The 57,671-nt window shown below is 33.6% G+C and carries 60 protein-coding genes (2 of these 60 running past the window's edge); 51 read left to right on the forward strand and 9 right to left on the reverse strand.

Features of this window, described 5'->3' with window-relative positions:
• The 34 genes from fusA to eno form a co-directional block, all read left to right on the forward strand.
• On the forward strand, positions 1 to 692 hold the end of the coding sequence (fusA, locus tag ACUUYC_RS12905) for an elongation factor G (protein WP_474266299.1). The gene continues 1,441 nt to the left of window position 1, outside the view; the window shows 692 of its 2,133 coding nt (coding positions 1,442-2,133); its start codon lies off the left edge, out of view; its stop codon occupies positions 690 to 692.
• A 10-nt stretch (positions 693 to 702) separates the two neighbouring features.
• A complete protein-coding gene (gene rpsJ, locus ACUUYC_RS12910) occupies positions 703 to 1,008 on the forward strand; it encodes a 30S ribosomal protein S10 (RefSeq protein ID WP_007094989.1) in 306 nt (101 codons plus the stop codon).
• Between the two features lie 155 nt (positions 1,009 to 1,163).
• The gene (gene rplC, locus ACUUYC_RS12915; RefSeq protein ID WP_474266300.1) at positions 1,164 to 1,781 is read left to right on the forward strand and encodes a 50S ribosomal protein L3; all 618 of its coding nucleotides are present in this window, start codon (positions 1,164 to 1,166) and stop codon (positions 1,779 to 1,781) included.
• Positions 1,781 to 2,410, forward strand: coding sequence for a 50S ribosomal protein L4 (rplD, locus tag ACUUYC_RS12920; protein ID WP_474266301.1), 630 nt, complete (start codon positions 1,781 to 1,783; stop codon positions 2,408 to 2,410). Before rplC ends, rplD begins: the two co-directional genes overlap by 1 nt.
• A gap of 8 nt (positions 2,411 to 2,418) precedes the next feature.
• Complete coding sequence (rplW, locus tag ACUUYC_RS12925) at positions 2,419 to 2,709, forward strand: 50S ribosomal protein L23 (protein ID WP_430412029.1); 291 nt, start codon at positions 2,419 to 2,421, stop codon at positions 2,707 to 2,709.
• 13 nt (positions 2,710 to 2,722) lie between these two features.
• Positions 2,723 to 3,547, forward strand: coding sequence for a 50S ribosomal protein L2 (gene rplB, locus ACUUYC_RS12930; protein ID WP_474266302.1), 825 nt, complete (start codon positions 2,723 to 2,725; stop codon positions 3,545 to 3,547).
• 3 nt (positions 3,548 to 3,550) lie between these two features.
• A complete protein-coding gene (gene rpsS, locus ACUUYC_RS12935; RefSeq protein ID WP_007094984.1) occupies positions 3,551 to 3,829 on the forward strand; it encodes a 30S ribosomal protein S19 in 279 nt (92 codons plus the stop codon).
• A 9-nt stretch (positions 3,830 to 3,838) separates the two neighbouring features.
• On the forward strand, positions 3,839 to 4,246 hold the full coding sequence (rplV, locus tag ACUUYC_RS12940; protein WP_046756860.1) for a 50S ribosomal protein L22: 408 nt from the start codon (positions 3,839 to 3,841) through the stop codon (positions 4,244 to 4,246).
• Positions 4,247 to 4,256: 10 nt separating this feature from the next.
• Positions 4,257 to 4,979 (forward strand): 30S ribosomal protein S3, encoded by a 723-nt coding sequence (rpsC, locus tag ACUUYC_RS12945; protein WP_474266303.1) that lies wholly within the window; start codon positions 4,257 to 4,259, stop codon positions 4,977 to 4,979.
• Between the two features lie 20 nt (positions 4,980 to 4,999).
• Complete coding sequence (gene rplP / locus ACUUYC_RS12950) at positions 5,000 to 5,419, forward strand: 50S ribosomal protein L16 (protein WP_474266304.1); 420 nt, start codon at positions 5,000 to 5,002, stop codon at positions 5,417 to 5,419.
• Positions 5,420 to 5,431: 12 nt separating this feature from the next.
• Positions 5,432 to 5,623 (forward strand): 50S ribosomal protein L29, encoded by a 192-nt coding sequence (rpmC, locus tag ACUUYC_RS12955; protein ID WP_474266305.1) that lies wholly within the window; start codon positions 5,432 to 5,434, stop codon positions 5,621 to 5,623.
• A gap of 18 nt (positions 5,624 to 5,641) precedes the next feature.
• Positions 5,642 to 5,899, forward strand: coding sequence for a 30S ribosomal protein S17 (gene rpsQ, locus ACUUYC_RS12960; RefSeq protein WP_474266306.1), 258 nt, complete (start codon positions 5,642 to 5,644; stop codon positions 5,897 to 5,899).
• A 2-nt stretch (positions 5,900 to 5,901) separates the two neighbouring features.
• Complete coding sequence (gene rplN, locus ACUUYC_RS12965; RefSeq protein ID WP_161416048.1) at positions 5,902 to 6,270, forward strand: 50S ribosomal protein L14; 369 nt, start codon at positions 5,902 to 5,904, stop codon at positions 6,268 to 6,270.
• A gap of 13 nt (positions 6,271 to 6,283) precedes the next feature.
• Entirely contained in the window at positions 6,284 to 6,595 is a 312-nt protein-coding gene (gene rplX / locus ACUUYC_RS12970) for a 50S ribosomal protein L24 (RefSeq protein WP_474266307.1), read from the forward strand.
• A 2-nt stretch (positions 6,596 to 6,597) separates the two neighbouring features.
• Positions 6,598 to 7,149, forward strand: coding sequence for a 50S ribosomal protein L5 (gene rplE, locus ACUUYC_RS12975; RefSeq protein ID WP_474266308.1), 552 nt, complete (start codon positions 6,598 to 6,600; stop codon positions 7,147 to 7,149).
• Positions 7,150 to 7,151: 2 nt separating this feature from the next.
• On the forward strand, positions 7,152 to 7,421 hold the full coding sequence (rpsN, locus tag ACUUYC_RS12980; RefSeq protein ID WP_474266309.1) for a 30S ribosomal protein S14: 270 nt from the start codon (positions 7,152 to 7,154) through the stop codon (positions 7,419 to 7,421).
• A 62-nt stretch (positions 7,422 to 7,483) separates the two neighbouring features.
• On the forward strand, positions 7,484 to 7,882 hold the full coding sequence (gene rpsH / locus ACUUYC_RS12985) for a 30S ribosomal protein S8 (protein ID WP_430412038.1): 399 nt from the start codon (positions 7,484 to 7,486) through the stop codon (positions 7,880 to 7,882).
• An 18-nt stretch (positions 7,883 to 7,900) separates the two neighbouring features.
• Positions 7,901 to 8,443 (forward strand): 50S ribosomal protein L6, encoded by a 543-nt coding sequence (gene rplF, locus ACUUYC_RS12990; RefSeq protein WP_474266310.1) that lies wholly within the window; start codon positions 7,901 to 7,903, stop codon positions 8,441 to 8,443.
• Positions 8,444 to 8,452: 9 nt separating this feature from the next.
• The gene (gene rplR, locus ACUUYC_RS12995; RefSeq protein WP_474266311.1) at positions 8,453 to 8,806 is read left to right on the forward strand and encodes a 50S ribosomal protein L18; all 354 of its coding nucleotides are present in this window, start codon (positions 8,453 to 8,455) and stop codon (positions 8,804 to 8,806) included.
• Between the two features lie 6 nt (positions 8,807 to 8,812).
• Positions 8,813 to 9,337: a 30S ribosomal protein S5 gene (gene rpsE / locus ACUUYC_RS13000; RefSeq protein ID WP_474266312.1), complete on the forward strand. Its 525-nt coding sequence runs from the start codon at positions 8,813 to 8,815 to the stop codon at positions 9,335 to 9,337.
• A gap of 12 nt (positions 9,338 to 9,349) precedes the next feature.
• Complete coding sequence (gene rpmD, locus ACUUYC_RS13005; protein WP_298422463.1) at positions 9,350 to 9,529, forward strand: 50S ribosomal protein L30; 180 nt, start codon at positions 9,350 to 9,352, stop codon at positions 9,527 to 9,529.
• A gap of 15 nt (positions 9,530 to 9,544) precedes the next feature.
• Positions 9,545 to 9,997, forward strand: coding sequence for a 50S ribosomal protein L15 (gene rplO, locus ACUUYC_RS13010; protein WP_474266313.1), 453 nt, complete (start codon positions 9,545 to 9,547; stop codon positions 9,995 to 9,997).
• 15 nt (positions 9,998 to 10,012) lie between these two features.
• Entirely contained in the window at positions 10,013 to 11,353 is a 1,341-nt protein-coding gene (gene secY, locus ACUUYC_RS13015) for a preprotein translocase subunit SecY (protein ID WP_474266314.1), read from the forward strand.
• Positions 11,354 to 11,355: 2 nt separating this feature from the next.
• Positions 11,356 to 11,571 carry a translation initiation factor IF-1 gene (infA, locus tag ACUUYC_RS13020; protein ID WP_046756846.1) on the forward strand — a complete coding sequence of 72 codons (216 nt, stop codon included), beginning with the start codon at positions 11,356 to 11,358 and terminating at the stop codon, positions 11,569 to 11,571.
• A gap of 6 nt (positions 11,572 to 11,577) precedes the next feature.
• Positions 11,578 to 11,694 carry a type B 50S ribosomal protein L36 gene (gene ykgO, locus ACUUYC_RS13025; RefSeq protein WP_008992256.1) on the forward strand — a complete coding sequence of 39 codons (117 nt, stop codon included), beginning with the start codon at positions 11,578 to 11,580 and terminating at the stop codon, positions 11,692 to 11,694.
• Positions 11,695 to 11,696: 2 nt separating this feature from the next.
• Positions 11,697 to 12,071, forward strand: a complete 375-nt coding sequence (rpsM, locus tag ACUUYC_RS13030; RefSeq protein WP_474266315.1) for a 30S ribosomal protein S13 — start codon at positions 11,697 to 11,699, stop codon at positions 12,069 to 12,071.
• A gap of 11 nt (positions 12,072 to 12,082) precedes the next feature.
• Positions 12,083 to 12,472 carry a 30S ribosomal protein S11 gene (rpsK, locus tag ACUUYC_RS13035; protein ID WP_046756844.1) on the forward strand — a complete coding sequence of 130 codons (390 nt, stop codon included), beginning with the start codon at positions 12,083 to 12,085 and terminating at the stop codon, positions 12,470 to 12,472.
• 83 nt (positions 12,473 to 12,555) lie between these two features.
• Positions 12,556 to 13,161, forward strand: a complete 606-nt coding sequence (rpsD, locus tag ACUUYC_RS13040; protein WP_474266316.1) for a 30S ribosomal protein S4 — start codon at positions 12,556 to 12,558, stop codon at positions 13,159 to 13,161.
• 25 nt (positions 13,162 to 13,186) lie between these two features.
• Complete coding sequence (locus tag ACUUYC_RS13045; protein WP_474266317.1) at positions 13,187 to 14,179, forward strand: DNA-directed RNA polymerase subunit alpha; 993 nt, start codon at positions 13,187 to 13,189, stop codon at positions 14,177 to 14,179.
• A gap of 65 nt (positions 14,180 to 14,244) precedes the next feature.
• Positions 14,245 to 14,715: a 50S ribosomal protein L17 gene (rplQ, locus tag ACUUYC_RS13050; protein WP_474266318.1), complete on the forward strand. Its 471-nt coding sequence runs from the start codon at positions 14,245 to 14,247 to the stop codon at positions 14,713 to 14,715.
• 102 nt (positions 14,716 to 14,817) lie between these two features.
• On the forward strand, positions 14,818 to 15,636 hold the full coding sequence (locus ACUUYC_RS13055; protein WP_474266319.1) for an FkbM family methyltransferase: 819 nt from the start codon (positions 14,818 to 14,820) through the stop codon (positions 15,634 to 15,636).
• Positions 15,637 to 15,674: 38 nt separating this feature from the next.
• Positions 15,675 to 16,787: a glutamine-hydrolyzing carbamoyl-phosphate synthase small subunit gene (gene carA / locus ACUUYC_RS13060; RefSeq protein WP_474266320.1), complete on the forward strand. Its 1,113-nt coding sequence runs from the start codon at positions 15,675 to 15,677 to the stop codon at positions 16,785 to 16,787.
• Between the two features lie 19 nt (positions 16,788 to 16,806).
• Positions 16,807 to 17,418: a hypothetical protein gene (locus ACUUYC_RS13065; RefSeq protein WP_474266321.1), complete on the forward strand. Its 612-nt coding sequence runs from the start codon at positions 16,807 to 16,809 to the stop codon at positions 17,416 to 17,418.
• Between the two features lie 245 nt (positions 17,419 to 17,663).
• On the forward strand, positions 17,664 to 18,953 hold the full coding sequence (gene eno, locus ACUUYC_RS13070; RefSeq protein ID WP_474266322.1) for a phosphopyruvate hydratase: 1,290 nt from the start codon (positions 17,664 to 17,666) through the stop codon (positions 18,951 to 18,953).
• A 68-nt stretch (positions 18,954 to 19,021) separates the two neighbouring features.
• Here eno and ACUUYC_RS13075 read toward each other — a convergent pair whose 3' ends face one another.
• Together ACUUYC_RS13075 and ACUUYC_RS13080 are read right to left on the reverse strand one after the other, a co-directional pair.
• Positions 19,022 to 19,276 carry a hypothetical protein gene (locus ACUUYC_RS13075; protein WP_474266323.1) on the reverse strand — a complete coding sequence of 85 codons (255 nt, stop codon included), beginning with the start codon at positions 19,274 to 19,276 and terminating at the stop codon, positions 19,022 to 19,024.
• Positions 19,277 to 19,368: 92 nt separating this feature from the next.
• Positions 19,369 to 20,568 (reverse strand): hypothetical protein, encoded by a 1,200-nt coding sequence (locus ACUUYC_RS13080; protein ID WP_474266324.1) that lies wholly within the window; start codon positions 20,566 to 20,568, stop codon positions 19,369 to 19,371.
• 115 nt (positions 20,569 to 20,683) lie between these two features.
• Between ACUUYC_RS13080 and ACUUYC_RS13085 the strand changes: the two genes are divergently transcribed.
• The 8 genes from ACUUYC_RS13085 (at position 20,684) to ctlX (ending at position 37,900) form a co-directional block, all read left to right on the forward strand.
• A complete protein-coding gene (locus ACUUYC_RS13085; protein WP_474266325.1) occupies positions 20,684 to 21,730 on the forward strand; it encodes a hypothetical protein in 1,047 nt (348 codons plus the stop codon).
• A 13-nt stretch (positions 21,731 to 21,743) separates the two neighbouring features.
• Positions 21,744 to 22,265 (forward strand): DUF350 domain-containing protein, encoded by a 522-nt coding sequence (locus tag ACUUYC_RS13090; protein WP_474266326.1) that lies wholly within the window; start codon positions 21,744 to 21,746, stop codon positions 22,263 to 22,265.
• A gap of 459 nt (positions 22,266 to 22,724) precedes the next feature.
• Entirely contained in the window at positions 22,725 to 28,259 is a 5,535-nt protein-coding gene (locus ACUUYC_RS13095; protein ID WP_474266328.1) for a leucine-rich repeat domain-containing protein, read from the forward strand.
• 321 nt (positions 28,260 to 28,580) lie between these two features.
• The gene (locus tag ACUUYC_RS13100) at positions 28,581 to 33,155 is read left to right on the forward strand and encodes a leucine-rich repeat domain-containing protein (protein ID WP_474266329.1); all 4,575 of its coding nucleotides are present in this window, start codon (positions 28,581 to 28,583) and stop codon (positions 33,153 to 33,155) included.
• A gap of 184 nt (positions 33,156 to 33,339) precedes the next feature.
• Entirely contained in the window at positions 33,340 to 34,629 is a 1,290-nt protein-coding gene (locus ACUUYC_RS13105; RefSeq protein ID WP_474266330.1) for a citrate synthase, read from the forward strand.
• Positions 34,630 to 34,703: 74 nt separating this feature from the next.
• The gene (locus tag ACUUYC_RS13110) at positions 34,704 to 35,618 is read left to right on the forward strand and encodes a dimethylarginine dimethylaminohydrolase family protein (protein ID WP_474266331.1); all 915 of its coding nucleotides are present in this window, start codon (positions 34,704 to 34,706) and stop codon (positions 35,616 to 35,618) included.
• A 365-nt stretch (positions 35,619 to 35,983) separates the two neighbouring features.
• Complete coding sequence (locus ACUUYC_RS13115) at positions 35,984 to 36,796, forward strand: hypothetical protein (RefSeq protein WP_474266332.1); 813 nt, start codon at positions 35,984 to 35,986, stop codon at positions 36,794 to 36,796.
• A gap of 168 nt (positions 36,797 to 36,964) precedes the next feature.
• The gene (ctlX, locus tag ACUUYC_RS13120; RefSeq protein WP_474266333.1) at positions 36,965 to 37,900 is read left to right on the forward strand and encodes a citrulline utilization hydrolase CtlX; all 936 of its coding nucleotides are present in this window, start codon (positions 36,965 to 36,967) and stop codon (positions 37,898 to 37,900) included.
• Positions 37,901 to 38,018: 118 nt separating this feature from the next.
• On the opposite strand, the gene ACUUYC_RS13125 is transcribed toward ctlX, so the two are convergent.
• Positions 38,019 to 39,467, reverse strand: a complete 1,449-nt coding sequence (locus ACUUYC_RS13125; protein WP_474266334.1) for a hypothetical protein — start codon at positions 39,465 to 39,467, stop codon at positions 38,019 to 38,021.
• 289 nt (positions 39,468 to 39,756) lie between these two features.
• On the opposite strand from ACUUYC_RS13125, the gene ACUUYC_RS13130 reads away from it, so the two are divergent.
• The 3 genes from ACUUYC_RS13130 (at position 39,757) to ACUUYC_RS13140 (ending at position 45,564) form a co-directional block, all read left to right on the forward strand.
• Positions 39,757 to 40,170 carry an RrF2 family transcriptional regulator gene (locus tag ACUUYC_RS13130; protein WP_474266335.1) on the forward strand — a complete coding sequence of 138 codons (414 nt, stop codon included), beginning with the start codon at positions 39,757 to 39,759 and terminating at the stop codon, positions 40,168 to 40,170.
• 75 nt (positions 40,171 to 40,245) lie between these two features.
• Positions 40,246 to 42,156, forward strand: coding sequence for an arginine--tRNA ligase (gene argS, locus ACUUYC_RS13135; RefSeq protein ID WP_474266336.1), 1,911 nt, complete (start codon positions 40,246 to 40,248; stop codon positions 42,154 to 42,156).
• A 297-nt stretch (positions 42,157 to 42,453) separates the two neighbouring features.
• Positions 42,454 to 45,564 (forward strand): S41 family peptidase, encoded by a 3,111-nt coding sequence (locus ACUUYC_RS13140; protein WP_474266337.1) that lies wholly within the window; start codon positions 42,454 to 42,456, stop codon positions 45,562 to 45,564.
• A gap of 263 nt (positions 45,565 to 45,827) precedes the next feature.
• Here the strand turns inward: ACUUYC_RS13140 and ACUUYC_RS13145 are convergent, their stop codons facing one another.
• From ACUUYC_RS13145 to ACUUYC_RS13160, 4 genes are all read right to left on the reverse strand, one after another.
• Entirely contained in the window at positions 45,828 to 46,271 is a 444-nt protein-coding gene (locus ACUUYC_RS13145) for a hypothetical protein (protein ID WP_474266338.1), read from the reverse strand.
• A 123-nt stretch (positions 46,272 to 46,394) separates the two neighbouring features.
• Positions 46,395 to 48,701 carry a TonB-dependent receptor plug domain-containing protein gene (locus ACUUYC_RS13150; RefSeq protein WP_474266339.1) on the reverse strand — a complete coding sequence of 769 codons (2,307 nt, stop codon included), beginning with the start codon at positions 48,699 to 48,701 and terminating at the stop codon, positions 46,395 to 46,397.
• A complete protein-coding gene (locus ACUUYC_RS13155; protein ID WP_474266340.1) occupies positions 48,694 to 49,593 on the reverse strand; it encodes a FecR family protein in 900 nt (299 codons plus the stop codon). Before ACUUYC_RS13155 ends, ACUUYC_RS13150 begins: the two co-directional genes overlap by 8 nt.
• 281 nt (positions 49,594 to 49,874) lie before the next feature.
• Positions 49,875 to 50,390, reverse strand: a complete 516-nt coding sequence (locus tag ACUUYC_RS13160; protein WP_474266341.1) for an RNA polymerase sigma factor — start codon at positions 50,388 to 50,390, stop codon at positions 49,875 to 49,877.
• Positions 50,391 to 50,531: 141 nt separating this feature from the next.
• Between ACUUYC_RS13160 and ACUUYC_RS13165 the strand changes: the two genes are divergently transcribed.
• Positions 50,532 to 52,544, forward strand: coding sequence for a LamG domain-containing protein (locus tag ACUUYC_RS13165; protein ID WP_474266342.1), 2,013 nt, complete (start codon positions 50,532 to 50,534; stop codon positions 52,542 to 52,544).
• Between the two features lie 211 nt (positions 52,545 to 52,755).
• Here the strand turns inward: ACUUYC_RS13165 and ACUUYC_RS13170 are convergent, their stop codons facing one another.
• Together ACUUYC_RS13170 and ACUUYC_RS13175 are read right to left on the reverse strand one after the other, a co-directional pair.
• Positions 52,756 to 53,013 carry a hypothetical protein gene (locus tag ACUUYC_RS13170; RefSeq protein ID WP_474266344.1) on the reverse strand — a complete coding sequence of 86 codons (258 nt, stop codon included), beginning with the start codon at positions 53,011 to 53,013 and terminating at the stop codon, positions 52,756 to 52,758.
• A 69-nt stretch (positions 53,014 to 53,082) separates the two neighbouring features.
• On the reverse strand, positions 53,083 to 53,748 hold the full coding sequence (locus tag ACUUYC_RS13175; RefSeq protein ID WP_474266345.1) for a hypothetical protein: 666 nt from the start codon (positions 53,746 to 53,748) through the stop codon (positions 53,083 to 53,085).
• A gap of 191 nt (positions 53,749 to 53,939) precedes the next feature.
• On the opposite strand from ACUUYC_RS13175, the gene ACUUYC_RS13180 reads away from it, so the two are divergent.
• From ACUUYC_RS13180 to ACUUYC_RS13200, 5 genes are all read left to right on the forward strand, one after another.
• The gene (locus ACUUYC_RS13180) at positions 53,940 to 54,257 is read left to right on the forward strand and encodes a hypothetical protein (protein WP_474266346.1); all 318 of its coding nucleotides are present in this window, start codon (positions 53,940 to 53,942) and stop codon (positions 54,255 to 54,257) included.
• Positions 54,258 to 54,549: 292 nt separating this feature from the next.
• On the forward strand, positions 54,550 to 55,881 hold the full coding sequence (gene ffh / locus ACUUYC_RS13185) for a signal recognition particle protein (RefSeq protein ID WP_474266347.1): 1,332 nt from the start codon (positions 54,550 to 54,552) through the stop codon (positions 55,879 to 55,881).
• A gap of 96 nt (positions 55,882 to 55,977) precedes the next feature.
• Entirely contained in the window at positions 55,978 to 56,346 is a 369-nt protein-coding gene (locus ACUUYC_RS13190; protein ID WP_474266348.1) for a four helix bundle protein, read from the forward strand.
• Positions 56,347 to 56,405: 59 nt separating this feature from the next.
• Positions 56,406 to 57,296 (forward strand): bifunctional 5,10-methylenetetrahydrofolate dehydrogenase/5,10-methenyltetrahydrofolate cyclohydrolase, encoded by an 891-nt coding sequence (locus tag ACUUYC_RS13195; protein WP_474266349.1) that lies wholly within the window; start codon positions 56,406 to 56,408, stop codon positions 57,294 to 57,296.
• Between the two features lie 263 nt (positions 57,297 to 57,559).
• Positions 57,560 to 57,671: the beginning of an SRPBCC family protein gene (locus ACUUYC_RS13200; RefSeq protein WP_474266350.1), read on the forward strand. It continues 326 nt past the right edge of the window; the window shows 112 of its 438 coding nt (coding positions 1-112); the start codon lies at positions 57,560 to 57,562; the stop codon falls past the right edge of the window.

Raw genomic sequence — 57,671 nt, forward strand, 5'->3', positions numbered from 1 at the left:
TTAAAGTTGAAGTGAATCAAGGTGAACCACAAGTAGAATACAAAGAAGCATTAACAAAAACTGCTGATCACAGAGAAACTTATAAAAAGCAATCTGGTGGACGTGGTAAGTTTGGAGATATTGTTTTCGAAATGGGGCCTGCTGATGAAGATTTTGAAGGTACTGGATTACAGTTTGTCGATCAAATTAAAGGTGGTCGTATTCCTAAAGAATTTATACCGTCTGTTGAAAAAGGATTTAAGACAGCAATGTTAAATGGACCTTTGGCAGGATTTGAAATGGATTCTATGAAGATTGTTTTAAAGGATGGATCTTTCCACGCAGTGGATTCTGATGCACTTTCATTTGAATTGGCTGCTAAGTTAGGGTATAAAGCTGCTGCAAAAGCTGCTGGAGCTGTTATTCTTGAGCCTATAATGAAAATGGATGTGGTAACGCCAGAAGAAAACATGGGTGATATTGTAGGTGATTTAAACCGACGTCGTGGTCAAGTTAATGCGATGGATGATAGAGCTGGTGCAAAAGTTGTGAAAGCAGATGTTCCGTTATCTGAGATGTTTGGATATGTAACTACGTTAAGAACGTTGTCATCAGGAAGAGCGACATCAACAATGGAATTTTCACATTATGCACAAACTCCTTCTAATGTTTCAGAAGAAGTAATTGCAAAATCTAAAGGTGTAACTGCTTAAAACTAAGAAAATGAGTCAGAAAATCAGAATAAAATTAAAATCATACGATCATAACTTAGTTGATAAGTCAGCTGAGAAAATCGTAAAAACAGTAAAAACTACTGGAGCTGTTGTAACTGGACCTATTCCATTACCAACACACAAGAAAATATTTACTGTATTACGTTCTCCACACGTAAACAAGAAATCAAGAGAGCAATTTCAATTAAGTTCTTACAAGAGACTATTAGATATCTATAGTTCTTCTTCAAAGACAATTGATGCGCTTATGAAACTTGAATTACCTAGTGGTGTTGAAGTAGAGATCAAAGTGTGATCATAAAAAGCTAAAAGAGAACTTTTAGTTACATGTCCGGAGCGTTTCGCGAAGGAAAAATGGAAAAATACATCAAACAGGGTTGAAGTATTTAACCCTGTTTTTTTTAAAGCTTTAATGATAAAGCAAATAATAATTAATTTAAATTAATAAATATGTCTGGGTTAATCGGAAAAAAAATCGGCATGACTAGCATCTTTGACGCGAATGGAAAAAATATTCCATGTACTGTTATTGAAGCAGGTCCTTGTGTCGTTACCCAAGTCAGAACCAATGAGGTTGACGGGTATGAAGCTCTTCAACTTGGTTTCGATGACAAGGCAGAAAAACGTGCTTCAAAAGCGGCTAATGGTCACTTTAAAAAAGCAGGTACTTCGCCTAAATACAAAGTCGTTGAATTCCAAGGATTTGAAGAAGATTATAAACTAGGGGACAGTATTACAGTAGATCACTTTGAAGAAGGTGAATTTGTTGATATTGCTGGTACTTCTAAAGGTAAAGGATTCCAGGGTGTTGTAAAACGTCACGGATTTGCTGGAGTTGGTCAAGCGACTCACGGTCAGCATAACCGTCTTAGAGCGCCAGGATCAATTGGAGCTGCTTCTTACCCTGCACGTGTATTCAAAGGAATGCGTATGGCAGGAAGAATGGGTGGAGAAAAAGTGAAAGTTCAAAATTTAAGAGTTTTAAAAGTTGTTCCTGAGAAGAACTTAATAGTTGTCAAAGGATGTGTTCCTGGGCACAAAAACGCTTATGTAATCGTTCAGAAGTAATGGAAATAGCAGTTTTAGATTTAAACGGAAAAGAAACAGGTAGAAAGGCAAACCTTTCTGATGCTGTTTACGCTATAGAGCCAAATGATCATGCGGTTTACTTAGATGTGAAGCAATATCTTGCTAATCAGAGACAAGGAACGCACAAGGCTAAAGAAAGAGCTGAGATTGTAGGTAGTACTAGAAAGATTAAAAAACAAAAAGGTACTGGTACGGCGAGAGCAGGTAGTATAAAAAACCCTTTATTCAAAGGTGGAGGTAGAGTTTTTGGTCCAAGACCAAGAAGTTACGCTCAGAAGTTAAACAAAAATGTAAAGAGATTAGCTAGAAAATCAGCACTTACATTGAAGGCAAAAAGCGAGTCAATCATCGTAATTGAAGACTTTAATTTTGAAGCTCCTAAAACTAAAAATTTCATCAATGTGTTGAAAGCTCTAGGGTTAGATAGTAAAAAATCGTTATTTGTGTTGGGTGATTCAAATAATAATGTATATTTGTCGTCACGTAATTTGAAAACCTCTGAGGTTTTAACTAGCTCAGAATTAAGTACTTACAAGATTATGAACGCAAATAGCGTTGTTGTGTTTGAAGGTGCGTTAGAAGGAATTGAGTCAAATTTAAGTAAATAAGGAACCAAATGAGCATCTTAATTAAGCCAGTTGTAACTGAAAAAGCTACCGCTGATAGTGAGTTAAATAATCGTTATACTTTTTTAGTAAATGTAAATGCTAACAAAGTTGAGATTAAGAAAACTATAGAGGCTACTTATGGGGTTTCTGTAGAGAAAGTTCGTACTATGAATTACGGACCGGATAGAAAAGTACGCTTCACCAAAACTGGAATCCAGCATGGAAAGACTAACGCAACGAAAAAAGCGGTAGTTGATGTAGCGGAAGGAGATATTATTGATTTTTATAGCAATATATAAGTAAAGACAAAAAATGTCAGTAAGAAAATTAAAACCAATTACACCAGCTCAGCGTTTTAGAGTAGTCAATGGATTCGATGCCATCACTACTGATAAGCCGGAGAAGAGTTTACTTGTGCCGAAAAAGAGGTCTGGTGGTAGAAACAATCAAGGAAAAATGACCATGCGTTACATCGGAGGTGGTCATAAGAAAAGATATCGTATTATCGATTTTAAAAGAAACAGAAAAGAAGATTCTGCTGAAGTAAAATCAATTGAGTATGATCCAAATAGAACTGCTTTTATTGCATTAGTAGAATATGCTGATGGAGAAAAGCGTTATATCATTGCTCAAAATGGTTTGAAAGTAGGACAATCGGTTGTTTCGGGAGAGCAAGTTGCTCCAGAAATCGGAAATGCAATGCCTTTAAGTAATATTCCTTTAGGAACTATTATTTCTTGTGTTGAATTACGTCCAGGTCAAGGTGCTGTTATGGCACGTAGTGCAGGAGCTTTTGCTCAGTTAATGGCACGTGATGGGAAGTATGCTACAATTAAATTGCCTTCAGGTGAAACTAGAATGGTAATGGCTAACTGTTTAGCGACAATAGGAGCAATCTCTAACTCTGATCACCAGTTATTAGTGTCTGGTAAAGCAGGTAGAGGAAGATGGTTAGGTAGAAGACCTAGAACTAGACCAGTAGTGATGAACCCTGTTGATCACCCAATGGGTGGTGGAGAAGGTAAATCTTCTGGAGGACACCCAAGATCAAGAAATGGAATACCAGCTAAAGGATTCCGTACTAGGTCTAAGACGAAAGCAAGTAATAAGTATATCATTGAACGTAGAAAGAAATAAGACATGGCAAGATCATTAAAAAAAGGACCTTACGTTCACTATAGTTTAGATAAAAAAGTTCAGCAAAATATTGAGTCAGGAAAGAAAGCTGTGATCAAAACTTGGTCAAGAGCATCTATGATTACTCCAGATTTCGTTGGTCAAACTATTGCTGTGCATAACGGTCGTCAGTTCGTTCCTGTATATGTTACAGAAAACATGGTAGGACATAAGTTAGGAGAATTTTCACCAACAAGATCATTTAGAGGTCATGCAGGTGCGAAAAATAAAGGAAAAAAATAATAGGAAGCTATGGGAGTTCGTAAAAGAGAAAGAGCAGAGCAAATCAAAGAGGCTAAGAAAAGCATAGCCTTTGCAAAGTTGAATAACTGCCCTACTTCGCCAAGAAAGATGCGTTTAGTGGCGGATCTAGTAAGAGGTAAGAAAGTAGAAATAGCGCTTCATATATTAAAATTCAGTCAAAAAGAAGCATCACGTCGTTTAGAGAAATTGTTATTGTCTGCAATTGCAAACTGGCAAGCTAAAAACGAAGATGCAAGCGTTGAAGAAGCTGAATTATTTGTAAAAGAGATCAGAGTTGATGGTGGAAGTATGCTAAAAAGACTTCGTCCAGCACCTCAAGGTCGTGCACATAGAATTAGAAAACGTTCCAACCATGTTACATTGGTGTTAGGAGCTAATAATAACACACAAAGTTAAGATAGGAAGTATGGGACAAAAGACAAATCCAATCGGGAATCGCCTTGGTATTATCAGAGGATGGGAATCTAACTGGTACGGAGGTAATGACTATGGAGACAAACTTGCTGAGGACGATAAAATCAGAAAGTATATTCATGCTCGTTTATCTAAAGCTAGTGTTTCTAGAGTAATCATTGAGCGCACACTTAAACTTGTAACCGTTACTATCACGACGGCTCGCCCAGGTATCATTATTGGTAAGGGTGGTCAAGAGGTAGACAAGTTAAAAGAAGAGCTTAAGAAGATTACAGGTAAAGAAGTACAGATCAACATCTTTGAGATTAAAAGACCTGAGCTTGATGCGAATTTAGTTGCAGCTAGTGTTGCTCGTCAAATTGAAAATAGAATTTCATACAGACGTGCAATTAAAATGGCTATTGCAGCAGCAATGCGTATGAATGCAGAAGGAATTAAGATCCAAATTTCTGGCCGTTTAAACGGAGCGGAAATGGCAAGATCAGAATCTTACAAAGACGGTCGTATTCCTTTATCAACTTTCAGAGCAGATATTGATTATGCATTACATGAATCTCATACTACTTATGGTAGATTAGGAGTGAAAGTATGGATAATGAAAGGTGAGGTTTACGGAAAAAGAGAATTATCTCCATTAGTTGGAATGGCTAAAAAACAGTCAGGAAAAGGTGGAAACAATTCAGGTGGAAAAGGAAAATCTCGTCGTAGAAAGTAATTTTTTAAAGTAAAAGAAAAATGTTACAGCCAAAAAGAACAAAATATCGTAAAGTACAGAAAGGGCGTATGAAAGGGAACTCTGGTAGAGGTCACTTGCTTTCTAACGGTATGTTTGGTATTAAATCATTAGATGCAAATTTTTTGACATCTCGTCAAATTGAAGCAGCCCGTGTTGCGGCAACTCGTTTCATGAAGAGAGAAGGTCAATTATGGATCAAGATTTTTCCAGACAAGCCAATTACAAAGAAGCCATTAGAAGTACGTATGGGTAAAGGTAAAGGTGCTCCAGAATACTGGGCAGCTGTTGTAAAACCTGGAAGGATTATTTTTGAAGTAGGTGGCGTTCCTATGGAAGTTGCCAAAGAAGCATTGCGCTTAGCTGCTCAAAAATTGCCAGTTAAAACTAAGTTTATTGTAGCTCGAGATTTCGAAGCTTAATTTTTATAAGTTATGAAACAATCAGAAATTAAAGAATTATCTGTAGCTGAGTTACAAGACAAATTAAAAGAGTCTAAGAAAAGCTATGCAGATTTAAAATTTGCAAACGCTATTTCTCCTCTAGAAAATCCAATTCAATTGCGATTTGCGAGAAGAACAGTTGCTAGAATAGCTACTGAACTAACTAAAAGAGAATTGCAATAAATTGAATTCTACTGACAGATGGAAAAAAGAAATTTAAGAAAAGAGAGAATAGGTGTTGTTACTAGTAATAAAATGACGAAATCAATTGTGGTTTCTGAAGTAAAACGAGTAAAACATGCTATGTACGGTAAGTTCGTGTTAAAAACTAAGAAATATGTTGCACACGACGAAAAGAACGATTGTAATATTGGTGATACAGTAAAAATAATGGAGACTCGTCCATTGAGTAAAACCAAATGTTGGAGATTAGTTGAAATCATTGAAAGAGCTAAATAATTATGTTACAACAAGAATCAAGATTAAAAGTAGCAGATAACACGGGAGCTAAAGAAGTTTTAACTATCCGTGTTCTAGGTGGAACGAAAAGACGTTACGCTTCAGTTGGAGATAAAATTGTTGTAACTGTTAAAGATGCAACTCCTAACGGAAGTGTTAAGAAAGGACAAGTTTCTACAGCAGTTGTTGTACGTACTAAGAAAGAAGTAAGAAGACCAGATGGATCTTATATCAGATTTGATGATAATGCTTGTGTTCTTTTAAACCCAACAGGGGAAATGAGAGGTACACGTGTTTTCGGACCGGTTGCAAGAGAACTTCGTGATAAACAATTCATGAAAATAGTATCATTAGCACCAGAGGTACTTTAATACATTATTTAAGATGACAAAACTAAAGATAAAATCAGGAGATACAGTACGCGTAATTGCTGGAGACCATAAAGGTTCTGAAGGTAAAGTGTTAACTGTACTTCGTGAAAAAAACAAAGCGATTGTTGAGGGAGTAAATATGGTATCTAAGCATCAAAAGCCTAGTGCACAAAATCCTCAAGGTGGAATCGTTAAAAAAGAAGCGCCTATCCAAGTTTCTAACTTATCTTTGTTGACTTCAAAAGGAGAAACAACAAGAGTAGGTTATAGAGTGGAAGGAGACAAGAAAGTAAGGTTTTCTAAAAAATCTAATGAAGTAATATAGTTATGGCTTACATTCCAAGATTAAAACAAGAGTACAAGGATAGAGTTATCCAAACTCTTACAGAAGAGTTCAGTTACAATAACGTAATGCAAGTGCCAAAACTTGAAAAAATAGTTTTGAGTAGAGGTGTTGGTGGAGCTGTAGCTGATAAGAAATTAATTGATCATGCTACTGATGAGCTAGCTAAAATCACTGGACAAAAAGCAATAGCTACAATATCTAAAAAGGATGTTGCAACTTTCAAATTACGTAAGGGTATGCCAATTGGAGCAAAAGTTACGTTAAGAGGAGAAAAGATGTACGAATTCCTTGATAGATTAGTAACTTCAGCTTTACCACGTGTAAGAGATTTTGGTGGAATCAAAGCAAATGGATTCGACGGAAGAGGTAATTATAACTTAGGTATTACTGAGCAAATTATCTTTCCAGAAATAAATATCGATAAAGTGAACAGAATTGCAGGAATGGATATTACATTTGTAACTTCTGCTTCAACCGATAAAGAAGCTAAATCATTATTAACTCAATTAGGATTACCTTTTAAAAAGAATTAATTATGGCTAAAGAATCAATGAAAGCCCGTGAGGTGAAAAGAGCAAAAACGGTTGCTAAATATGCTGAGAAAAGGAAAGCTTTGAAAGAAGCTGGAGATTACGAAGGATTACAAAAGTTACCGAAAGATGCTTCTCCTGTTCGTATGCACAATCGTTGCAAACTTACTGGACGACCAAAAGGGTACATGCGCCAATTCGGTCTTTCTCGTGTAATGTTTAGAGAAATGGCCAACAAAGGATTAATTCCTGGAGTTAAAAAGGCAAGTTGGTAAAATTATAAATTGGTTTCAGGTTCAGTATTTATGCTGAAAACCAAAACCGCAAATTGATAAATATGTATACAGATCCAATAGCGGATTATTTAACTAGAGTTCGAAACGCTAGTAGAGCAGGACACAGAGTTGTGGAAATTCCAGCTTCAAAACTTAAGAAAGAAATCACAAAGATCTTGTTTGATCAAGGATTTATCTTAAGCTACAAGTTTGAAGATACTACAGTTCAAGGAAGCATCAAAATCGCTTTAAAATACGATAAGATGACTAAAGATCCTGTGATTAAGAAAATTCAGAGAATCAGTACGCCAGGTTTACGTCAGTATGCTGGTGCTAACGAACTTCCAAGAGTATTAAACGGATTGGGAATTGCAATCGTATCTACTTCTCACGGAGTAATGACAGGAAAGCAAGCTCAACGTGAAAATGTTGGTGGAGAAGTTTTATGTTACGTTTACTAATCTAAAAGACTTACGAAGATGTCAAGAATAGGTAAAAACCCAGTAAGTATCCCAGCGGGAGTTACTGTAGATATAAAAGAAGGTCAAGTAACCGTAAAAGGTAAATTAGGAGAATTGACACAGCATGTTGACAGTATCACTGTTAAACAAGAAGAAGGTCAATTAGTACTAGAACGTCCATCTGAAAGCAAAGATCATAGAGCAAAACACGGTCTATATAGAGCATTACTTAACAATATGGTTGAAGGTGTCTCTAAAGGGTTTACAAAAGAATTAGAACTAGTTGGAGTTGGATACAGAGCAAGTAACCAAGGACAAAGACTAGAATTAGCTCTAGGATTTTCTCACAATATTGTAATTAACGTAGCTTCTGAAGTGAAAGTTGAAACAGTATCTGAAAAAGGAAAAAACCCAATTATAAAATTAACTTCCCACGATAAACAACTGGTAGGACAAGTAGCGGCTAAAATCCGTGCGTTCCGTAGACCAGAACCTTACAAAGGAAAAGGAGTTAAATTTGTTGGAGAAGTATTAAGAAGAAAAGCAGGTAAATCAGCTTAATAATTAATTATGGGATTATCAAAGACTGAAAGAAGACAGAGAATTAAAAACAGAATTAGAAAAATCGTTGGTGGTACAGAAGCCAGACCAAGATTAGCTGTTTTTAGAAGTAATAAAGAAATTTATGCTCAAATTATCAACGATGTAGACGGTAAAACAATTGCTGCAGCTTCATCACGTGATAAAGACATCAAAGCAGAAGGTACAAAAACAGAAGTTGCTTCCTTAGTAGGAAAGTCAATTGCTGAAAAAGCACTAAAAGCTGGGATTGAAACAATCGCATTTGATAGAGGTGGATATTTATACCACGGAAGAGTAAAATCATTAGCAGAAGGTGCTAGAGAAGGAGGACTTAAATTCTAAGAAACTATGTATCAGAAATACAAAAACGCAGAATTAGTAAAGCCAGGTGGACTAGAATTAAAAGATCGTTTGGTAGGAGTACAACGTGTAACTAAAGTAACAAAAGGTGGTAGAGCCTTTGGTTTCTCAGCTATCGTAGTTGTTGGTGATGAAAATGGTGTTGTTGGACAAGGTTTAGGAAAGTCGAAAGACGTAGCTACAGCAATTGCAAAAGCAATTGAAGATGCTAAGAAAAACTTAGTTCGCATACCTTTGCAAAATGGAACATTACCACATGAGCAAAAAGGAAAATACGGTGGAGCAAGAGTATATATTCAACCAGCATCTTCCGGTACGGGAGTTATTGCAGGTGGTGCTGTACGTGCAGTATTAGAAGCTGTCGGAGTTCACAATGTATTATCTAAATCTCAAGGATCATCTAATCCGCATAACGTAGTAAAAGCAACTTTTGATGCTTTATTACAATTAAGAGATGCAGGAATTGTTGCAAAACAAAGAGGAATTTCTTTAGAAAAAGTATTTAAAGGATAAATCAAGGATAAAATGGCAAAAATTAAAGTAAAACAAGTAAGAAGCAAAATTAGTCGTCCTCAGAATCAAAAGAGAACACTAGAAGCGCTAGGTCTTAAAAAGATCGGTCAGGTTGTAGTACATGATGCTACACCAAACATCCTTGGAATGGTAAATAAAGTTAAACATTTAGTTTCTGTTGAAGAAGCTTAAAAATAACAACTAGTTATGGATTTAAGTAACTTAAAACCAGCTGAAGGTTCAGTTCAAAGTAATAACAAAAGAGTAGGTAGAGGACAAGGTTCTGGAAAAGGTGGTACTGCAACACGTGGTCACAAAGGAGCCAAATCTCGCTCAGGTTATTCAAAGAAAATTGGATTCGAAGGTGGTCAAATGCCTCTACAAAGACGTGTTCCTAAGTTTGGTTTCACAAACATCAATCGTAAAGAATATCAAGGTGTAAATCTTGATAGATTACAGGAATTAGTTGAAGAAGGTAAAATCACAGATACTGTTGATTTACAAATATTAGTAGCTAATAGAGTAGCTAGAAAAACTGATTTAGTAAAAATCCTTGGAAGAGGTGAACTTAAATCAAAATTAAAGGTTACAGCTCACAAATTTACAGCTTCAGCTAAAGCAGCTATCGAGGCAGCAGGTGGAGAAGCAGTAACTTTATAATTTCTACAAAGAAGCATGAAAAATTTTATTGACACAATAAAAAATATTTGGAATATAGACGAGCTAAAAAATAAAATTTTAGTGACACTAGGACTTTTACTCGTGTATCGATTCGGTGCGCAAGTAAGTCTTCCAGGTATGGACTATACAAAACTTGGCGCAGATTTCGCTGGAAACTTTCAAGGTGGTGGAATCGGTAATCTTCTAAACATGTTTACAGGTGGAGCTTTTGCAAAAGCATCTGTATTCGCTTTAGGAATTATGCCATACATCTCTGCTTCAATTGTGGTTCAGTTGATGGGAATTGCGATTCCTTATCTACAAAAACTCCAAAAAGAAGGAGAAAGTGGTCGTAAAAAAATTACGCAAATCACTAGATGGTTAACAATTGTAATATGTTTGGTACAAGCACCTTTCTATTTATGGGGATTAGGTCAATTGGGAGTTCCTGATGAAGCCTTCATGATTGGAAAAGGACTTGACTTTATCATTCCTTCAGTAATAATTCTTGTAACTGGTACTATCTTCGCGATGTGGCTAGGAGAAAAAATTACAGACAAAGGTATTGGTAACGGTATCTCACTATTAATCATGGTAGGAATTATAGCGTACATGCCGCAAGCATTTGTTCAAGAACTTGCTTCTAATGCAAGCAAGCCAATGCTTATTCTTATAGAAATTGTAATATGGTTAGCAATCATCATGGCAAGTATTATGCTGGTAATGGCGGTTCGTCAAATCCCTGTACAATACGCTAGAAGAACTGCAAGTGGTGGATACGAGAAAAACATCTTCGGAGCAAGACAATTTATTCCATTAAAATTAAATGCATCTGGTGTAATGCCAATCATTTTTGCGCAAGCATTAATGTTTGTCCCTACAGCAATCGGAAATGGTCTAGATGATACATCTGCAGGACAGTGGATGATCGCTAATTTCCAAAATGTATTTGGTTTATGGTATAATTTATTATTCGCTTTCTTAATTATAATATTTACATACTTCTATACTGCAATTACAGTTCCTACGAACAAAATGGCAGATGATTTAAAAAGAAGTGGTGGATTTATTCCTGGAATTCGTCCAGGTGGAGAAACAGGAGAATATTTAGATAAGATAATGTCACAAATTACGTTACCTGGATCAATCTTTTTAGCATTGATCGCTGTATTCCCAGCAGTTGTTGGAAATATATTAGGTATTCAACAAAGTTGGGCATTATTCTTTGGAGGAACATCGTTGCTAATTATGGTAGGAGTTGCCATTGATACTATGCAACAAATAAACTCATACTTGTTGAACAGACATTATGATGGTTTAATGAAAACTGGTAAAAACCGTAAAGTAGTTGCATAATTATGGCTAAACAAGCTGCAATAGAACAAGACGGAACAATCATAGAAGCATTGTCAAATGCAATGTTCCGTGTAGAATTAGAAAACGAGCATATCGTTACAGCGCACATTTCAGGAAAAATGCGTATGCATTATATCAAATTATTACCTGGTGATAAAGTGAAACTAGAAATGAGCCCGTACGATTTAACAAAAGCAAGAATTACTTATAGATACTAATAAATCATGAAAGTAAGAGCATCAGTAAAAAAAAGAAGTCCCGAGTGCAAAATTGTGCGTCGTAAGGGTAGATTATACGTAATCAATAAAAAGAATCCTAGATTTAAACAAAGACAAGGATAGTTATGGCAAGAATCGCAGGAGTAGACATTCCAAAGCATAAGAGAGGAGTTATCGCATTAACTTATATCTTTGGAGTCGGAAGAAGTAGAGCTAAAGAAGTTTTAGCTGCAGCAAAAGTAAGTGAAGATACTAAAGTTTCAGATTGGAATGACGACGAAATTGGTCGTATTCGTGAAGCTGTAGGAACATTCACAATTGAAGGTGAATTACGTTCTGAAGTTCAATTAAACATTAAACGTTTAATGGACATCGGTTGTTATAGAGGAATTCGTCACAGATCTGGACTTCCATTAAGAGGTCAGAGAACTAAGAACAACTCTAGAACAAGAAAAGGTAGAAGAAAAACTGTTGCTAACAAGAAAAAAGCAACTAAATAATATTTTGTAGTATGGCAAAGTCTAGCAAGAGTACAAAAAAACGTAAAGTAATAGTAGAATCTGTTGGAGCAGCACATGTAACTGCATCTTTCAATAATATTATTATATCACTTACGAACAAAAAAGGAGATGTAATTTCTTGGTCATCTGCCGGTAAAATGGGTTTTAGAGGTTCTAAAAAGAACACTCCGTATGCTGCACAAACAGCAGCTGAAGAAGCATCTAAAGTAGCTCATGAAGCAGGATTACGTAAAGTAAAAGTATACGTAAAAGGTCCAGGGAATGGTAGAGAATCTGCTATCAGAACAATCCACAATTCAGGAATTGAAGTAACTGAAATTATTGACGTTACTCCATTACCACATAATGGATGTAGACCTCCAAAAAGAAGAAGAGTATAATTAAATTAATTTTCATTGAGAGATTAACGATTATCGAAGGAGAAAGCCTTAATTCATAATCACTCTCATAATAACTATTAGAAATGGCAAGATATACTGGTCCTAAAACTAAAATTGCCCGTAAATTCGGAGAAGCAATTTTTGGAGAAGATAAATCTTTTGAAAAAAGAAATTATCCTCCAGGTCAACATGGAAACAACAGACGTAGAGGGAAAAAATCTGAATACGCAATCCAGTTGATGGAAAAACAAAAAGCAAAATACACGTACGGAATTCTTGAGCGTCAGTTCAGAAACCTGTTCGAAAAAGCAAACAGTAGTAAAGCAATTACTGGTGAGGTATTATTACAACTTTGTGAATCACGTTTAGATAACGTAGTATTCAGAATGGGAATCTCACCAACTAGAAGCGGAGCAAGACAATTAGTATCGCACCGTCACATCACAGTAAATGGAGAGAAAGTAAACATTCCTTCATACAATGTTAAACCTGGAGATGTTGTTGGAGTTAGAGAAAAATCTAAATCCTTAGAAGCAATTGGTAGATCACTAGCGAATGCTAGCCACGTATATGAGTGGATTACATGGAATGGAGAAAAAATGGAAGGTACGTTTGTTACTATTCCTGAAAGACTTCAGATCCCTGAAAATATCAAAGAGCAGTTAATAGTAGAATTATATTCTAAATAATAAATAATCAGAAAGTATTCTTAATATGGCATTATTAAACTTCCAAAAGCCCGATAAAGTTATCATGATTGACTCTTCTGAGTTCGATGGCAAATTTGAATTTCGTCCTTTAGAACCTGGATACGGGTTAACAATCGGGAACGCATTAAGAAGAGTACTTCTATCATCATTGGAAGGTTTTGCGATTACTTCTGTTCGTATGGACAAAGTAGATCACGAATTTTCAACGATTTCTGGTGTTGTAGAAGATGTAACAGAAATTATTTTGAATTTAAAGCAAGTTCGCTTTAAAAGACAAATAGACGATATTGATAACGAATCAGTATCAATCTCTGTTTCAGGAAAAGATCAACTTACCGCAGGTGATTTCCAAAAGTTTATCTCAGGTTTCCAAGTGTTAAATCCAGATTTAGTTATCTGTAACATGGATGCTTCAGTAAACCTAAACATGGAAGTTACTATTGAAAAAGGTAGAGGATATGTTCCAGCTGAAGAAAACAAAAAGTCAAATGCTCCGTTAGGAACTATTTTTACAGACTCAATTTACACACCTGTAAAGAATGTAAAATACAGCATAGAAAACTATCGTGTTGAACAAAAAACTGATTATGAAAAATTAGTTTTTGAAATCATTACTGATGGATCTATTCATCCTAAAGAAGCTTTAACTGAAGCTGCAAAAACATTAATTCACCACTTCATGTTATTCTCTGATGAGCGTATCACTTTAGAAGCGGATGAAATTGCACAAACAGAAACATATGATGAGGAATCATTACATATGCGTCAACTACTAAAAACAAAATTAGTAGACATGGACCTTTCTGTAAGAGCATTAAACTGTTTAAAAGCTGCAGAAGTAGATACATTAGGAGACTTAGTATCTTACAATAAAAATGATTTAATGAAATTCAGAAACTTCGGTAAAAAATCATTAACGGAACTAGAAGAACTAGTAAACGTTAAAGGATTAAGTTTCGGAATGGACTTATCAAAATATAAATTAGACAAAGATTAATTCAATTCCACTATAATTTGCTCCTCAAACGAGTTGAAGCAAGATAGCGGTAAAAAACAAATGTCATGAGACACGGAAAAAAAGGAAACAACCTAGGTAGAAAGACAGCGCACAGAAAAGCGATGTTAGCAAATATGGCTTGTTCATTAATTGAACACAAACGTATTAATACTACCATAGCAAAAGCAAAAGCATTAAAGCAATTTGTTGAGCCATTAGTAACTAAGTCGAAAGAAGATACTACACACAATCGTCGTTTAGTATTTGGTAAACTAAGAAACAAATATGCGGTAACTGAATTATTCAGAGACGTTGCTGTTAAAGTTGCTGATAGACCAGGTGGTTATACAAGAATTATCAAGTTAGGAAATCGTTTAGGAGATAATGCTCAAATGGCATTAATCGAATTAGTAGACTACAACGAAACGTACAATACTGAGAAGAAAGCGAAAACTACAAGACGTAGTAGAAGAGGTGGTGGAAAGAAAACTGCACCAGTAGTAGAAACTCCTCAAGCTTCAAACGAAGAAGAATAATGATTTTAATTTCATTACATATAAAAAGGATAAACTTTATGAGTTTATCCTTTTTTTTATATTTGAAAACGAGTATCATTCAAAAAAAGAATTACTAAGGAAATGATCAATCTAATAAAATCATTACTGCCAAAAGGTGTAAAGAAATTTGTGAAAAGGAATATCCTTGGCACATCTCAGGTGACGAAACCGAAATACAATGCTTCGTTGCTAAAAGATGAAACTACATTAGATTGTACAATTGCATACAACAAATACGGTGGATATTGTACGCCTTTCTCTGCGCAACAAGAATCAGTTGTGCAAGAAATACTAAAAGGAAATGTATACGAACCAAATACGATACAATACATCATTGATCATTGTGAAAATGGAGATGTAGTACAAGCTGGCGCCTACTTCGGCGATTTTCTTCCTGGAATAGCAAAAAACATTTCAAAAAATGCACAAGTCTGGACGTTTGAACCAAGCTCAGAATACTACAGATGTGCTGAAATGACAATACTAATCAATGGTTTAACAAATGTTAATCTATTTCAAGTTGGTTTGGGAGAAATTAAATCTGAACAAAAACTACAAATTGAAACGGAAGAAGGAAGACGATTAGGTGGTGCAAGTAGAATAATTGATTCAGAAAATGGTAAATTTGTACCCATTACAATCGAAACATTAGACAGTATAATTCCTGAAGGCAGAAATATTTCAATACTTCAACTCGATTTAGAAGGATTTGAAATTCCTGCACTCAAAGGAGCTATCAATACTATCAAAAGATGCAAGCCGATTCTAATACTAGAAATATTATCACACAATGATATCCTTTCAAATGATTGGTTTAAAGAACACATACTTTCTTTAGGCTATGAAATTACAGGAAAAGTACACAACAATACAATAGTAAGAATACAACACAATAATTAATTTATAAACAACAACACAACTAAATTGTATAGCTAGATATGAAATACCAAACTCGACAAAAAGCAATATTACTACTCGAAGATGGAACTATCTTTCACGGGAAAGCAATCGGAAATCCTGGCACTGCATACGGAGAAGTATGTTTCAATACTGGAATGACAGGATACCAAGAAATATTTACAGATCCTTCATACTATGGCCAATTAATGGTAACTGCCAATGTACATATTGGAAACTATGGTACGGCTACAGCCGAAATGGAATCTGACGATGTGAAAATTGCTGGATTAATATGTAAAAACTTTAGTTATGATTATTCACGTGACGCGGCAGACAGTTCTCTAAAAGAATTCTTAGATCAAAATGACTTGTTTGCAATATCAGATGTGGATACTAGAGCTTTAGTAGGATATATAAGAGATAACGGAGCTATGAATGCTGTTATTTCTACTGATGTAGATAAAATAGAAGAACTAAAAATAAAGCTTTCTAAAGTGCCAAGCATGGCAGGGTTGGAATTAGCTTCTAAAGTTTCTACAAAAGAACCATACATCTTTGGAGACGAAAATGCGACACATAAAATTGCTGCTTTAGACATTGGAATAAAAAAGAACATTCTAAGAAACCTTGCAAAACGTGATGCATGCATTAAAGTGTTTCCATACAATGCAACGTTTGAAGAAATGAGCGCGTGGAATCCTGATGGATACTTCTTATCAAACGGACCTGGAGATCCAGAACCACTAAATGATGCGGTTGCATTTGCAAAAGAAGTAATCAAACAAGATTTACCATTATTTGGAATCTGCTTAGGACACCAAGTAATTGCATTGGCAAACGGAATCTCTACATACAAAATGCACAATGGACATCGTGGAATCAATCATCCTGTAAAAAACATGATTACTGGAAAAGGTGAAATCACTTCACAAAATCATGGTTTTGCAATCAATAGAGAGGAAACGGAAGCAAATGCTAATGTGGAAATTACACATGTACACTTAAATGATAACACCGTTGCTGGAATTCGTATGAAAGACAAAAATTGTTTCTCTGTACAATACCATCCAGAAGCAAGTCCTGGACCACACGATGGAGAATATCTATTTGATCAATTTATTGAAAACATTCAAAAAGTAAAAACGGTTTAATTTAGATCAAACAGAGAAGATGAAGAAAATCATCATTATACTACTAGCTTTTATAAGTATTGTTTCATGTAAAAAAGATGCGAAAACTGAAAAGTCAGCACCTGAAACAGAAAAAGAAACAACTGCAAAAGCACCAGATGTAAAAGTATCAGTTGATAAAGAACAATTACTATCAACTACAATTGCATATTTCAAAAACTGCAAGGAAAATGAAGTTAATAGAAATGATTGTCGCAACAGTATCACTAAAATGATTTCTGAATTCTATGACATTTCTGACTTTAAAAATACGCAGGGTGATTATGTAGTATATGATAGTATTCAATCAATTATTAAAAAATCGAATACTTGGGTAAAACTTGGAAAAGCGAGTGATCAAAAAGTATTAGAAAAAGCACAAGAAGCAGCAAACAATGGAAACGCTACAATAGCTATTGATGTATCAGAATCATACGGTCAAGTTGCGATGATAATTCCAGGGAAACTGACAAATTCAGGATCATGGAAACTAAAAGTTCCAAATACTGCTGCTTTAGTAAACTATGATGCTACGAAGTCATTTATGAACAAATCACTATCGTACGCATTCAAGTCAACAGAAAATATTGTACTATTTAGTAAATTACATTAAGATAAGTTCGTGAAATATAGGCAAGGAATTCACAATAAAATAATAGGTACAAGCCTTGAGAAATTATAAATCTCGATTATCGAGTAAAAAATAGTTGCATTATTTTTCATAGAAAACGTTTTCGCGTTTTATAAAAAGAATCAAAAATAGCGCATTGTTGACATATCCGTAAAAGCAATGTTCAAACATAAAAAACTAGTGTTAGTTTCGTAAATTAGCCTAGAGAAATAAAAGAAAAAAAGAAAATGAGCAGAATTATAAATATTCACGCAAGACAAATTTTAGATTCAAGAGGAAATCCAACTGTTGAAGTAGATGTAGTAACTGAAAATGGAGTATTAGGAAGAGCAGCAGTGCCTTCAGGAGCATCAACAGGAGAACACGAAGCAGTAGAATTGAGAGATGGCGGAGACGCTTACATGGGAAAAGGAGTGAGTAAAGCTGTTCATAATGTAAATACTACAATTGCAGAAGAACTAATGGGAGTTTCTGTATTTGAGCAAAATCAAATCGATAAATTAATGATCGATTTAGATGGAACGCCAAACAAAGGAAACTTAGGAGCAAATGCAATCTTAGGAGTTTCGTTGGCTGCTGCAAAAGCTGCTGCAAACGAACTAGGAATGCCATTATACAGATATGTTGGTGGAGTTTCTGCAAACACACTTCCTGTTCCAATGATGAACATTATCAATGGTGGTTCGCATTCTGATGCACCAATTGCATTTCAAGAATTCATGGTAATGCCTGTAAAAGCAAAAAACTTTACACATGCAATGCAAATGGGAACTGAAATCTTTCATCACCTAAAGAAAGTATTACACGATAGAGGTTTAAGTACAGCTGTAGGAGATGAAGGTGGATTTGCACCAACATTAGACGGAACAGAAGATGCATTAGATACAATTTCTTTAGCAGTTGCAAATGCAGGTTACAAACTTGGAGATGAAATTATGATTGCATTAGATTGTGCTGCGGCAGAATTTTATGTAGATGGAAAATATAACTATGCTAAATTTGAAGGAGAAACAGGAAAAATAAGAACTTCAAAAGAACAAGCAGATTACTTAGCAGAATTAGCTGCAAACTATCCGATCATTTCTATTGAAGATGGAATGGACGAAAACGATTGGGAAGGTTGGAAATACCTAACTGAGATTGTTGGAGACAAAGTACAATTGGTTGGAGACGATTTATTCGTAACAAATGTTGAGCGTTTATCAAGAGGAATTGAAAACAATACAGCAAATTCTATCTTAATCAAAGTAAATCAAATCGGAACATTGACAGAAACAATTGCTGCGGTAAACATGGCGCATAATGCTGGGTATACTTCGGTAATGTCACACAGATCTGGTGAAACGGAAGACAATACAATTGCTGATTTAGCAGTTGCATTAAACACAGGTCAAATCAAAACTGGTTCGGCTTCACGTTCTGATAGAATGGCAAAATACAATCAATTATTACGTATTGAAGAAGAATTAGGAGCTGTAGCTTACTATCCACAAGACAAAGCATTCAAAATAAAATAATCACTATAACTACTAACAACACAGTTAAAGTGAAAAGGTTGAATTCTTAGAATTCAACCTTTTTTATTTTATACGCATGTATTGCAGGTTAAATCATCACAAAGGGTTCTGACACATGTACCAAATTCGGTAAGTTGTGGCGGACAATCATTACAGCTTACATGTGGACAATACGAAAATACACGTGTATACTTCGTAGTAATGTCGATAATGGTGTCAATAATTGTTCCTATATCAATAGAAGCATTACCTCCAAATGTTTTGTTCAAATTACTAACTGACTGTTTGCGTAATACTAAATTTTTTAAATTCTTTTTTTTCATAATATTGAATGTGTTGATTTATAGAAAGTTATGAAAAAAATAAACAGTTGAATTATGGTTTAACCGTAATTAATGTGCTGTAAATCAAAATATTATCCAACATTGCTGATTAAAGTAATAAACTCTTGCAAGCCACTTCCAATTACGGGAGCTAGCATTGTTAAAATGACTTTTAAATAACTAGAAAAGCTTTTATTTTCTGTTAGTGCTTCTTTATCGGTTGCCGAAATTTCCTCATCAAGATTAATAGTTTGTTGAATACGACTAAAGCTCATTTGGATTCCGGCATAAATTAAAATTAAAAAGAATGTCTGAACCAATCCATTCATAAAAGCAAACTCACTTGGAAAGACAGTCACATCGCTTCCAATAAAACTATTAATTGCACGTAATAATGTATCGGTACAAAAAATAGTAAATGCCAAAAATACACCAACAATAATAAAATATACTTCTACATCTTTTCGAATCGCGTTAAAATTCTTAAGCAATATTACCTTATCTGTTTTAAGCAAAAATGTCAATTTTGCATTGATGGTAAAAATCAAAATCATCCAAACTAAAACACTAACAAAAGAAGCTGTCGAGGCATATATCAATGTCCAAGGTTCGTAACCAAAACCAAAATAAGAAGTAATATAAGTTGGTTTAAACAACATAAAAGGACTCAAGCGATCAGGTAAAAACTGTGCGGAAATCAATGTGAAAATCATCAAGATAGCAAAGATGGTATTCCTAACGGTAACAGAAGCCTGAAGTCCTGCACTGTATTTTCGAATTCCAGCAATGAAAAACGGAATCAAAAAAAATGAAAAACCAGTCGCAATTGAAATTAAAATAATCCACAAACCAGCTTTTGGAAACTTATTAAAGAAATATGGTGGTGAAAAATTTTTGTTGCCTAATGTTTTTGCATATTTAAAATCGAGTGTTTTAATTGTAAAGTACAATTCTTTCTTTTCAGTAGACGCAAAAAGATGTGTATCTGAAAAATCTGACTTCATATAAAACATATCTTTTTCTGAAGTTGTCGTAGTAATCAATACTTTTTTAATATTCTCATGTTTTGAAACACTAAGTATATATGCATCTTTAACCAAATCAATAGAATCTTGCGAGAATGTATACGTAGGATTCGCCACTTTTGCTGCTGCAGGAGAGTTATAAAAAGAATAATCAGGTGTTGTATTAAAAAAAATAATAAAATAGGTGAATGAAAATCCTATAAGCCCCAATAAAATAGAAATTAATATATAATTATGGTACTTGTATTCTGATGGGAAAATTGGCATAAAAAGTAATAGTTAGTTATGTACAATATACTAAATAATAAAAACTAGATAAATAAAACAAAAATCAGCAATTCATCGTATTTTCAAGATTCAAAAAAGATAGTATCTTTATCACATGACAGAAGACAAAAAACCACATGGTTGCGTTGTTGCTATACAAAAACTCTTTTCGGGTAGTTTGGCACTTATTGCTACAGGTTTTTTAGCGATCATCATATTTTTTCTTGCGACTGAAGTCAAAATAGAAGGCATGTCATTGCTTGTAATTTCTGTGTGTGGTCTCTTTGTATTACGATATCTCTGGAAAAAAGTAATGCGAAAAAGTCTTTCCAATAAAGATGCTTTTAAAAATATCTTATTTAACATACTTAGAACCATTGCTGTAATCGTATTGTTCTCCATCATCATGGCAATTCTGATGAAAAATGCAGGATATAAAATTGAAGAAGAGAATACTGTTGTAAAAAAAGAAACCGATAAAACGGAAGTCATTACTACAACAGAAGGTGAAAAAAGAGTTCGATACATCGTAAACAAATTGAGTTGGAATGATTTTGATGGCGATCGCTATCGAATGAACTTCAAAATTGCAGAAAGTAATATTCAAAAATCTAAAAGGAATAAAGACGCGTATCAATATACGCGAAACTTTACTTGGGGAAATTTCTACAAGCACATGGCAAACCATGATGCACCATTATTAGAACACTTATACACATCGTTCAGTAAAATACAGAAAGAAAAAAAGATGAACCGACGAAAATTTGCCGAATTCATCATCACAAGTATTCAAAATATACGATACAATTACATAAAATCAACGCCGTGTACGGGAAATGAAGATTATCCATGTGTTGGAAATATTCGATTGGGAATTTTTGCACCAGTCGAATTTGGAGCAAACCTTACTGGAGATTGTGATTCGCGTACAGTATTGCTATTTGTATTACTATCACGATTCAAGTATGATGTAGCAATTCTTAACAGTGACGAATACAAACATTCGGTACTTGGGATAAGTTTGCCAGCGCGTGGAAAATATAAAACATACAACAGAAAAAAATATTATTTCGTAGAAACAACAGCAAAAGGTTGTCCCATAGGATATTTACCCAAAAATGTATCAAGCTTACGTTATTGGGACTTTGTTTTAGTCAACTAAAAAAGAAATCACCATGAATACAGAACTATTTTATCTTGCACTAAGTCAAATGGTATTATCCATTGTACTAGCCATTATCATATTCTTTATTTCGTATAAAGTACTTATCAAAATATTCAAGCTAAAAGAAGAAAATCTAAATGATTCCAACTTGGCGTTGAGTATTTTCTTTTCAGGAATTATCTTTAGTACAGGATATTTACTAAGTGGAATTATTCCATCGATCATAAGTGCGATAGAAATGTTGAAAATTCACGCGAAAGAAAGTCTATTTGTAGAAGTCTTAAAATACTCTTCGTTATCTTTATTTATAGGGTTTTTATTAGCTACATTAATTCATTTTAGTTCGTTTATGTTAGCAAAATCACTCACAAAACACGTGGATGAAGTAGGTGAGTTAAAAAAGAACAATTTAGCTGTCGCGATTTTACTAACAACAATCATAATCTCCATTACAATCATATCAAGAGACAGTCTAGTTTTTTTAATAGAACTCTTTTTGCCACAACCAACAGTAGTAGAATATACTGGATAGGAAGTTAACTATGACGTGGTTTATTAACCTTAAGGGATATAACATCCTATGATTTAGAATATATTATTTTTGGCCGATACTATAGTGATGATTATGGAGATGGTCACTATATCAATATACAAGCTTACGAGAGATAAACTATATATTGACGAAAGCGGAAAGTGGCATACAAAACATGATTCTCTAAAAACACGATTCACCTTACAATAGATGTTATGTTACTTTAACGTTGTTTTATAATCGCTATTTATAAATAACGAGTAATTTAACTTTTTCTACACCTGAAATTTAGTTGATTTCAGTATTTTCGCAAGTGCAAATCCCTCCCAAATACGCATTTGCATAATACGCCATTTATTTAATGAAACAATAATGAATTCATTATATGCTAAGACCTATTCAAATCTTAGCATGTATCAATTTTTCATGCATTGTAATAAACTAACTAAATCATTTCAAATGAGATTAAAACTACTATTTGGATTATTAATTTTCACAAACATTATTTGGGCAAACACAGAAGTTGCACCGCCAGTAAATGACAATTTTGCAAATGCAATTCCGTTAATTTGTGGAAACAATTATACAGGAAGCACACTAGAAGCAACAATTGATGAAGGTAATTCGCCAGATTCTGTTAATCCAGTAGTTGATTTAGACGCACCAAATATTTGGTATTCGTATACAGGTTCGGGGACTCCTGAAACCATAACACTCGATATGTGTGCTTCAGGATACGATACTTCATATTTAGTATATACAGGAACTTCTGGGAATTTGACATTAGTAGCAGCAAATGATGATAATGAAACGCAATGTGGACCAGGATATCGCTCATACGGAACCTTTGAATCTGATGGGACAACAACATACTATATAACAATAACAGGATATGGACCTTCAGATACTGGTGCGGTAGACTTAAACATTTCATGTGAAGAAAATGTACCTACGCCAAATACTATTGAATTGGCTATACCAATTGTACCTTCACCAGAAGGAACAGGTTGTACAAATTTTACATTTAATCTAGATTTTACTACGACAGGAACTACCGATAGTGGTTTAAGTGGATGTTTAGCTAATGGTTCGCAGGAAGGTTTGGATCAATTTTTTACTTGGACAGCAATGTCTAATGGTTTAAAATTTAATACGACTAATTTAAGTGGACGCGCAAATATTACAATTCGAAATGAAGCAGGTGAAATTATCGATTGTACGGAATATGCTGAAGACAATTCTGCAATTTTAACAGGATGGGAAGTTGGAGACAACTTGACGATTCAAATTTATAAAGGGGAAGGACAAACTGGAAGTGCGGATGCAATATTCTGTTTAGAAGAAAAAGGAATTTCTCCTCCAAATAATAGTTTTCTTGCAGGAGCAATTCCGATAACACCAAATCCTGCAGGAAGTGTGTGTACACCAACAAGTGCCAACAATCAAACAATTTTCTTCAATACAGATACGTATACAACAACCGATAGTGGTACAGATACCAATTGTTTGGGCGAAAATACAGGTGTAGATCAATTTTTTACATGGACGGCAACTTCAGGTGGCTTACTTTGGGGACAAAACCCTAATACACTTGGAATCTCAGTGCGTAGTACTTCAGGTGTGGAGTATGCATGTGTTTTAAGAAACCTTGCAGATCCTATAAAAATTAGTGGTTGGGAAATAGGGGAAGACTTAATCATTCAAATATTTAATTACGATAGACATCATTATGATCAAATGACATTTTGTTTACGCGAATACGATACGCCAGTAAATGATTTAATCACTGGAGCAATTCCAATCATTCCTGGTGGTGCAGACGATGATTGTAGCACAACAGTACTAGCTTTTAGTACAGATGGAACTACCGATAGCGGATTAGAAGGAACCTGTAATACTGTAAATACAGGGTACGATCAGTTTTTCTCTTGGACCGCATCTACAAATGGGTTGCTTTGGAATGGACTCACAGAAAACCCAGGAATCATCATAAGAGATGCAGCAGGAAACGAAATTACATGTGCAGATACAATTGCGCCAGATAATACTGTTTTATCAGGATGGGAAGTAGGAGATGAGTTAATTATTCAAATTTATGATTGGACATATTATAGCCCTACAGGTAACTTTCCAAGTAACGTAGAAGATTCGTATAGAGATGTTTCATTTTGTTTAAAAGAACATGTAATAACTAGGACTTTTGTGCCAGACGATAACTTTGAGCAAGCCTTAATAGATCTTGGTTATGATAACGTACTAGATGATTATGTCAATACTGCTACAATTAATATAATTACAAGTCTAGATGTTTCAGACAAAAACATTGCTGACCTAACTGGTATTGAGGATTTTGCAAGTTTAGAAGAACTTGACTGTCAAGCAAATGGTTTAACCTCGTTAAATGTATCTCAAAATTTAGCGCTAAAGGAATTAAGATGCGGAAATGGCCCAGCTGTGGTTCCCAATCCCAATCAGATCACAAGCTTGGATGTATCCCAAAATGTAAATCTTGAAATTTTGAAATGTGACAACAATCCTTTAAATACTTTAGATGTATCTCTACTTACAAATTTAGTTACTTTAGATTGTCTTAGAACAGGTTTAACAAACCTAGATGTGACTCAAAATATAAATTTAGAATCTTTAACATGTGGCTATAATAGCCTTACGAGTTTAGATATTAGCCAAAACATACTTTTAACGAGGCTATATCTTATCTATAATCAATTAACAACATTAGATATTTCTAATAATCCACTGCTTCAATCTCTGTATTTTGGAAGCAATCCAATAACTTCTATAGATGTTTCTATACATACAGATTTACTTTTATTATGGGTTGATAATACGCAACTTACGAGTTTAGATTTATCGAACAATCCTTTACTAAAGTATTTAAATTGTGCAGTTATGCCACAACTTACGAGTTTAAATGTGGCTAGTGGTTCAAATGAAAATATCTTAAGTTTTAGTGTTTTCAATAATCCAAATCTAACTTGTGTAGATGTTGATGATGTCGCCTACAGTACTACAAATTGGACAAATATTAATGGCGGATTTACATTTAGTCTAAACTGTAATCCAGCACCAATTCCATCTAATGATGAATGTGTAGACGCAATTAGCATTCCAATAAGTGATGTTGGTTGCAATACAACGACTTCAGCAACATTAGCAGGCGCAACAGATTCAAATTCACTACATTGTTTTGGCGATGATGCAAACTTTACGGATGTATGGTTTAGCTTTGTAGCAACAGAGGAAACACATCAAATTACATTACAAAACCTAACTGGTACACCAAATTTTTTATGGCACTCAGTTATTGATGCACAAACATATAACTGTAGTAATATCACAGATTCTATTTTATGTAATGATGGACTCTCAGGTGATGCAACTGGGTTAACAATAGGAAATACATATTATATACAAGTATACTCACATGAAGCAAATGCAAATACAACATTTGATATTTGTGTAGCTTCATTAGTAATTCCTGGACAAACCTATGTGCCAGATGATAACTTTGAACAAGCACTCATCGATCTCGGATATGATATTACCTTAGACAATTACGTAACAACAACAAACATTAATGCTCTTGAAATTTTAAGTATTAGTAATAAAAATATTGGAAATTTAACAGGGATTGAAGATTTTACAGCGTTGGAACAATTATATGTTGGTGATAATCCATTAGGAAGTTTAAACCTAACACAAAACACAGCGTTAGTGCTTTTAAACGCAAATAATACTTCGCTTTCAACGATAGATTTAACTCAAAATACAGCTTTGCAATACCTATCTGTTGAAAGCAACCAACTCACAACAATAGATATTACACAAAACACAGCACTTATCACAGCAAGCTTTCAATCAAATCAATTGGCAACAATAGACGTATCTCAAAACACAGTACTAGAAACTTTGAATCTTGTACTAAATGCGCAATTTTCGGGAGTAGATGTATCTTCAAATTCAAGCTTACGAACATTAAATATGAATTTTACGCAAGTCCTAAGCATAGATGTTTCTAACAATCCCAATCTTGAATCATTCTTATGTTTTGATTGTCCGCTAAGAGCAATAGATGTTTCAGGGAACCCAGCTTTAAAAATCCTAAGTGTTGGAGGAACACAAGTACCATTTATAGACGTATCTAACAATCCAGTTTTTGAGAACTTATTTGCGAATAATTGTGCTGAGTTAAACGGGATTAATATCCAAAATGGAAACAATACAAACGTTGCAAGCTTCTTTGCTTCAAACGTGCCAAACCTTACCTGTGTTCAGGTAGATGATGTTGCATACAGTACTACAAATTGGACCAATGTTGATGTGGGTACAAACTTTAGTATGGATTGTGGTTTTCTTGAAAATGATGAATGTGTAAACGCTATTGATATTCCAATAAGTAATGCTACATGTAATAATGTAGTATCTGCGACTATGGTTGGTGCAACTGACTCTAATTCGCTTCACTGTTTTGGAGATAATGCAAACTTTGCTGATATGTGGTTTAGCTTTACAGCCACCGAAACAACACATAAAATTGCATTACAAAACCTAACGGGTTCTCCAAACTTTCTGTGGCATGCCTTAATTGATGCACAAACATATACTTGTGGAAACATTACAGACGCCATTTACTGTACAGATGGATTAGAAAACACAGCAACAGGACTAACAATAGGAAATACATATTACATACAAGTATATTCGCATGTAGCAAATGCAAATACTACATTTGATATCTGTGTATCTACAAATACAATTCCAGGACAAACGTATGTGCCAGACAATAATTTTGAGCAAGCATTGATTGATTTAGGCTTAGATACTGTATTAGATGATTATGTAGTAACAAGCAATATAAATACGGTAAATGACTTAAACATTCGCGATCTTGGTATTTTTGATCTAACAGGAATTGAAGACTTTGCAGCGTTAGAAATCTTAAACTGCGGATTAAACTTCTTAGGAGAATTAGATTTAAGCAATAACACAAACCTAAACTATTTAATTGCGGATAATGCTGCTTTAGTTGGCCTAAATGTTCAAAATGGAAACAACACCAACGTTACAACGTTCATCACGCTTGGGAATGTAGATTTATTTTGTATTCAAGTAGATGATGCAACATACAGTACTGCCAATTGGACGCTAATTGAATCTTCTACAAGTTTCAGTGAATATTGTGGCAATCCAATTCTGGTAGACGCAAAAGTATACTTACAAGGCGCAATGCTTCAGCATACAGATGGTTTCATGCGAACGGATTTAAAAGATAACAATCATATTTCAACAGTAAGTCCATATATAGATGGTACTACTATTCTTGTAACTGATCCTGTATTCACTGCTACAGGACAAGATAAAGTTGTCGATTGGATTTGGATAGAACTCAGAGATGCTACAAACCCTGCCATCATTATTGATGGAAAATCTGCACTATTACAACGCGATGGAGACATTGTGGAGGTTCTTGTTGACGATGCTTCAACTCCTGTAAACTTTAGTCAAGCACCAGGCGATTATTATGTTGTAATAAAACATCGCAATCACTTAGGAATCATGTCAAACAGCACTTTTTCATTGTCTAATGTTGCCACTACTGTAGATTTTACCGATCGTAACAGCCAAATTACTTATGGTACAAATGCACAAACTAATTTTGGTATGCCTGCCGATGTTGTAGCAATGTGGTGCGGAAATGTAAATGGTGATACGGTTGTTCAATACTCAGGAACTACACCAGATGCACCAGCTATTCTATCAACAGTGCTAAATGATGCTGGAAACTTCCTAAACTTTCCAACGTATACTGTTTCTGGTTATGATTCTAAAGATGTTAATATGGATGGTAACACGCAATACACAGGCACAAATCCTGATACGCCATTTATATTACAAAACATATTAGCGCATCCGGGGAATTTTTTAAACTTTAGTACATATCAAATCGTGGAACAATTACCTCAAAACGAGTAGAAAATTAAACGTAACAATAAAGTTAGTACATGAGAGATTAACATTCGAAAAAATAAGATTCACCTCACAATACGTGTCATGCTACTTTCACGTTATTTTATCCTCGTTATTTATAAATAACGAGGAACTTAACTTTTTTTGACGCTTAAAAATAAGTTGATTTCTGTACTTTCGCAAGTGTAAATTCCTTCCAAATATACATTTGCATAATAGCCCATTTATATAATGAAACAATAATGAATTCATTATATGTTAAGATCACTTAAAATCTAAATATATTAATTTTTCATGTATTGTAATAAACAAACTAAATCATTTCAAATGAGATTAAAATTACTATTTGTATTCTTAATTATTACAAACATTATTTGGGCAAATACAGAAATTGCAGCGCCAGCAAATGACAATTTTGCGGATGCTATTCCCATAACTTGTGGAAACAATTATACCGCAAGTACACTAGAAGCAACAATAGATGAAGACAATGCACCCGATTCTACAAATCCAGTCGTTGATTTAGATGCGCCAAATATTTGGTATTCATATACAGGATCTGGAATTCCAGAAATAGTGACCTTAGATTTATGTGCTTCAGGATATGATACTGCATATTTAGTATACACAGGAACATCGGGAAACTTAAGTTTAGTTGCTGCAAATGATGATAATGAAACGCAATGTGGCCCAGGATATCGTTCTTATGGAACATTTCAATCGGACGGAACAACAACATATTATATCACAATTACAGGATTCGGACCATCGGATACTGGTGCTGTTGACTTAACGGTTTCATGTTTGCCAGCGGATGCAATACTAATTCCAGATGCTAATTTTGAACAAGCGCTAATTGATCTAAGTATAGATACAGGAATTGTAAATGGGTATATTTCTCCAGTAGGAATAGATCAAATAAATGATTTAAATATTAGCAATAAGAATATTTCAGACCTATCAGGTATTGAAAACTTTACAGGATTACAATCTTTGAATGTCAGCAATAACAACCTTACAGGTTTACCGCTTACCGCAAATACAAATATAACGTCGCTTAATTGTAGTTTTAACAATATCTCATTTATAAACTTGACAAATCAATCTAGTTTAACTTCTTTACAATGCAATAATAACGACGGGTTGAGTACATTATTTGTAAATAATGGAAACAATACCAATATCACACTTTTTGATGCTGGCAATAACGCAGATCTAACATGTATTCAGGTTGACAATGAAGCATACAGTTTAACTAATTGGACAAACATAGATGTCAATGTTCAGTTTTCAGAAATGTGCAACCAAACTACGTATGTACCAGATGATAACTTTGAGCAAGCATTAATTGATTTAGGGTATGATACTACACTCGATGATTATGTGGCAACAGCAAATATCAATACAGTTAGATCTTTAACTGTTTCAAGTAGAAACATTACTGACCTAACAGGAATTGAAGGATTTACGGCTTTAACATTTTTAAGTTGTAGTAATAACATGTTGACAACTATAGATGTTACTAATAATTCAATGTTAGAATATTTTTATTGTAAAAATAACCAACTTACAACTATAGATGTTAGTCAAAATCCTGTATTAGATACCTTTTGGTGTTACGAAAACTCATTAACTAGTGTAGATCTAACTCAAAACTCTAATTTAAGATCATTTCTGTGTTTTGATAATGAACTCACAAGTGTAGATGTGACTCAGAATTTAAGTTTAAGATCAATCGCTTTTGGTGAAAATCCAATAGAGCACGTAGATTTATCAAACAATTCTGATTTAATTTCAATAAACGCTACAGGTGCTGCTTTATTATCAAGTTTAGACTTAAGAAATGGAAATAATGTAAATATTAATTTCAACTTAGCAGGTTTCGATGTTACCAATACTCCAAACCTAAGCTGTGTAGATGTTGACGATGCTGCATACAGTACTGCAAATTGGACAAGTATAGATCCAGGACTTACGTTTAGTGAAAATTGTAATGCAGCGCCAATTCCACCTAATGATGAATGTGTGGACGCAATTGCTGTTCCAATAAGTGATGGTACGTGTAACAATACAGTTGCAGGAACACTAGCAGGTGCCACAGGTTCTAGTGTATTTCAATGTTCTGGAGAATCTCCAGCTTTTTCAGATGTTTGGTATAGCTTTCTTGCCACAGAAACAACACATAATATCAGCATATTAAATACCTCAGGTGCTAATTCAGGAGTATTTCATGCAGTCATTGATGCACAAACCTATAACTGCGGAAACATTACAGATGCTGTGTATTGTACAGACGCAACAGAAGGTGAAGCAACTGGTTTAACGATTGGAAACACCTATTTCATTCAAGTATACTCATATACATCAGGCATAACGGAAACGTTTGATATTTGTGTATCTACAAATACAATTGCAGGACTAACCTATGTGCCAGATGATAACTTTGAGCAAGCTCTCATTGATCTCGGATATGATATAACCTTAGATGATTATGTAACTACGACAAATATCAATACAGTTGAAATTTTAAGTATAGATAATAGAAGTATTGCAGACTTAACAGGAATTGAAGACTTTGCAGCGTTGGAACAATTATATGTTGGTGATAATCCATTAGGAAGTTTAAATCTAACACAAAATCCAGCGTTAGAACTCTTAAACGCAAATAACACTTCGCTTGCAACAATAGATTTAACTCAAAATACAGCGTTGCAATATCTATCTATTGAAAGCAACCAACTCGCAACAATAAATATTACACAAAATACAGCATTGATTAGTGCAAGCTTTCAATCAAATCAATTGGCAACAATAGATGTATCACAAAATCTAGTATTAGAAACATTAAACCTTGTGCAAAATCTGCAATTTGGGGTAATTGATGTGTCTACAAATACAAGTTTAAAAACATTAAATTTAAATTTTACACAAGTTCTTAGCATAGATATTACAAACAATCCAAATCTTGAATCATTCTTATGTTTTGATTGCCCGCTAAGAGCCATAGATGTTTCAGCAAACCCAGCTTTAAAAACCTTAAGTGTCGGAGGAACACAAGTACCATTTGTAGATATATCAAACAATCCGGCTATTGAAAATTTATTTGCCAGCAGTTGTGGTGCTTTGACAGGAATAAATGCTCAAAATGGTAACAATACAAATGTTCAATCTTTCCTTGCTAACAATATACCAAACTTAACTTGTATTCAAGTAGATGATGTAGCGTATAGTACTGCTAACTGGACAAATGTGGATGGAGGAACAAACTTCAGTGCGGATTGTGGCTTTCTTGAAAATGATGAATGTGTAAACGCCATTGACATTCCAATTAGTAATGCTACATGTAATAATGTAGTATCTGCGACAATGGTTGGTGCAACTGACTCTAATTCGCTTCACTGTTTTGGAGATAATGCAAACTTTGCTGATATGTGGTTTAGCTTTACAGCCACCGAAACAACACATAAAATTGCATTACAAAACCTAACGGGTTCTCCAAACTTTCTGTGGCATGCCTTAATTGATGCACAAACATATACTTGTGGAAACATTACAGACGCCATTTACTGTACAGATGGATTAGAAAACACAGCAACAGGACTAACAATAGGAAATACATATTACATACAAGTATATTCGCATGTAGCAAATGCAAATACTACATTTGATATCTGTGTATCTACAAACTCAATTCCTGGATTAACCTATGTGCCAGACAATAACTTTGAACAAGCATTAATCGATTTAGGATACGACACAACTTTAGACGACTATGTAACCACGACAAACATCAGTTCGATAAATGACTTAAACATTCGTAACCTAGGTATTTTTGATCTTACAGGAATTGAGGACTTTGCAGCGCTGGAAATCTTAAACTGTGGACTAAATTTCTTAGGAGAATTAGACCTAAGTCAAAACACGAACCTAAATTACCTGATTGCTGATAACGCAGCGTTAGTTGGGTTAAATATGCAAAACGGAAACAATACAAATGTAACAACGTTCATCACACTTGGTAATGTTGATTTATTCTGTATACAAGTAGATGATGCAGCATACAGTACAGCCAATTGGACGATTATTGAGCAAACCACAAGTTTCAATGAATATTGTGGCGATCCTATCCAAGTAGCAGCAAAAGTATATCTGCAAGGTGCAATGCTTCAAAATACGGATGGTTTCATGCGTACAAATTTAAAAGATAACAATCATATTTCTGATGCAAGTAGCCCATATGCAGATGGAATTGCAGCAAGTGACAACGTATTTTTTGCTTTAGGGCAAGATAAAATTGTCGATTGGATTTGGGTAGAACTCAGAGATGCTAACGATGCTACAATTATCATTGATGGAAAATCTGCAATCTTACAACGAGATGGCGATATTGTAAGCGCTGAAGGTGATGCTTCAACTCCTGTAAGCTTCAGTCGAGCACCAGGCGATTATTACATTGTAATAAAACATCGCAATCACTTAGGAATCATGTCAAGTAGTACTTTTTCATTGTCTAATGTTGCCACTACTGTAGATTTTACAAACAGTAACAATCAAATTACCTACGGTGCAAATGCACAAACAACCTTTGGAATGCCAACTAATACTGTAGGAATGTGGAGTGGAAATGTAAATGGAGATACAGTTATTCAATACACTGGTACTACACCAGATGCACCAATAATCCTATCAACAATACTAAACGATGCTGGGAACTTCTTAAATTTTCCAACGTATGTATTAAATGGATATAGTTCTAATGATATAAACATGGATGGAACCACGCAATACACTGGTACAAATCCTGATACGCCTTTTATATTGCAAAACATATTAGCGCATCCAGGAAACTTCTTAAATTTTAGCACATATCAAATCGTGGAACAATTACCTCAAAACGAGTAGAAAAATAAAATCACTACATATTCAATATTCAAAAAGCGATTATTTAAATCTTAATAATCGCTTTTATTATACTATAAATTTTAATGATATCTTAATTATTAAATCCTTTGTAAAGTATTTTCATAAATCGCGACATATTTTGTAATTTAGCAAACCAGATAAAAAATAAAAATTCCAGAAAAATATGTCAGATAATATAGCTACGTTAGAAGTTAATGGTGAGAAACACGAGTTCCCCGTAATTAAAGGGACAGAAAATGAAATCGCTATTGACATCAAAAAATTAAGAGGCTCCACAGGTGGAGTTATCACAATTGATCCAGGATATAAAAATACAGGTTCTTGCCAGAGTGCAATTACATTTTTAGATGGGGAAAAAGGTGTGCTTCGTTATAGAGGTTACTCAATTGAAGACTTAGCTGAAAAAGCAGACTTCTTAGAAGTTGCTTACTTATTAATTTTTGGAGAATTACCAAATTCAGAACAATTAGCAAAATTTCATAAAGACATCAAAGCGCAATCTATTGTAGATGATGACATCAAAAAAATAATAGACGCATTTCCAAAGTCAGCACATCCTATGGGAGTTTTGGCTTCGTTAACCAATGCATTAACAGCTTTCAATCCATCATCAGTAAATGTAGATTCGGAAGAAGAAATGTATGGAGCAATCGTAAAAATACTTGGAAAATTCCCTGTATTAGTTGCTTGGGCAATGCGTAAAAAACAAGGATTGCCTTTAGATTATGGTGATTCATCATTAGGATACGTGGAAAACGTATTAAAAATGATGTTCAAACAACCAAATGAAGATTACACATTAAATCCAATCGTAGTAAATGCATTAGATAAATTACTAATCTTACATGCAGATCACGAGCAAAACTGTTCTACATCAACAGTTCGTATCGTAGGTTCATCTCACGCTGGATTATTTGCTTCATTAGCCGCAGGAATCTCTGCACTTTGGGGACCATTACATGGAGGAGCAAACCAAGCTGTACTAGAAATGTTAGAAGGAATTCGTCAGGATGGTGGAGACACTAAAAAATACATGGCGAAAGCAAAAGATAAAAGTGATCCTTTCCGTTTAATGGGATTCGGACACAGAGTTTACAAAAACTTCGATCCAAGAGCAACCATTATCAAAGTTGCTGCTGATGAGGTATTAGGAGACTTAGGTGTAGAAGATCCAATCTTAGACATCGCAAAAGGATTAGAAAAAGAAGCATTAGAAGATCCATACTTCGTAGATAGAAAATTATATCCAAACGTAGATTTCTACTCTGGAATTATCTACAGAGCAATGGGAATTCCAACAGAAATGTTTACAGTAATGTTTGCTTTAGGACGTTTACCAGGATGGATTTCTCAATGGAGAGAAATGCGCTTAAATAAAGAGCCAATAGGTCGTCCACGTCAAGTATACACAGGTGAAAACCACAGAGAATTTAAAGAAATCTCTAATAGATAACATAAAAACAATATAAAAAAGCTTCATGAGTTTCAAACTTATGAAGCTTTTTTACTATACATCCCAAATTGCACATGTTAGAACTATACGTAAATGACGAAACTTCACAACTCAAAGCAGTTGTACTTGGAACGGCAGAAAGTTGCGGACCTACTCCGAAAGCTGAAGACTGCTATGATCCAAAATCAAAACAACACGTATTAGCAGGAACATATCCATTAGAAAAAGATATGGTTCCAGAAATGGAAGCCGTGGCAAAAGTCTTTGAAAAACATGGAGTTAAAGTGTTTCGGCCAAACATCATCAAAGATTATAATCAGATATTTTCAAGAGATATCGCGTTTGTTATAGAAGATAAATTTATCAAATCGAACATACTTCCCGATCGTGAACGTGAAATAGAAGCAATTCAACATGTAATTGATCAAGTCAATCCTGAGAATGTAATTACGTTACCAGAAGAAGTACACGTTGAAGGTGGAGATGTAATGCCTTGGGGCGATTATATTTTTATCGGAACCTATTCAGGTGAAGACTATCCAGATTACATTACTGCTAGAACCAATATTGATGCAGTAATTGCATTGCAAGAATTATTTCCAAACAAAACGGTAAAATCATTCGAGCTTCGTAAATCAAACACAGAACCAAAAGACAATGCATTGCATTTAGATTGTTGTTTTCAGCCTATAGGGAACGACAAAGCAATTTTACACAAAAATGGTTTCTTGGTAGAAGAAGAATACCAATGGTTAGTTGATTTCTTTGGGAAAGAAAACATCTTCGAAATCAGCAAAGACGAAATGTATAACATGAATAGCAATGTATTCTCCATTTCACCAGAAGTTGTCATTTCAGAACAAAACTTTACACGTCTCAACACTTGGTTGGAAGAAAAAGGATTCACGGTAGAAAAAGTTCCGTATGCAGAAATTGCCAAACAAGAAGGTTTATTGCGTTGTAGCACAATGCCATTAATTAGAGGGTAAATACTTTTCTTTATAAGAAACAAAATCAATCCAATTTAGTTACAATAACATTAATTAGATACTAAAATAGCAGTGAGGTTCTCTTTTCCGCAGTGTAGTATGACTTTCTCGTTAAGAATTTTTGAAGCTTTGGAAAAAATTTAGAGTAAGACTTACGATTTTAGCTTTTTCAGCTAAAAACACCTCTGGAAAAGTGCCTTTTCTTTTGTTTCGTTTTCTTTGGGCGAGCAAAGAAAATGAAAATAAAATATAGACTGATAGTAATTTATCTGAAAGCCTTTTAGTAAAACTCGATAGTTGAGTTACATTAATTCATATCAAGTAAGTTTTTCTCAACTTTATAGACTAAAACCAAAATCTTAGTTATGTGGAAACATCTCTTAAAAATCAGTTGTGTCATATTTATTTTTTGCAATTCTTATTGTGTAATAGCACAAGGAGTTATTAGTGGGTTTTACAACAAAAAAAATAAAACAACACTCGTTGTTGGCGCTGGATTTGAAGACTCTAAAAACTACTTTGTTGGAAGAGAAAAAAGAGATTTAAGTAGAAATCTTTATAGTATATCTGTGTTTGGAATCTATGGAATCAATGATAAACTCAACATACAAGCTTCTTTACCATATTTATCAAGTAATCAACAAAGTGGATTGCAAGATGCACAGTTTTTTCTAAAATATAGAGCAGTACAAAAAACTAGAAAAGCGGATAAACTTGAACTTTCGTTTGCTACTGGTTTTTCTTTTAATGTAAGCGATTACAATCTTGGTGGATTGAATGACTTAGGACAACAAGCCAAAATACTAGAAACACGCGCATTACTACACTATCAAAAACAATCTGGTTGGTTTGTAAATCTTCAAAGTGGATTTTCGTTCAAATTTGAAGAAGTGCCTAATAGTCTTCCTGTAACTTTCAAAATAGGAAAAGCAAGTATAAAAAGCTATTTCGATTTTTGGTATGACTTTCAACATAGTTTCGGTGGAATCGATTATCTAGGAACACCAAAACCACAAAATTTTAAACGCTTTGGCGCAAGCTATCACAAAATAGGAGGAACGTATCATTTCCCAATCTCAAAAAAATCTGGAATATACATAGCGCCATCATACGTAATTTCAGGAAGAAATGTGTTTCAAGGATTTGCATATCATGTTGGTTGGACCTATCAATTATAAGCTTTGTTTGATACGAAATATATGAGTAAACTATAAATCAATACTATATTTATAGAGTTCATAAAATTATTAAGTTTTTATTGAAAAAAGCTAAATTAAACTGGCATTATTTTAGTTTTTATGTAATTTTACAACTTCAAAAAAGTAACACTAAAAAGTAAGGTAACTATGCAACAAATTACCAACACAATCCTTATGGTACGCCCGGTTGCGTTTCGTATGAACGAACAAACTGCGGTAAACAATTACTATCAAAAAGTATTAGATGGCTTATTGCCAGAAACAGTTCAAGCGAAAGCACAACAAGAATTTGATACCTATGTTGAAAAACTAAGAGGAATTGGAGTTAATGTTGTTGTGATTCAAGATACCAAAGAACCAGATACTCCAGATTCAATCTTTCCAAACAATTGGATTTCTTTTCACGAAAATGGAAACGTAGGATTGTATCCTATGTATGCAGAAAATCGTCGTAACGAACGTAGAGAAGATGTGTTAATCGAACTTGAAAAAGTAGGATATCATATTGAAAATATTGTTGATTATACAGCTGCAGAAGAAGAAGGTGTTTTTTTAGAAGGAACAGGAAGCCTATTATTAGACAGAGTAAATCAAAAAGCATATTGTGCATTATCACCAAGAGCAGATGAAGAATTATTCATAGAATTCTGTGAAGATTTTGAATATACACCTGTGATCTTTACAGCAAATCAAACTGTAAACGGAAAGCGCGAAGCTATTTATCATACGAATGTAATGATGTGTTTGGCAGAAAACTTTGCAGTCATTTGCTTAGCATGTATTGATGATAAAAAAGAACGTGAAAACGTAAAAAAACATCTCAAAGAAGATGGAAAAGAAATCATTGATATAACAGAAGCACAAGTCAATAACTTTGCAGGAAACATGTTGCAAGTAAAAGGAACAAATGATGAGCGATTCTTAATAATGAGTAACGCAGCACACAAATCATTAACCGAAAATCAAATAAATGCTATTGAAAAGTATTGCAAAATTGTATCAAGTTCGTTAGATACTATTGAAGCTTGCGGCGGTGGAAGTGCACGTTGTATGATGGCTGAGGTTTTCTTGCCTAAGAAATAATACATACAATTGTCATTCTTGCATAGGCAGGAATCCAAAACATATAAAGCCTGAGAAAGATAATTTCTCAGGCTTTTTATTTTTTAATTCTTGAATTTTTCAATCATTGAATTAAAAATTACTTTCCACAATCATTATATTCTTGGATGATTTGTTTCAGGTTTTCTTCATTCTTCACATCAAATTCACCTGCTTTCAAATCAGTAGCAACTTGTTTGCACTTTGATAAATACTTTGCCATTGCTTTTGAAATCTTTTCATTCTTACGATCATCAATCATAAAACCAGCTTTCTGATCTTTTACTTTAATCACAAACGTTCCTTCTTCTCCAGGTTTTACTAATAACATGTTTCCGTTTTCTTCGTGAATCTTCTCGTAGAAATATGAATTGTTAAACCCAAAATTAGAAGCATTTGAAAACTTTTTCATGGCATTTCCTTTGGTTTTCATACCGTAAAAAGACTTTTCTACACCTTCATCAGTTGCCGTAAATGAAACTCCATCTTTAGCAGAAAACTTCTTAATACGTTTTCTTCCTTTATCATTTTTATATCGAATACTAATATGTTTTCCATAGTTGTCAATAGAATTCATATCGTGTAAACCAGCTACTTGTTGTCCTGGCTCAATGGCTAGTTTTTCAAAAATTACATACACAGTTCCTGTATACTTCTTTCCTTTTTTATCAGTAATACTTCCAGGAACACCATATAAATTGACGCTATTTTCTTTTGCAATTTTCACTTTTTCTTTGCGTAAATCACTTTGATATTTCTTCGCCTGACGACCAAAAACATAACCTCTACCAACCATTTCTTCTACAAATAACTGTCCAAAAGTTCTTGAAAAACGATTGGTAAACATGGTGCGTGAACCTTTATCATATTCAAAAGTTTCATCAGTATATGTTGTTACAACTGCAGCAGTAGAACCCATTTTGCGAGATTCTTTTGCTGTAGCAACTCTAATTCCATCTAAATCTGTAATCCCATATGATTTATCAGAAGCTGAATAAAATACTTTTCCAACAATTTTAGTTCCGTTTGATCCTCCAAACGTAATTGTTCCATTTGGCTTTACATATGGTTTGTAACGGCCAACTGTTTGCTTGCGTTTATCTTCGTCAAGTTTTGCAGAAGCAGCAGCTTTCGCAAACTTTTCACTAATAATCTCACGATCTTCAGCAAAAAAGGAAGCAACATTCTCTTTGTTAATTCCATCAGCATCAATTAAGTTGTATTTCTGACTCAACAAACGGATGATAATTTTCTTTGAGCTAAAAGACGTTTTTAAAATTTCATATGGAATCTCTGTTTTCTTTCCTTCGGCAGAAGTCATCTCTAAATATTGATGATCTTGAATTGAAGAAACTGAAATAGCTTTGTAAACAACATCAAATGCTTTTTCACCTGATGATAAGTACTTAAATGTATAATGATCACGTTGATCAGAATCCATAATAGCAACTTCTTTCTTGTCAAACAACACTTTGTTCTTCTTGATTTTAATCTTTTGACCAAATACTAAAACTGGTAGTAATAGTAAAATAAGTAGTAATTTTTTCATGTAATGTAATATTAGTTCATCATATAATCGGCGGCTAAAATACTAAATAAAACTGCACAGTATGAGAATGTTACATGCGAAACATTGCCCAATCTTATATAAAAAGCGTATTTTTATTGGAAATAGCGTAAAATGGTTAAATAAATAATGAAGTGTTGTTCTTTTTGTGACAACTCCATCATTATTGTAGATAATTAAAGAATACTTTTGTTTTTAACAAACAACCATTTATTTTTATGCGCTAGATTGGAATGCCTCGAAACGTTACCATCATCTGAAATTTATACATATGCTTTCTAAAAAAACAAAATACGGACTCAAAGCATTAACCTACATCGCGCGAAAAGGAGACGAAGCACCTGTGCTAATCTCAGAAATCGCTACAGAGGAAAATATCTCCAAAAAATTCTTGGAAGCAATTCTATTGCAATTAAAAAACAATGGTTTTTTGGGTTCTAAGAAAGGAAAAGGTGGCGGATATTATTTAATAAAAATGCCAAGCGAAATAAAAGTAGCTTCACTTATTCGAATTTTAGAAGGTCCGATTGCCATGTTACCATGTGTAAGTTTAAATTTCTATGAGAAATGTGATGATTGCGTTGATGAAACCAAATGTGGACTGCATCAACTAATGTTAGAAGTGCGCGACAATATGTTGGCAGTTTTAGACAATAAAACATTGGAAGACCTCACTAGTTTATAAATCTCAATTATCTTTTTCAACTTTCGTTATACGTAATCAATAATTGATATCTTTGCACCTTAATTTTTAGGAGTAATGAATATTCAAGAAGTAGTAACGGCAAAAGTCAAAGAAGCATTTCAAACCTTATATGGAGCTACATTAGATAATGTAGAATTTCAAGCAACTAGGAAAGATTTTGAAGGTGACATCACAATTGTGACCTTTCCAATGCTACGCGTTAAAAAGATGAATCCTGCACAATTGGGTGAAGACCTTGGACAGTATTTACAAGAACATGTTGCGGAAATAAGCCGTTTCAATGTTGTCAAAGGGTTTTTAAACCTTGTGATAGATGATTCTTTTTACTTAGATTTCTTCGCGAATATTACCAATAATGAAACATTTGGGCGTGAAACACCTACAAAGGGTGATACAGCTGTGATGGTTGAATATTCTTCACCAAACACAAACAAACCGTTACACTTAGGGCACGTTCGTAACAACTTGTTAGGATATAGTGTTGCGGAAATCATTAAAGCTTCTGGGAAAAAAGTATATAAAACACAGATTATCAACGATCGTGGAATTCACATTTGTAAATCTATGTTGGCTTGGCAACGTTTCGGAAACGGAGAAACGCCACAATCTACTGGGTTAAAAGGCGATAAGTTGGTTGGAAACTACTATGTAGAGTTTGAAAAAGTTTTTCAAATGGAATTTTCAGAGTGGTTAAAAACAACACCAGCAATTGATAAAATTGAAGTTTTTGCTAAGAAGCCAGAAACACAGAAGTTTTTGGAAGAAAAGTTTTCTGAGAAATATGAAAATGGAGATGATCTTTCAACAGAAATTGTAGCTGCATTTAAGAAATCATTCAAAAATGAATACTTCACAAGCATAAGTGCTATTGGAGCAGACGCAAAAGAAATGTTGCGTAAATGGGAAGCAGGAGACGAAGCAGTTGTAGCGCTTTGGAAACAAATGAACCAATGGGTTTATGACGGTTTTGCAATTACATATACAAACTTAGGCGTTGATTTTGATGCACTATATTATGAAAGTGATACGTATCTTTTAGGAAAAGACTTTGTAAAAGAAGGACTAGAAAGTGGTGTTTTCTATGCAAGAGAAGATGGTTCTGTTTGGTGCGATCTATCGGATGATGGTTTAGGTGAAAAAATAGTGTTACGATCTGACGGAACATCGGTTTATATGACGCAAGACATCGGAACAGCAATTCAGCGTGTAAAAGATTACCCAGATATTGGTGGAATGATTTATACGGTTGGAAACGAACAAGATCATCACTTTAAAGTACTATTCTTAATCTTACAAAAACTAGGGTTCGATTGGTCTAAATACTTACATCATTTATCCTACGGAATGGTAGATTTACCAAGTGGGAAAATGAAAAGCCGTGAAGGAACTGTCGTTGATGCAGATGAATTGATGTTAGAAATGGCGTCAACTGCCAAAGAGATTTCAGAAGAATTAGGAAAGCTTGAAGGTTATTCAGACGAAGAAAAAGAAGCATTGTATAAAATCATTGGAATGGGTGCATTAAAGTATTTCATTCTAAAAGTAGATCCTAAAAAACGAATCTTATTTGATCCAAAAGAATCTATTGATTTCGCAGGAAATACAGGACCTTTTATTCAATATACATATGCGCGTATTCAATCAATATTGCGTAAGGCAAACTTTGACTATTCAGCAGAAATCACAGGGATTGAGATTGATATTCGTGAGAAAGAAATCTTAAAGCAATTACAAGGATATCCAGCGGCAATTCAATTGGCGGCAAACAATCAAAGTCCGGCAGTAATTGCAAATTATACATATGACTTAGTGAAATTGTACAATTCATTCTTCCAAAATATTTACATTTTAGGAGAAGAAGATGAAGCGAAAAAAGTATTCAGAGTACAATTATCTAAAAAAGTTGGTGATACTATAAAATCTGCATTTGGATTGTTAGGAATTCAGGTTCCTGAAAGAATGTAATGCAGTCATGCTGAACTTGTTTTAGGATCTTATGAAAAATAATACTATTAAAATCGTTTACGTTCACATTTCAACTCGATTGAATGTCTACTTAAACGATTTTTTTATTCCATAAAGAGTCTTGAACAAGTTAAAGTTTAGTCTTGTTCGTATTTAGTTTATATCTTCGTTATTCATGGAGTTGATTTATGCTACTTATTAAGTATAATCAATACCTTTATTTTTCAAAGAACAATATGCCTTTTTGTTATGTATAAAAAAATACTTTTCCTTTTCTTTTTTGTGATTACGTCTGTTATGAATGGACAACAGCAAATTGATGACACTGCTCATTTTACTCTGAAACCAACGTTAACGCCTGATGCAAATGATGTTATTTTTAGTTTTGAAGGCGATTTATGGAAAGTTTCTTCAAATGGCGGAGATGCTCTTAGGTTGACTGCTATGGACGGATTAGAGACAAATCCAAGTGTTTCTCCAGACGGTAAATGGTTAGCATTCTCTAGCAATCAATTTGGAAATTATGATGTGTATGTAATGCCTTTAAAAGGAGGGAAAATTACACAACTTACATTCCATCAAAGTTTAGATATGGTTTCTTCTTGGAATTGGGATAGTAAAACGATCAATTTCGCATCTACCAGATATAATTCTATGACTAATTATACTGTGAATATTAATGGAGGAACTCCAAAAAGAACTTTCAAACACTATTTCAATACGATTCTTAATGTTGTAGAACATCCAAAAACAAAAGATGTTTATTTTAATGAATCTGATGAAGGCTTATACTTCGCCCATAGAAAAAGATACAAAGGAGATTACAATCCAGATATAAAGTCATACAATATAAAGTCAAAAAAATATACAAAACATACATCGTATAGAGGAAAAGATTTTGGAACAACTATTGACAAGTCTGGTACTGTTTACTTTATGTCAGATGAATATAAAGGAGAGTATAATCTGTATACATTTCAAAATGGAGAAAAGAAAAGGTTGACAAGTTTTTCTAAGTCAATTATGTGGCCAAAGGTTTCTGCAAATGGTGAAAAAATAGTTTTTAGAAAAGAATATCAATTATTTGTATATGACGTTGCTAAAAAATCTACGAAAAAGCTGAATATTAATATCAATAGAAATTCAACAATCAATAAAAATCAATCGTATGATATAAAAGGAAATATTACATTCTTCGATGTTTCTTCCGATGGTAAAAAAATGGCTTTTATATCTAGAGGGAAATTATTTGTTTCTGATGTAAAAGGGAAGTTTGTAAAGGAAATACAGACAAATCCTTTAGAAGCTGTTGAAGAAGTGACATGGTTAAAAGATAATAATTCATTATTATTTTCAAGATCTGATAAAGGATATTACAATTGGTTTGTGACCAAGGCAGATGGAAAATCAACTACAAAACAACTCACAAAAAATAGTAGTAATAACAGACAACTTACGCTAAATGCAGACAAAACTAAAGGTGTGTATTTAAGAGGTAGAAACGAAATTTATGTAATCGATTTAAAAACATATAAAAGTGAATTGATTGTGAAAGATGAATTGTGGGGAATCTATAATTCTGATCCTTATTTTTCTCCAGATGGAAATTATATTTTATATACTGCTCAGAGAGATTTTGAAGCAGATATTTTCGTGTATAATATAGCTTCAAAAAAATCAATCAATCTCACAAAAACTAAAGTTTCTGAACGTGAACCAACTTGGTCTGCTGATGGAAAATATATTTACTTTTCTTCAGAAAGAACATCACCAACTTTTCCTAGTGGTGGAAGCGGAAAATCTAAAGTATATCAAATGGCTTTAGATAAATATGAAAAGCCGTTTAAAATAGATAAAGTAAATGAGCTCTTTAAAGAAGAAGAGAAGAAAGAGAAAGAGAAAAAGGATAAGAAAGAAGAAAAGAAGAAAGAAAAAGTGATTGTTAGCATCAACGAAAAAGGATTGATGGATCGGTTAACAGCGATTAGTCCAAGATTTGGTAATCAACGAAATATCACCGTTATAAATGAAGGAAACAAAACTCATGTTTTATATATATCGAATCATGATGAAGGGAAAAGGAAGTTATGGAAAACTACTTTAGAACCTTTTGAAAATAATAAAACGGTTAAGTTAAGTGATACGCCTATGTCTGGTTATCGATTTATTACTTCTGGTAAAAAACATTATATCTTATCAAAAGGAGTTATAAATACGGTGAACTTAAGCACTAATAAGTTAAAGCCAATAGCAATTAGTCATCGTTTTAATAAATCATTATCCAATGAGTTCAATCAAATGTATTATGAAGCTTGGGCTGGAATGGAAGAGAATTTTTATGATGAGAATTTTCATGGAGAAAACTGGCAAAAACTAAGAGATGAATATGCTGCATATTTACCTTATGTTTCGAGCAGAAGAAATTTAAGATTAATTTTTAACGATATGCTTGGTGAGTTAAATGCTTCTCACTTTGGGTTTAGATCATATGGTAAAGAAGAGGCAATTTATTATGGAACTCAAACATTAGAAACGGGAATTGTTTTTAATAATAACAATCCGTTTGTAATAGAAAGAATCGTTTCTGAAGGACCAACAGATGTAAAAGGTAAAGACCTTAGAAAAGGTGATAAGTTGGTTGCTGTAAATGGAAATGTTGTTGATACAAAATTGAATAGAGAACAATACTTTACGAATCCTAAATTTATGTCAGAAATGAGTTTGACATTTAGTAGAAACGGAACAGCGTTTAGTGTGAATGTGCATCCAACAAATTTTTGGACTGTTAGGAGTTTAGTTTATGATGAATGGCAAGACCAAAATCAAACGTATGTTGATAAAAAGACAAACAATAAGGTAGCGTATGTTCATATGAAAAATATGACAGGCAGCGAATTAACCAAGTTTTATCATGACTTGGTTAGTGAAGAAGCCTATAAAGACGGTTTAATTTTAGATTTACGCTTTAATACTGGAGGAAATGTACATGATGAAGTATTGAATTTCTTGCGCCAAAAAAAATACTTAAACTGGAAATACAGAGAAGGGAAACTAACGAGTCAATCTAATTTTAATTATGGTAGCAAACCAATTGTTTTATTAGTGAATGAACAATCTTTATCTGATGCTGAGATGACAGCTGCTGGCTTTAAAGAATTAGGTATGGGAACTATTGTTGGAACAGAAACGTATCGATGGATTATTTTTACAACCAGTAGATCTTTAGTTGATGGTTCTTCATATCGATTACCAACTTGGGGATGTTACACTTTAGATGGTAAGGATTTAGAAATTCATGGAGTTACACCAGATGTATATATTGGTGAAAACTTTAAAGAGCGTTTAGAGAATAAAACACCACAATTAGATAAGGCGATTGAAATTATACTTGAAAAGTTAAAAAAGTAAAACGATACTAGTTTCAGTTTTTATGAAAAGTCTGCTGTAATAATATAAAACTATCAGTTCGAATAAAATCTTGAAGAGATTTTGTGTCGAGAATAGTTTAGAGGCGGAAATAATCTATTGGTTTTCAAAGCACTTCTCGATATAATTTTCTAAAGAAAAATCACTCGAAGTGACGTTTAGAGTCAAACAATCTAAGTAGTCTAAGCAAGTCCAACTAATCTAGTTCTAAAACTCTACTCGAAAACTCAAACTTGAAGTACTACTCAATTTTGATTTTTTGGAAGCGCTAATCTTTTTGAATATAGGTAATCTAATAATTGCATTTTAGTTTTCATTTGTAGTAAAGCAGAAAATTGGTATTCAAGACTTTTAATCATGAAATTAGTATTGCTTTCAGTTAATTCTAAATTACTCAACCTATCATATAAATTATCAGACAAATTTTCGTTATGAGTTTCCTTCATATGTGCCAGATAATTACTAAATGTCATATCTTTAAATAAAAATTTATCAGCCGCATTAGCCGTTAAAATATAATTTTCTATGTCTAGCTGAACTTCTTCTGATAGTTTTTGAGTTGCTTTAAATTGTACTTCTAAATGATCAATCCCTTCTTCTTCTTCTTTTGACTTTGAAAAGAGACTGTATTCGTAAGTAATAATAGCGATGATAAGTATAAGTCCTAAAATTCCAATAGTGATTTCCATGTATTTTAAAACTATAATAATATAATTAAAGATCAAAACTGCTTATATTTTTTTTAACAAAAATTAAGAAGATCATCTATTTGTTGTGTTAAGGCTAAGGATTAGATTAAAAGGATTCCTCGTTTAAAACTCAACGCGAAAACTCAAATTTGGCGTAATGCCAAGTGCTTGATTTTGAACTTGTGAAACGACTTCGTTGTCTAGGTTGTAGTATTCATTCAAAACATTTTGCTGATCGAATACATTCCAAATAGAAAGACCAATTTTTGACTTAATCTTTTTCTTTTTAGAAAGTATTAAACGGTAGGTTGCGGAAAAATCGGTTCTAAAATAATCGTCTAGATTCTCAGCATTTGGCGAATTGTAATTAATATCTCCATTGATAACTTCTGGTACGCCAACAGTTGTTGTTGGTCTTCCTGTGCGATAGTACGTTCCTAAGGAGAATTCAAAATCTTTCCAAGTATAGGTTCCGCCAAGTGTAAGATTGTGTGTAATATCTAAGTTATTAGGGAATTGTTTACCATTGTTTAGTGATGTAAACTCATAATCATTCTTGCTAAAAGAATAGCTTAACCACGTATTGAAATCGTGCCACTTTTTATTAAACAATAAGTCAATTCCTTGTGCTGTGTAACTTCCGAGAGCATTTACAAATTGAAACTGATTCTGAAAACCTTGACTTCGTGTGGTAATTCCATCAACTTCTTTTATATAGATTTCTGCGCTAATAAGTAAGTTGTTCTTAGTGTATTGTATGCCAGCAGAAGCTTGCTTACTTTTAATTAGGGGAACAGAAGTTCCATTCGCCAATGTCCAACGACGTTTTTCAATACCTAAAAAATCATTTTGTAAATCAATTACTTGAGAAATCGCTTGGCTTTTATATTCGCCCAAAACCAACACACTAAAATGATTAGAAAATTGCTGTCTGAAAGTCAAACGTGGTTCAAAACGAAATTCATTAATCTTTCCATAATGATTTCCACGAATTCCAACATTTACCATTGTTCGATAACTATCAGAAACATAATTCAATTCAGAATATACAGCATGATTTCGCATCACATCTTTACGGTTACTTCTAAATTGCGGATTGCTTACATCTTGAATATTTGTAATGCCAATCTCTGAAAACTGATAGCCGTTTTGAGTTGTAAAGTTATCATCAATACGATATTTTGTATGTAGTTTGATCGCGCTATCTGCTAAATCATTCTCTTGGAATAAACGTTGATTATTGGTAATGTCAAAGTTCGTTGCTTCTAAATTATAATTAGAAGTATACAATTGTACTTGTGTGGAAAACGCAGGCGACCATTCACGATTGTACGTTAAACCAGTTGCTAAATTCCGTTGTGTAATTCCGCTATTTACAGTTTGTACACGATTGTTAAATGTTCCTTCTTCGGTATAACTTAAATCATTAAAAATATTCAAAAAACTAAATTGTAAGTTATCTTTTTTAGAAATATCATAAATGAATTTTGTACTCATATCATAGAAATGAAAATCTCTATTTGTTGTCGTTGTACTATTACTTTGCTGATTGTTATTTGTAATGTCTGTATCTTGAAAAATACGATCAAAATAAACTGTGTACGTTGGTGTTTCAATCAAATCTGTAATGGAACGACGTGCAGAAACTTGTACTTCCATTTTTTTGTTCAATTGAATTTTGGCAAAACCATCAGCATGAATCAAGTTCAATCCAGCGCCAGCTTGCAAAGAATCATTCGGATGTGCATCTAATTGCATTTGAATCATTCCTGAAACGCCATCACCATATTTAGCACTTGTTCCGTTTTTAGTGACCGTAACTTTATTTAAAAAGTAAGGATTAAAAGCAGAAATTAATCCAAAAAAGTGTCCAGATTGATACATTTTAATATCATCCCACAATAAAATATTTTGGTCATTTGTTCCGCCGCGAATATTGATGTTTGAAACCGTTTCGTTACTGCTTGAGATTCCTGGTAATGCTTGAATTGTCAATAATACATCAGGTTCAGTAACGCCTGGAAGAATTCCAAAGCTTTTAGGTTTCACGGTAATTTGTCCAGTTCTATTGGTAGAAATTCCAGATGCAATATATTCTGTTAAGTAAATTTCGTCCAACTCTTGAATCTGATCTGCAAATACAGTAATGGCAATATAGCGTCCATTAATCAAAGTAAAACGCAAATTGGTTTCGGATTCAAAACCTTTTAATAGATCTTCAAGTGAAGTAACTTTTTTTTGTGGAGTTACGGATACATTCTTAATAAACTTATCTGCATACGAAAAAATAACGTCATATTCTTTTTCTATACTAGGCAGTAATTTGGACAGTAATATTTTATTCTCTTGATTTTCTTGTGCAGTAATGCATTGAAAACTAAGAAAGAATAAAAAAAAGGTGAGTAACTTTCGTACGCGTTTTTTAGTCACGTTTTAAAATAATCGAGTTTTGTTTCTTTTGATATGTAAGCTGTAACGGTAACGTAATCGATTTCAATGCCATATCTATGTTTTCATGTGTGAAACCACAGGTAACTACTTCTGAAGTATCTACATTTTTAGCATCAATCGTTACATTGTACTGTCGTTCAAATTCTTGAATAACTTCTCGTAAAGGTAAACTTTTAAAAGAACTTTCATTGTGAATCCAAGAAGGTTCTTTTAGCATTTCTTTTTCATTGCGAACTTGTTTCCCATCTAGGATCAAAAAGCGTTGTCCAGGTTTCAGAACAACGTTCTTATCATTGTGATTTACTTTCACAGAACCTTCATAGCAGAAAACTTCAAATAAGTGATCACGTTGTTTTACATTAAATTGTGTTCCTAGTACAGTTACAATTCCTGCATCAGTAACTACGCTAAAAGTTGCTCCTTTAGCTACTTTAAAATAGGCTTCTCCTTCTAAGTTTACTTCTCTGTTTTCTTCCCAAGAATCTTCATCAAATGATAAACTCGATACAGCATTTAATGTTACAGCAGAAGTGTCAGGTAACTCAATAAGCGTTTTGCTCGCAATTTGTGTTTCTACAAATGTTGGGCTCGAAAAAGTTGTATACATGTATGCGCCAAATCCAATTACTAAAATCGCAGCAATGCGTAGCAATGGTTTCAACCATGAAGTAGGTTTTGGTGTGTCTTTTTGTTTCGGTTTTTGTACAGCATTGTACGCCGCATCTACATCTAGGTCGGGCGCTTTAAAATACTGTAAGGCAGTGTTCATTTGTGTCAATTCCGCATAGTCTTCAAGCTGTTTAAAAGCTTCAAACTCTTGAGGTGTCAACGAATGATCTAGCCACTTTTGTATTAATTCTTCTCGTGTCATAATCGTTTCTTATCTATATAACAACCAACTATTTAAAATTCCTACTATACATTTAAATAAAATATAATTTATTTCTTTTTTTGACGTTCTATTAAGCTATACTATTTTTCTTTTTAAGTATTTCTCGATACAATTTTCTATCGAAAATCACTCGAAATGACGTTTACGTTTTTTAATTTCCATCTAACATCTAACATCTAACATCTAACATCTAACATCTAACATCTAACATCTAACATCTAACATCTAACATCTAACATCTAACATCTAACATCTAACACTCACAACTCTTTAATCTCTTCACGCAATTTGCTCAATGCGCGATAAATACGTTTTTCTACAGCTTTCGCCGAAATATTGAGTATTGCTGCTATTTCTTTATGTCTTTTACCTTCAACTCTATTCATTAAAAAAGCAGTGCGTTCGGATTCTGTCAAATTTCCAATAGCACGTTGTAATTTTTGTAAATATTCTTGTTCCTGCATTAAAAATTCAGGATCTTCATTGGTATGTGATTTTGGTTTGAGTTGACGGTGTTGTAGTACAACTTTTTGATGTTTTACTTCATTTAACATCATGTTGTTGCCAATCGTAAAAACATAACTTTTTGCTTTTTCAGGTTTCACTTTACCGCAATTTTGCCATAATTTAGTAAAAGCTTCTTGTGCTTTGTCTTCAGGATTCAAATAATCGCCAAATTTGTAATACAAATACGAGTATAAACTTTGGTAGTGTTTCTTGAAAATTTTAGAAAACAAAAGCTCGTTACATATATTTTCTTGTATTGATTTTGGCATGAATAATGGTTGATTTATCCGTTAAAAGTAAACATAAATTTTTTAATTTATAAAGGTGGGAATTTTATCGTTGAAGTTGTTTAAGAAGTAACACACTTGAAGATTGTCGAGTTCAATAGTACCCGAATACCATTTAATTATATGATCAAAATTTCTAAAATAACGTATCTGCAATTTGTTTTTTCGCTTCTCGCGATGTGTCTCTTTGTTACTTCTTGTCAGGAAGAACAAATAGAAACGACAACGCCTAATGATGAAGAAACACTTGTAGCAAATACTGTATTGCCACTATTAATGGAACGCATCACATTACTTGATGGTTCTACGGATAACTTTATTGACAATGCAAATTGTTTCTTAGTCGATTTGCCAGTTACGGTTTCAATCAATGGGACAACTGTTATTGTAAACAATCCGAATGATTATAATACAATTATTGAATTGCTAAATCAATCAAATGATGGCGCCGTTGCAATTACGTATCCAATCACAATTATATTAAGTGATTACTCAGAAATAGTTATTGAAAATCAAGAAGAATTAGAAGCACAAATTAGTAACTGTGCTGGACCAAATCAGCCAGATATTGACATTGAATGTATCGATTTTCAATATCCGTTTAGTATTGCCGTTTTTGATATTAATTTTGAAGTCATAGAAACACAAAATATCACAGACGATGAAACGCTATTCTATTTCTTAGAAACACTTTCAAATGGTGTAGTGGCGAGTATTAATTATCCAATCAATTTAGTACAAGCTGACGGAACGGTTATTTCTGTAACTAGTAATACAGAATTACAAGCAGCAATTGTAGCAGCCGAAAATACCTGTGATGAAGATGATGATAATAACTACAATGATGCAAATTGTACAGAAGTTTTAGTAACGGAAAACCTAACAGACTGTTTCTGGAGAATTTCTAATTTGGATGGAAACACACAATTAATATATGAGTTCTATTTTAATGCTGATGGTTCGTTTACATTTTCAACAGAACCAACAAGTGCTACTATTTATGATGGAAACTGGGAAGTAGCAACTTCGCAAGGAAATTTAGTATTAAACATAAGTAATGTAGTATCTAATATTACCTCTATTAATGGTTCTTGGATTCTAGATGAATGTACTTCAGACGAATTGCAATTACACAATGGAAATCAACAATTAACGCTACAAAAGAGTTGTGAAAATGCAACGCCTTTTGAGTGTTTTGAAAATATAGAAACCACTATTTGCGATGAAGAAAATCCGTTTGATGGTTATGTAGAAATGAACTTAGAAGAGTTATTTATTTCAACCATAACGTGTACGCAAGATTATGAGTTTTCATTTCACATAACGCAAGAAGATGCAGCGAATGATTTAAATGCTTTAATTCCAACTTCATATACAAATACAGCTTCGCAAGAAACACTCTATTTACGTATTGAAGATTTGGCAGGAATGTTTCAAGTCTATACAATTACAATTTCTATAGAAGAATGCTGTACAAATAATTCAACGCCATTAACAGACAATTTAATTTTATACATGCCGTTTGCTAATGAAACGAAAGACTTGGTAAGTAATTGGGAAGCATCAGGAAACTATACATACGTTTCTGATAGAGCAGGGAATGCAACATGTGCAGTTGGTTTTAATGGAAATGAAACCATAGAAATTCCTGTGACAACAGCAAATCAAATAGTGCAAGGAGATGCGTTTTCGGTAAGTCTTTGGTTTAAAATGCAGAATACAAATCCTTCTAATTATGAAATCTTATTTCAAAAAGGAAGCGCTGTCAGCGAAGGTTTTCAAATCAGTGTATTCGATTTAAATACACCAGTATTTAGTGATGCGGATTCTGGTTATGGTTTATGGGATGATCCTTGGAATATGGATGCTAGTTTACCAACCGATACAACCAACTGGCACCATTTAGTACTTACGGTAGATAGTAACAATACAGTTCGATTATATAGAGATGGTGTACAAAGAAATGAAGATGTAAATTCTACCATTGATATTGGAAGTTCACCATTGATGAATTATATGTTAGGAAGTGGCTTTGAAGGTCATTTAGACGATATACGAATGTACAACATTGCGTTAAACCCAAATGATGTTTCTACATTATACACGCTAGAAGCGGATTGTAATGTGTGTTTGTAACAATATAAAAATAAGTGTTTATTTAAGTTAGTTTAGTAACTTAGTTTAGTGTAAAAAGTTGCCTTTTGTTGAATTAGGGCAACTTTTTTTTAGTGAAACTCAATTTAGAGAAGTCTGAAAGACACACTCAAAATTGTAAGTTGAACTAATCCCGTTGAAAAACGGGATCTATTTTATGTCTAGAATGTGAGTTTAGAATCAGTTCAACAACCTACATTCCATCACCATTATTTCCTCCTGTAGTAGTAATAGTAGTAGGGCATATAATTGAGCAACGATTACGTTCTGTCTCACAGGTTCCTGTTCCTGGTGGACAAACAATTACATTTGTATTATCATTTGGTCCACAAAGATGTATTGAGCAATTTCTAGTTTCAAAAACAGTTCCAGTACCTCCTTTAACTGAATTACTCAAATTAGAGATAGATCTTTTAGAGAGCATTAAAGGTTTCATTTTCTTTTTTTTCATATTGTAAAATTTTAACGTTTAGTTATAAGTTATATTTATACGTATTAAGTTACATTTTTTTTAAAAAACCTACCCAGAAACTTTTTCCAGTAACTCTTTGGCTTCTTGTAATGCTATAATCTTTTCATCAATTTCATCCATAAGATTCTTTTGAGCTTTTGGGTCAACCTTTTTACGTTTAGATCCTGCTTTGCCCATCTCAGTTTTAAAAGCTTCAATATTAACAAGATCAATTTCTTGTTTCTGTAAAGTTTCTGCTACTCTAATATTAAATCGAGCAATTTCAGGCGTCATTTTTATATACGATGGAAGAAAGAATTTATCTTTTACGGCATCCCAATATACTTCTGCATCTTCCTCACGATCTGGAAACTCAATCTTCTCAGAACGTAAATTCTTTACACGTTTCTTTTCAGACCTATAGGCAAAACCAATAATTAAGAGGACGAAACCAATAAAAATTCCAAAAGTCACACCAATTCCCGTCCATTGGTATACTTGATACGTCATTATAAAAGGTAATGGAATGCTTAATAACCACATAGGAATAAAAAACAAACGTCCAACCATGCCAATTCCTTTGCTAACAAAGGAAGCTACTAAAACCATCCAACTAGCACAAATGACAAGCATGTCTTCTCCCATGCCTCCAAAGTAATAAATGCCAAAAAATGGTAATGAAAATAATGCGGCTAATAAAGTAACAAGAATAGCTTCAATGTTAAAAATGATCATGGTATACAGTTTTAAGATATTAAAAGTAATAGATAATCCTTTAGTATGCAATTGTTTTTAGAAATGTGAAAACTTCTCTATTCCTTTTTTTAGATTTTGATGATTAAATATGGAGTACGCATTACAATTATTCACTATACTGAATATCGTTTATTCGAATTTGTATCATAAAAACCAAAAAAACTAAAGCTATGAATACTCAAAATATTGTATCGAATCCTATTTCATTTGTAGAATCAACTATGTATACAGGACCGTATCAAACAAATACTAATAATGTAGTAACAACAATTGTATATGGATTGAGTAATACTGTATATAAAGCAATTGTACGGTTTTACGATATGCCATATGAAAAAATACCAAAGAATTCTAGATCTGGAAGAAATTATAATGTGGGATTTCCACTGAGTGCTTTAGGCGGGTTTTTAGCGATGGTAGAGAAAAAATCAGTTGTATTTAACTATGACAATTATAACAACCATGCAACATTTAAAATAGCATTATAAAAATAGAATGATTGGAATAATTCCTGCCCTTCATTAACTTCAGTTGTATGCTATTCATGTATACGATCTTGGTGTGCTTTCTCATGAAATATTAGAAATAAACTCTTTTAGATTGTTTTGTTTGCTATTTAGTTCAAATTACTTTAGCTAAAAAAATAACGATATAGTAGTCTAATCTTTGAGAAATCAGAGGAAACACCTTAATAACCTTGTTGAAAACGAGCGGTTTTATACTTTCAAAATTTAGAAGTTTCCCCTATCTTTGCAACTTCTAAAAAAGAATACACATCGTATGTTTAATAATTTAAGTGAAAAGCTAGATAAAGCGTTACATGTACTAAAGGGTCATGGAAGTATAACAGAAGTAAATGTTGCCGAAACATTAAAAGAAGTGCGTAGAGCATTACTTGATGCCGATGTGAACTTTAAAATCGCAAAAGAATTTACAAAAACTGTAAAGGAAAAAGCTTTAGGACAAAACGTATTAACAACCTTACAACCAGGACAATTAATGGTAAAGCTCGTAAAAGACGAGTTAACCGAATTAATGGGTGGAGATGCAGCAGGAATCAACTTGTCTGGAAAACCATCTGTCATATTAATGTCAGGTTTACAAGGTTCGGGTAAAACAACGTTCTCTGGGAAACTAGCCAATTACTTAAAAAATAAAAAAACGAAGAAACCTTTATTAGTTGCCTGTGATGTATATCGTCCAGCGGCGATTGATCAGCTACATGTAGTTGGAGAGCAAATAAAAGTTGATGTATTTTCAGATAGAGGAAACAACGATCCAGTAGCAATTGCACAAGCAGGAATTGCGCATGCAAATGAAAACGGACACAATGTAGTTATTATTGATACTGCAGGTCGTTTGGCAGTTGATGAAGCGATGATGACGGAAATTGCAAACATTCACAAAGCAATTGAACCACAAGAAACACTATTTGTAGTGGATGCTATGACAGGTCAAGATGCTGTGAATACAGCAAAAGCGTTCAATGATATCTTAAACTTTGATGGAGTTATCTTAACGAAATTAGATGGTGATACTCGTGGTGGAGCTGCAATCTCTATTAAATCTGTAGTAAACAAACCAATTAAATTTATTGGTACAGGTGAAAAAATGGAAGCAATTGATGTATTCTATCCTACACGTATGGCTGATCGTATTCTTGGAATGGGAGATGTTGTTTCGTTAGTAGAAAGAGCGCAAGAGCAGTTTGATGAAGAAGAAGCTAGAAAATTACAAAAGAAAATCGCAAAAAATCAATTTGGTTTTGACGATTTCTTAAAGCAAATACAGCAAGTGAAGAAAATGGGGAACATGAAAGACTTAGTCGGAATGATTCCTGGTGCTTCCAAAGCAATGAAAGGTATGGAAATTGAAGATGATGCTTTCAAACACATTGAAGCATTAATTCACTCTATGACACCTGACGAGCGTTCAAAACCTACAATGATCAATGCAAGTCGTAAAAAGCGTATTGCAAAAGGAGCTGGACGTTCTGTACAAGAAATGAATCAATTGTTAAAGCAATTTGATCAAATGAGCAAAATGATGAAGATGATGCAAGGCGGCGGCGGAAGAAAGCTGATGCAAATGATGAAAGGAATGGGCGGGTAAATTAGTTTTACAGTCTCAGTCTCAGTCTCAGTCTCAGTCTCAGTCTCAGTCTCAGTCTCAGTTTTTAGTTTAAAATATACTTAGAAGTATCATAAAATGGATTTTCAAAAATTACTAGTATATCAAAAATCATATGATTTGGCTATGCAGATTTTTGAACTCAGCAAACAATTTCCGAAAGAAGAAGTGTATTCTTTAACGGATCAAATTAGACGATCATCACGATCAGTGACCGTAAATATTGCTGAAGCTTACAGAAAACGAAAGTATATAAAACATTTTATAAGCAAACTGACAGATGCGGATGCTGAAAATTCAGAAACGAATGTTTGGCTAGATTTTGCTATATCTTGTAATTATATTACGATCTCAGAAGCGGAAAAACTGAAAATTTTAAGCAAAGAAGTTGGGAAGCTACTCAATTATATGATGAATCATCCAGATAAGTTTGGAGTTTCTACATAACAGCTGAAAACCGAAAACCGCGACTGAAAACTAAAAAAAGACACACACAACACAACTATATGATTTTATTAGACGGGAAAAAGGTATCGAATGATATCAAAGACGAAATTACTGCTGAGGTTCAGAAGATGAAAGATCGCGGAGAGAAAGTTCCGCATTTGGCTGCAGTTTTAGTCGGAGACGATGGTGCAAGTTTAACATACGTAGGAAGTAAAGTGCGCTCTTGTGAGCGTGTCGGATTCGAATCTACAATGGTGCGTATGTCAAATACAACTTCAGAACTTGAATTACTTAAAAAGATTCATGAATTGAATGATAATGATGATATTGATGGATTCATTATTCAATTGCCATTACCTCCACAAATTAATACGCAGAAAGTGTTAATGGCTGTTCATCCAGATAAAGATGTTGATGGATTTCATCCTGAAAACTTTGGGAAAATGGCATTAGACATGTCTACTTTTATTCCGGCAACACCTTTTGGAATTCTAGAATTATTAGAACGTTATGACGTTGAAACCAAAGGAAAACACACGGTTGTTATTGGAAGAAGCCATATTGTTGGAAGACCAATGAGTATATTAATGGGAAGAAGAGGTTTTCCAGGAAACTCAACAGTAACATTAACACACAGTCATACGAAGAACATTACGCAAATTACATGTCAGGCAGACATTATTATTACTGCTTTAGGACAACCAAATTTCCTAAAAGCAGAAATGGTAAAAGACGATGCTATTGTAATTGATGTTGGAATTACACGTGTACCAGACGAAACTAAAAAACGTGGATATCGTATTACTGGTGATGTAGATTTTGAAAATGTAAGTAAAAAAACAAGTTATATAACACCAGTTCCTGGTGGAGTAGGACCAATGACAATTGCAATGTTATTAAAGAATACATTATTGGCAAGAGAACGTCATATTATGGCAAATAGAAGATAATATACAGTATACTATATACTGAAAAGCGATCTTGAAAAAGGTCGCTTTTTTTGTTTTTTATACTAACTTCATTTGGTATTACGTCTATTCGAGTAATTTTTAAAAATGACGAAGTTAATTATTTAAAAATTGTATCGAGAATCAATTTGAGTTGTAAAGTGTTCTCGATACATCGAGTTTTCAACTCGCCACTCGAACTGACGATAGTTGTAAACATCAAAATACAGCTAAATAATAACTATCTTTATATAAAGCCAAAAACTATGAAAACTTCTGAACCGCCAATTGTTGTTACACAAAACTTTACACAAGCTACAGAAACTGTATGGAAAGCTATTACAGATGTTACACAAATGCGACAATGGTTTTTTGATA

The organism is Kordia sp. E (assembly GCF_056033805.1).

What these genes read in the sequence shown, in the direction of transcription:
- ACUUYC_RS13045 (WP_474266317.1), top strand. Translation starts at nt 13,187, where the DNA reads ATGGCATTATTAAACTTCCAAAAGCCCGATAAAGTTATCATGATTGAC.
- ACUUYC_RS13155 (WP_474266340.1), bottom strand. Translation starts at nt 49,593, where the DNA reads ATGACACGAGAAGAATTAATACAAAAGTGGCTAGATCATTCGTTGACA.
- ACUUYC_RS13085 (WP_474266325.1), top strand. Translation starts at nt 20,684, where the DNA reads ATGACAGAAGACAAAAAACCACATGGTTGCGTTGTTGCTATACAAAAA.
- rplE (WP_474266308.1), top strand. Translation starts at nt 6,598, where the DNA reads ATGGCTTACATTCCAAGATTAAAACAAGAGTACAAGGATAGAGTTATC.
- rpsC (WP_474266303.1), top strand. Translation starts at nt 4,257, where the DNA reads ATGGGACAAAAGACAAATCCAATCGGGAATCGCCTTGGTATTATCAGA.
- ACUUYC_RS13100 (WP_474266329.1), top strand. Translation starts at nt 28,581, where the DNA reads ATGAGATTAAAATTACTATTTGTATTCTTAATTATTACAAACATTATT.
- ACUUYC_RS13180 (WP_474266346.1), top strand. Translation starts at nt 53,940, where the DNA reads ATGAATACTCAAAATATTGTATCGAATCCTATTTCATTTGTAGAATCA.
- rpsJ (WP_007094989.1), top strand. Translation starts at nt 703, where the DNA reads ATGAGTCAGAAAATCAGAATAAAATTAAAATCATACGATCATAACTTA.
- ACUUYC_RS13105 (WP_474266330.1), top strand. Translation starts at nt 33,340, where the DNA reads ATGTCAGATAATATAGCTACGTTAGAAGTTAATGGTGAGAAACACGAG.
- rpsS (WP_007094984.1), top strand. Translation starts at nt 3,551, where the DNA reads ATGGCAAGATCATTAAAAAAAGGACCTTACGTTCACTATAGTTTAGAT.
- rplD (WP_474266301.1), top strand. Translation starts at nt 1,781, where the DNA reads ATGGAAATAGCAGTTTTAGATTTAAACGGAAAAGAAACAGGTAGAAAG.
- ACUUYC_RS13130 (WP_474266335.1), top strand. Translation starts at nt 39,757, where the DNA reads ATGCTTTCTAAAAAAACAAAATACGGACTCAAAGCATTAACCTACATC.
- rpsH (WP_430412038.1), top strand. Translation starts at nt 7,484, where the DNA reads ATGTATACAGATCCAATAGCGGATTATTTAACTAGAGTTCGAAACGCT.
- ACUUYC_RS13110 (WP_474266331.1), top strand. Translation starts at nt 34,704, where the DNA reads ATGTTAGAACTATACGTAAATGACGAAACTTCACAACTCAAAGCAGTT.
- ACUUYC_RS13065 (WP_474266321.1), top strand. Translation starts at nt 16,807, where the DNA reads ATGAAGAAAATCATCATTATACTACTAGCTTTTATAAGTATTGTTTCA.
- rplQ (WP_474266318.1), top strand. Translation starts at nt 14,245, where the DNA reads ATGAGACACGGAAAAAAAGGAAACAACCTAGGTAGAAAGACAGCGCAC.
- secY (WP_474266314.1), top strand. Translation starts at nt 10,013, where the DNA reads ATGAAAAATTTTATTGACACAATAAAAAATATTTGGAATATAGACGAG.
- rpsN (WP_474266309.1), top strand. Translation starts at nt 7,152, where the DNA reads ATGGCTAAAGAATCAATGAAAGCCCGTGAGGTGAAAAGAGCAAAAACG.
- rplX (WP_474266307.1), top strand. Translation starts at nt 6,284, where the DNA reads ATGACAAAACTAAAGATAAAATCAGGAGATACAGTACGCGTAATTGCT.
- ACUUYC_RS13170 (WP_474266344.1), bottom strand. Translation starts at nt 53,013, where the DNA reads ATGAAAAAAAAGAAAATGAAACCTTTAATGCTCTCTAAAAGATCTATC.
- rpsE (WP_474266312.1), top strand. Translation starts at nt 8,813, where the DNA reads ATGTATCAGAAATACAAAAACGCAGAATTAGTAAAGCCAGGTGGACTA.
- eno (WP_474266322.1), top strand. Translation starts at nt 17,664, where the DNA reads ATGAGCAGAATTATAAATATTCACGCAAGACAAATTTTAGATTCAAGA.
- rplF (WP_474266310.1), top strand. Translation starts at nt 7,901, where the DNA reads ATGTCAAGAATAGGTAAAAACCCAGTAAGTATCCCAGCGGGAGTTACT.
- rplN (WP_161416048.1), top strand. Translation starts at nt 5,902, where the DNA reads ATGTTACAACAAGAATCAAGATTAAAAGTAGCAGATAACACGGGAGCT.
- rpmC (WP_474266305.1), top strand. Translation starts at nt 5,432, where the DNA reads ATGAAACAATCAGAAATTAAAGAATTATCTGTAGCTGAGTTACAAGAC.
- ACUUYC_RS13165 (WP_474266342.1), top strand. Translation starts at nt 50,532, where the DNA reads ATGATCAAAATTTCTAAAATAACGTATCTGCAATTTGTTTTTTCGCTT.
- ACUUYC_RS13115 (WP_474266332.1), top strand. Translation starts at nt 35,984, where the DNA reads ATGTGGAAACATCTCTTAAAAATCAGTTGTGTCATATTTATTTTTTGC.
- ACUUYC_RS13195 (WP_474266349.1), top strand. Translation starts at nt 56,406, where the DNA reads ATGATTTTATTAGACGGGAAAAAGGTATCGAATGATATCAAAGACGAA.
- ACUUYC_RS13140 (WP_474266337.1), top strand. Translation starts at nt 42,454, where the DNA reads ATGAATGGACAACAGCAAATTGATGACACTGCTCATTTTACTCTGAAA.
- rplW (WP_430412029.1), top strand. Translation starts at nt 2,419, where the DNA reads ATGAGCATCTTAATTAAGCCAGTTGTAACTGAAAAAGCTACCGCTGAT.
- ffh (WP_474266347.1), top strand. Translation starts at nt 54,550, where the DNA reads ATGTTTAATAATTTAAGTGAAAAGCTAGATAAAGCGTTACATGTACTA.
- ACUUYC_RS13080 (WP_474266324.1), bottom strand. Translation starts at nt 20,568, where the DNA reads ATGCCAATTTTCCCATCAGAATACAAGTACCATAATTATATATTAATT.
- ACUUYC_RS13095 (WP_474266328.1), top strand. Translation starts at nt 22,725, where the DNA reads ATGAGATTAAAACTACTATTTGGATTATTAATTTTCACAAACATTATT.
- ACUUYC_RS13125 (WP_474266334.1), bottom strand. Translation starts at nt 39,467, where the DNA reads ATGAAAAAATTACTACTTATTTTACTATTACTACCAGTTTTAGTATTT.
- rpmD (WP_298422463.1), top strand. Translation starts at nt 9,350, where the DNA reads ATGGCAAAAATTAAAGTAAAACAAGTAAGAAGCAAAATTAGTCGTCCT.
- rpsD (WP_474266316.1), top strand. Translation starts at nt 12,556, where the DNA reads ATGGCAAGATATACTGGTCCTAAAACTAAAATTGCCCGTAAATTCGGA.
- rpsM (WP_474266315.1), top strand. Translation starts at nt 11,697, where the DNA reads ATGGCAAGAATCGCAGGAGTAGACATTCCAAAGCATAAGAGAGGAGTT.
- ACUUYC_RS13160 (WP_474266341.1), bottom strand. Translation starts at nt 50,390, where the DNA reads ATGCCAAAATCAATACAAGAAAATATATGTAACGAGCTTTTGTTTTCT.
- argS (WP_474266336.1), top strand. Translation starts at nt 40,246, where the DNA reads ATGAATATTCAAGAAGTAGTAACGGCAAAAGTCAAAGAAGCATTTCAA.
- ACUUYC_RS13145 (WP_474266338.1), bottom strand. Translation starts at nt 46,271, where the DNA reads ATGGAAATCACTATTGGAATTTTAGGACTTATACTTATCATCGCTATT.
- rplB (WP_474266302.1), top strand. Translation starts at nt 2,723, where the DNA reads ATGTCAGTAAGAAAATTAAAACCAATTACACCAGCTCAGCGTTTTAGA.
- carA (WP_474266320.1), top strand. Translation starts at nt 15,675, where the DNA reads ATGAAATACCAAACTCGACAAAAAGCAATATTACTACTCGAAGATGGA.
- rplC (WP_474266300.1), top strand. Translation starts at nt 1,164, where the DNA reads ATGTCTGGGTTAATCGGAAAAAAAATCGGCATGACTAGCATCTTTGAC.
- rplR (WP_474266311.1), top strand. Translation starts at nt 8,453, where the DNA reads ATGGGATTATCAAAGACTGAAAGAAGACAGAGAATTAAAAACAGAATT.
- ACUUYC_RS13055 (WP_474266319.1), top strand. Translation starts at nt 14,818, where the DNA reads ATGATCAATCTAATAAAATCATTACTGCCAAAAGGTGTAAAGAAATTT.
- rplO (WP_474266313.1), top strand. Translation starts at nt 9,545, where the DNA reads ATGGATTTAAGTAACTTAAAACCAGCTGAAGGTTCAGTTCAAAGTAAT.
- ACUUYC_RS13175 (WP_474266345.1), bottom strand. Translation starts at nt 53,748, where the DNA reads ATGATCATTTTTAACATTGAAGCTATTCTTGTTACTTTATTAGCCGCA.
- rplV (WP_046756860.1), top strand. Translation starts at nt 3,839, where the DNA reads ATGGGAGTTCGTAAAAGAGAAAGAGCAGAGCAAATCAAAGAGGCTAAG.
- ACUUYC_RS13075 (WP_474266323.1), bottom strand. Translation starts at nt 19,276, where the DNA reads ATGAAAAAAAAGAATTTAAAAAATTTAGTATTACGCAAACAGTCAGTT.
- rplP (WP_474266304.1), top strand. Translation starts at nt 5,000, where the DNA reads ATGTTACAGCCAAAAAGAACAAAATATCGTAAAGTACAGAAAGGGCGT.
- rpsQ (WP_474266306.1), top strand. Translation starts at nt 5,642, where the DNA reads ATGGAAAAAAGAAATTTAAGAAAAGAGAGAATAGGTGTTGTTACTAGT.
- rpsK (WP_046756844.1), top strand. Translation starts at nt 12,083, where the DNA reads ATGGCAAAGTCTAGCAAGAGTACAAAAAAACGTAAAGTAATAGTAGAA.
- infA (WP_046756846.1), top strand. Translation starts at nt 11,356, where the DNA reads ATGGCTAAACAAGCTGCAATAGAACAAGACGGAACAATCATAGAAGCA.
- ACUUYC_RS13090 (WP_474266326.1), top strand. Translation starts at nt 21,744, where the DNA reads ATGAATACAGAACTATTTTATCTTGCACTAAGTCAAATGGTATTATCC.
- ctlX (WP_474266333.1), top strand. Translation starts at nt 36,965, where the DNA reads ATGCAACAAATTACCAACACAATCCTTATGGTACGCCCGGTTGCGTTT.
- ACUUYC_RS13190 (WP_474266348.1), top strand. Translation starts at nt 55,978, where the DNA reads ATGGATTTTCAAAAATTACTAGTATATCAAAAATCATATGATTTGGCT.
- ykgO (WP_008992256.1), top strand. Translation starts at nt 11,578, where the DNA reads ATGAAAGTAAGAGCATCAGTAAAAAAAAGAAGTCCCGAGTGCAAAATT.